Here is a 44488-nt window from a genome sequence, read left to right as displayed (position 1 = left end):
CGGTACCGGGAACGGAGGGGGCTTTGGCGCGGGTGGCGATGTGGCGTGCGGTGACCTTGTCGCCGAGGTCGCGGATGGACTGCGGTGACGGTCCGATCCAGATCAGGCCTGCGTCGATGACGGCCTGGGCGAATTCGGCGTTCTCGGACAGGAAGCCGTAGCCGGGGTGGATGGCGTCGGCGCCGGACTTCTTCGCGGCGTCCAAGATTTTGTCGATCACGAGGTAGGACTCGGCGGAGGTCTGCCCGCCCAGGGCGAAGGCCTCGTCTGCCAAGCGCACGAAGGGTGCGTTCGCGTCGGGTTCGGCGTAGACAGCGACACTGGTGAGGCCGGCGTCCGCTGCAGCCCTGATCACCCGGACTGCGATCTCGCCGCGGTTCGCGACAAGCACCTTGGTGATACGCGCACTGGCATGGCTGGGCACTGAGCCTCCTGTGGTTTCAAGTTGTTCGAGCGAAGATCACTGCGACACGATGTACGGACGTCTCTTCGGAGTGTAAGCACAGACACTCCTGCATCCGAAACTGGATGGCGGTTATCGGGAAGCTCCCCAAAAATCCCGACGAACGCTACTGATTGGTAGCAATGGGCCCTGCTCGGGTGGGCAGGGAAGCCGTGCCGGTGTCGACCACTTCGTCGACAACGCGCCGAAGTGCACCGACGTACCGGTGAACGTTCGCCGTCGCCAACTCCGTGTTGGGGTAGCGAGCAGCGATGTTCACGCCGCGGGGCGTCCGGTTGATCCAGATGTACACATTGTGTTCGTACTGCTTGCTACGCAGCGCTCGTGCATTCCAGTCGTGCCAGTGCTCGGCCATCGGAGCGAAGCGCACGTCCATGAACGACACGACGAAACGAGGCGTCGCCGACGTGCCGAGAGCGCGGAAGACGCGATCGAGTGGCACACGCGCGATCGGCTTCGTCGTCGTCACCTGTTCGGTCGCCTGTGCGACGACGGCACCGAAGGAGTCGGCGTCGGCGATGTCGATCGAGAGCGGGCACAGCCCGACGAACCATCCGAGCGACGACACCCACTCGGGCTGGTCTCGCGTGTGCACCGGAGTGATGGTTCGGAACTCGGTCTCACCGGACAGTTCTGCGCTCGCCACCGCGAGCGACGCGAGCAAGCCCGAGAACAAACTGTGCCCGGTCTTGCGGCACGCCACCGAGAACGCGTCGGCGCGTTCGGCGTCGAGAATCCACGCCGAGAGACCTCCTTGCGGGCTCGTGATGCTGTTCGGCTCACCGATGTCGAGCGGGAACGCCGGCAGCTCGCCGTGCCCCTCGTCGAGAAACCGCCTCCAGGTGACGACGGCATCGTGCGTGTGCTCGAGTTCCGCATGCACCTTGCGCTCGGACACGCCGAAGTCCAGGTAGCTGCCCGTCTCGAACAAGGCAGCGGGCGGGCCGCCCGTGGCTTCCGTGTACAGCGCGGTGATCTCGTGTGCGACGAGGACCGTCGACAGGCCGTCGATGATCGAGTGATCCGCGGCGAAGAAAACGACGACCTTGCCCTCGGTGCCGGATGCGCCGTCCGACGGCAGGGGCTCGAGCGTCACGAACGCATAGGCAGGCCAGGCGAGTGGGGAGGTGTATTCGTCGAACAGATAGTGCAGGTGCTCGAAGACCTCGCTCGACTGCTGGCACGGCTCCTGCTCGACCTGCCAGATGTCGACGGCACCCTTGGCCGCGGTGACGCGCGAAAGCGTTCCTTGTTCCTCGTCGATGGACGCGTGCGACCGCATCGACTCGTGGCGGTCGATCCACGCCAGCACGGCCCGACGGAACGCAGGCTTGTTCAGTGGGCCTGGCATCTCGAATGCGGCACCGAGCCAGCTCTCCCGTCCACGCCTGGGGCTCGCGAGGCTGGTGCGGAGGTGTGCCTCGTGGACGTACGACGTCGGACGGTCGTCCGGCCGCCATCCGGCAAGTGCAGGAGTGGTTGCGTGCGGACCCACGCTGGGGATCCACTCGGTGATGGTTCCGGCGGGAATGGCGTAATCCGCCAGCTCGGTGAACTCCATCCGACGAAAACTCAACTCTCACTACGAGTGCACCGACGAGGCAGAGCCACAGATGAGCAGTGCCACGGAAGACTGTGCTGGACACGGAACCGCCGACGAGCATACAGATCGGCAGGTGTATCGATCAAGACGACCCCGAACAGGTACACGGGGTCGTCCTGCACACGGCTTTGCTACTTCAGGTGCCGTTTGATGCGCGTCAACATCGCCGACATCCCGCGCAGCCTGAGTGGACTGACGGCGTCGCCCAGTCCGAGCGCGAGATAGAAGTCGTCGGGAACGTCGATGATCTCTCTCGCGCTGTGCCCGTCGAGGCCCTGATGAAGGATCGACGCGAATCCTCGCGTCGTGGGCGCTTCGGGGGGCGCACTGAAATGCAGCTTGACGCTGTCACGGTCGTCGGCGTCGACGGACAGGAACAACGGGGATTGACACTCGGGTACCGGCTCCATCGCCGCCTGCTCCAGGTGGGCAGGCAGCGGCGGAAGCTCACGGCTGAACTCGAGCAGCAGCTGCAGTTTGTCCTGACCGTCGACCGCCGAGAAATCCTCGACGATCTCGGCCAACGATTCGGGTAGATCCGACATGACTTCAGGCTCTCGTTCCAGCAGTTCGTTCTAGGACGTCGTAGGTGCGTCGCCGGGCTCGTCGCCCCGGGCGATGGGCACGCGCACGGCGTTGCCCCATTCGGTCCACGAGCCGTCGTAGTTGCGGACATTCTCGTGGCCGAGCAGGTGCGTCAACACGAACCAGGTGTGGCTGGAACGCTCACCGATACGGCAGTACGCGATGACTTCGTCCTGCGTCACGACGTCGGAGTAGATGTCGTCCAGCTCTGCGCGGCTGCGGAAGCGACCGTCACCGGCTGCAGCCTTGGCCCACGGAATGCTGACGGCGGTCGGGATGTGGCCACCGCGCAGCGCGCCTTCTTCTGGATAGTCGGGCATGTGGGTGCGCTCGCCGGTGTACTCCTGCGGCGACCGCACGTCGACGAGAGGAACGGTTCCCAGGCTCGACAACACGTCGGAAGCGAACGCGCGAATCGGAGCGTCGTTGCGCGGGGAGACCGGGTAGTCGGTGGCCGGGTATTCGGGGACGTCGAGAGTGGTCTCGCGGTTCTCGGCGAGCCAAGCGTCACGACCACCGTCGAGCAGGCGAACGTCCTCGTGGCCGAACAAGGTGAAGACCCAGAGTGCGTATGCGGCCCACCAATTGCTCTTGTCGCCGTAGATGACGACCGTGTCGTCGCGCGAGATGCCCTTGCGGCTCATGAGCGCCGCGAACTGCTCGGCGTCGATGTAGTCGCGGGTGACCGGGTCGTTGAGATCGACGTGCCAGTCGATCTTGACGGCCCCGGGGATGTGGCCGACGTCGTACAGAAGAACATCTTCGTCGGATTCGACGACCTTGAGACCGGGCGTGCCGATGTGGGCGTTCAACCACTGGGTCGACACGAGGCGGTCCGGGTGCGCATAGTCGCCGAACGTCGGGGTGGGGTCTGCTGCTACGGGCACGTCTTCTTCGCTCCTACGGGTCATCGGAACCGAACTGTCTCTTCTCGATCCTAGGCTGTCGGTCCGACTAGTGAGAGTTCGTCCACGTCGGCAGTGGTGACGGCATGTGCAGCGAGCACCTGGGCGAGTTCGGTCGCGACGTTCTCGACGACGCGCCTGGCTTCGGGAGTGTCGGGGAATCGTGAACGGAGCGACAGACCGTTGCTCGTCCGCGACACCCAGAACTGTGCGTCGTCGGCCGTCGTGACGTTGCTGATGTGGTGCGCGTTCGAGCGTGCGCAATCTGCGCCAGGCACGCCGCGATAATCGATGTAGGACACCATGAACACGTCGTTGCGGGTACGACGGAACTTCTCGCCCAGAGCCTCGAGAACGCGGGGGATCGGTACCGCCGCGAGGGGAAGCGCGGCGCGGAACGACGCGTGGGCGTTCGTGACCGTTTCGTCGAAATCGGTCCCTACTGTGACGGTCATGGGTGCGTTCGTCGTGAACCAGCCGACGGCTCGGGCCCACTGCGGGTCTCGACGCGTGTGCAGTGGGAAGAGAAGCGGAAAGCGCTTCGGGCCGCCGATGTTCGACGACGCCTGCGCCAGCGCAGCGACGACACCAGTGAACATTCCTGCGCCGAGGTCACGGCAGCCGGCCTCGAAACGCTCGGCCCGGTCAGCGGACGCGATGGTGTGCACGGCGGTGGCCTGTGGTGCGGACTGCCCCAGCGGCACACCGAGATCGAACGGGAACGCAGGCGTGGTGCCGCCGCACTCGTCGACGAACCGGGCCCAGTCGGCGACGCGCGGATCCGCGAGATCGGCTGCGGGCGTGTCGGCTTCACCACGGCAGTACTCGACGAAACTGCCCACCGTTTCGAGTGCATGCGGCCGCCCGGTACGCCGGGATGCGTAGAGCGCTGCGATCTCCTCGGCGGCCACGGTCATCGACATGGCATCGACATGAGCGTGATCGAATCCGCACAGAATCGTCGACGTATCGGGACGGTCTACGGCGGCAAGCGAATACGACGGGCTGCGGGACGGGTGGCACAGGGCGTTCATGCGCGCACGCACGTGCATGCTGAGCTCCGACGGGTCGAGCATCGGCGTCCGCTGCGGGTGACCGGCCTCGACCTCGGACGGGGCGTGGACGCGACGTCGAACTCCCGTGTCGTCGGCGAAGAAGGACGTGCGTAGAGCCGGGTGTCGTTCGACGAACTGCTCGAACGCCCAGGACAAGGCGTCGACGTCGATGCGTCCCGGCACGTCGAAAGCGACGGCGATCCACACCGTCGTCGTGTCCTCGGCGCCGGTTCCGAGTGCGGCCGACAGATGGAAACTCTGGTTGAACGACGGTGCGACGTCGGAGTGCATTCCATCGCCGATCGACACCGGCCACTCGAGGTATGTGCCTGCAGCTCCGACGTATTCGGTGATCGACGTGACGCGCATTGCTCAGCGCCCCGCGACGGCCGCCACGCCCTCGGGCACCGTGATCGTGTAATCGCCGTCTCGCGCGATGCTGTCGAACACCGTCTGCAGGTGTGCGTGGTAGCGCTCGACGGATGCCGCCGCTACGGGATTGTCCGGAACCTGCGCGCACAGATAGAAGTGATCGGCGTCGCGGTTGATCCACATGGACGCGTTCGCCGTGGTGCCTTCGCCGGTGAAGTGCTCGGCTCGGGCGTCGGCGGAACGTCCGACGCCGGGGAACCACCGGAAGTCGATGTACGACAGCATGTTCGGACTCACGGCGAGCTCGCTGCCCAGGGTTCCGTCGGCCGCGAGAGCGCCGAGCACCGCGTGCACCGGGGCGGCGGCGATCTGCTTGGACTTCTCGAACGCATCGTGGGCTCGAACCGCGACGTCGGCGAACGTGGACGCGTCGCCGACGGGAAACGCGACAGGTGCGAAGTTCACGAACCACCCCTGCGACTGGCCGTAGTCACCGAGATGGCGCGTGCTGAGTACGGTGATGCCGAAATAGTCCCGTACTCCGGCGAGTTCGTAATCCGTGATCGCGACAGCGGCGAACACGCCGCTGCTGATGCGAGCTCCCGCGGATTTGCACGCCCGGTCGAGGGCTGCCGTGGCGTCGGCATCGAGCAGATACCGCTCGACGATCCTGACCGGTCCGCGTTCGCCGTCCGCGAGGCCGAGATCGAGTGGGAATCGTGGCATCTTGCCCGCGTTCTTCGCGAAGATCTCCTTCCACGCGAGAATCTCCGGCGACGTCGGACCGTAGTGCGCTGCGCGAGCACGTTCGTCGACTGCGTAGTCGAGGTGACTTCCCGCCTCGGCCGGTGCAGGAACCGATTCGCCGATCTCGAGTGCGTACAGATCGGCGAGTTCGCTGATCACGAGCGCCTGCGAACCGCCGTCGGTGAACGCGTGATCGGCCGCGTAGTAGAGCGTGAAGCTGCCTGCGCGCTCGACCGCGCCGACGACGAAACCGGGCCATTCGAAAGGCGTTGCCTCGCAGCCGAACCGGGCCCGGACGTAGGTTTGGAACTCGGCGTCCGTCTCGAACGTGCCCGCTTCCGACGGCGCGAACGACGCGACGTCCGAGGAACCCAGACGGCGCGTCACGGCGCCGTCCTCGACGTCGAACCAGCATCGAAGTAGCTCGTGCCGCAGCACGTACTCGGACAGTGCGCGAGAGAGCGCGTCGCGGTCGAGGACGCCGTCGATCTCGGTGGCTACACCGGTGTACGCATGATGATCGTCGCCGCGCGCCGCTGCCGCGGCGACCGCACGCAGGTGGTCTTCCTGGAGGAACGACGGAGGCGCCGGGTGAACGGGCGCCGATCCCGCCGCAGCCAGAGCCTCCGGCGTCGGATGCCACTCCAGTAGCAGTCCGGGTGCGGGCTTCCAGTTGCTCATCGCGGTGATGATCATGCGTGCGTTCTCTCCTCCTGGTGGCTGGTCGGTTGGGTGCGACGACTCAGTCGCCGACTGCTCCGACGGTCTCGACCATCGCGTCGAGTTCGTGTGTCGGCTCTTCGATGACCGCCATCAGGACCGAGACGAATTCGGCGATGAACCGGTGGACGTTGGTGGCCGCGATGTCTCCGCTCGGGAAACGCGTCGAGATGTTCAGACCCTGGAGGGTGCGGTTGACCCAGAAGTAGACCTCGTCCTCGGCGTGGCACTCGCTACGGAGTGCGCGACCCTTGCGCTCCTGCCACTCCTCGGCGTCGGGGAGGAAGCGCAGGTCGATGTACGAGACGACGAAGCGCGGGACCTCGGTGGACGTCAGCAACGACGCGACACGCGAGTACGGGACCGACGCGAGACCTCGGTGTTCCTTTCCTGCTCGCGCTGCACAGTCGAGCGCTTCGGCGAACGTTCCGGCGTCGCCGAGGTCGATCTGCATGGGCAGGATGCCGACGTACCAGCCGACGCTCGCAGCCCACTGCTCCTCCGACCTGGTGTGCATGGGCATGATCGTGCGGAACTTGTCGTTGCCGCTCAATCGTGCGCCGACGAGTGCGAGTGCGGCGAGGACACCGGACTGCATGTTGTGGCCCGCCGCCTTGCAGACCGCGTTGAATTTCTCGACCTGCGCGGTGGTCAGCAACCACGACGAGACGCTGCTCTGGCGCGTCGCGAGGTTCGTGGGGGCGGAGCCGGAGCCCAGGGGTAGCGGGAAGGACGGGAAGCGGCCGTTTTCGGCTGCGAGGAAACGCTCCCACGCCAGGACCGCGTCGTGCTCGGCGGTCAGTGACTCTCCGAGCAGACGCTCGCTCGCCGAGAAGTCGACGTAGCTGCCGACGGCGGGAAGGTTGTGCTCGGTGCCGTCCAACGCCTGTGCGTACAGGCGGTCGATTTCGTTGATGGCGTAGATCTGGCTGTACGCGTCCATCACCGAATGATCGGCGGCGAAGATCACGAGGAACTTGTCCTGCTGAGGCGCGCTGGCTGCGACGTGCGGTTCCGGTACGACCGTCGCCAGCACGAAGTGCGGCCACGTCGTGGGCGAGACGACGTCTCTGAACCAGGACTCGAGGTGCTCGAAGACCTGCGTCTCGGACTTCGGCTTCTCGTCGTGACGATCGGCGACCGTCACTGCACCGACGGGAACCGTGTAGCGATGCCACGCCCCGGAATCGGCGTTGCGCTCGACGCGTGTGCGGAACGCTTCGTGCCGATCGATGTACGCGACGATGGTGCGCCTGACGGCCTCGACATCGTAGCGACGGTGGATCTCGAACACCGTGCCGATCCACGAGCCGTCGTTGCCGCGGCCCGCGTGGTCTTCGTGGGTGAAGGACATGCCGCGATCGTCCTGACGCCACGCGGCCTCGTCGACCACTCGGGGAACCCATTCGCTCAGTCGCCCGGCGGGCAACGGGTAATCGGCCAGTTCGGTGTATTCCATCGGGTGTCGTCCAATTCCGAGCTAGGCCAGTCGTCGCTGGCAGTGGTCTGAAAGCGTGGCAGTGGTCTGAAAGCGTGGCGGTGGTCCGAAAGCCTGTCGTATTCGTCGATATGCATTCGATTCGCCCCGACGCGGCCGAATGCGGTTCTTCATCAATCGACGTGCACGAATCAGCCGTGAACGATCGGCGTTCACGACGTGCGATCCACGAACACACTAAGTCGAGCGGGTGCATAATTCGCATCGCACGAGAGTGTTGTTCGTCACGGAACGAAAAGCTTGACCCTTCCAGCGAGTGGTGCAGCCGCCCACGAAGCGCTTTCGGCAGTCCGAAACAGGTTAACGGACAGTAAATTTCGCCGATCGCAGAGTCGAGGGTCACTCTCCCGAGGTCTTCGGTGCGAGGACCTGTCACATAATTCCGCGGACCACCGATCCATCCGATGCGCAGCTCCGAATTGTATGTCTGCGACGTGATATCCGGGCGCGCGTTATTCGCGCGACGAAATCTCCGGAGGCATTTCGGCGAGACGCTGTAGTACATTTTGCCGATGACTCGAATCGGATTCGCCGATCACCTATTCCTCAGAATGCATCACGGAATCGGTAATCCAGTCTTCAATCAGTTGGTGTGGTGGTTTCAAGATCGACTACCGAGCGCCGCGTTGGATTCGTTCCACCGGAATCTGTCCGCGGGACTGCTGTCGCGCACGGTGAGCGCACCGGTTCTACCCACTGCGCGACATCGGTGGACGGCGTCGGCGGACGCGCTGCCGATCGACCGTGCCTCCGTTCCGATCGACCCGAGTGTCATCCGGTGCTGGGCGGAGCAACGGATCAGCGAGGACATCGATCCCGAACGTGGACTGGGGTGGCAGTTGTCCACGGCACCCGTCGTCGGCGGCGGAACGGTCCTCTCGCTCGTGTGCTCGCACATGGTTGCGGACGGCGCTGCGACGATCGCCGCCGTCCGGCAGGCGAACCGCGATACTGCGAGCGTGTGCGCCGCCGACCTGGGCGTCGAGCCATCCGTCGTCCGAGGGATCATCGACGACGTCTCCGACTCCGTGGCGCAGATGAAGCCGATCGCGTCGTGGGCGGCGTCGAAGCTCGTGTCGACCGTACGGGGTGGGGACGCGACGCCGCCCGCGCCTGCGCGCGAGAAGCCGCGTCGCAGCGATGTCGAAGCCAACACCGAAGCGTGGAGCCCGCCGTACGTCGTCGTCGAATGTCCTGCTGCCGAGTGGAATGCGGCCGCGGCCGAGTGGGGTGGGACCTCCAACTCGCTCCTGATCGGCGTCCTGACCGCCGTGTCGGAAGTCGCAGGACGAGCGCAGCCGGGCGACGAGCTGCGATGGTCTCTCCCGTACAGCACCCGCGACATCGACGACGTGTCGGCCAACTCGACCAAGATCGTGCCGGTGTCGGTGCCCGTCGCGAGCACCGAGGACCGTGATCTGACACGGATCAGGAAAGCGAGCAAGACGGCGTTCGTCGACTTCGCAGCGCGTCAGGCCGCGGGAGAAGGTGGTTCCACTGCCGCGGCGATACCGCTTCCGCTCGTTCAGATGCTTCCCGATGTCGTCGTGTCGCGCCTGCCGCAGCCGTCCGACGGTTCGGAAGGATTGTGCTCCAGTCTCGGTCGGCTGCCGGACGACGTGACGACACTGGGAGGAATCCGTGCGCGCAGCGTCGCGGCGCGCGCGACGTTCCACGGTGCCGACGCCGCCTTCGCCAGGACGCTCGGTGGCGGCTCGACGGCGTGGGCCACCGAAACGGCGGATTCCGTGACGATCACGGTGCACGGGATGGATCCCGATCGGATGACGAGCGACGAGCAGATGCGCGAGATCGTCGCCGACGTTCTCCGGCGGTGGAAGATCACCTGCCGGTTCTGGTGATCGAGCTGCTCCCGTCGGCGGCGGACTCGACGAGGTCGGCAGCCGTGCTCAGTGCCTGCTGGGCCGGAATCGCTTCGGCCGCAAGGGCGCCGGCTGCCGAGACCGTGTCGTCGGTGAGTAACGAGTGGATCGCCTCGGTGAGTTCGCGGCAGTCGAGGCGCGAGAACTTGGAGGACACTCCTGCGCCCAGCCGGACGAGAGCTGCACCCCAGAAAGGCTGATCCGCGCTGAACCAGCACACCATCGTCGGCAGGCCCGCGCGGATGCTCGCCGCGGTCGTGCCGGCCCCGCCATGATGAATCGCCGCACGGCACAACGGAAACACGGATGCATGGTCGACGGGCCCGACGATGGCGACCGGCGATCCGTCGTCGATGCTCTCGTCGAGGGCGCTCCACCCCGAGCTGATCAGCGCGCGCTGTCCGGTGCGGTCACACGCGTCGGCGACGAGATCGACCAACGACGCGGGATCGGGCACGGGCATGCTCCCGAACCCGACGTACAGCGGGGGAGGGCCTGCGTCGATCCAGCGGCGCAGCGGTGATCCGTCGCCGACGTCGGCACCGAGAGACGCTCGAGCCGAGGACAATTCGAGGAAACCGACGAACGGCCGCGTCGAAGCCCATTCCTCGGCGAGGCCGGGGAACAGCGCTCCGTCGTACGCCTGTATTTCGATGCCGCCGTACGCCGCGATGCGCTCCGGCAATGCCTGCGTCGCGTCGGGGAGGCCGAGCGCCGTGCGCTGCGCGTTCTCGCGCCGACGCATCGACCGCCACCGCATCGTCTCGAGCAGCGACCACGTCGCCTTGTTGACGACGGAGGGCAGGTGCCTGCCGGGTGCAACCGACATCGAGCCGTTGCGTCTGACGGGGCAGTAGTGCAGCGCCAGGAACGGAACACCCAGCGCCTCAACCATATTGAACGTCATCTCTTGGCCGAGGGTCCCGGTGACGAGGGCGTCGGCGCCGCCGGACATCTCCGCGAGCTCCGACACCATCTCGTCCCAGCCTAGGTTGGCCAGTTCGGCCAGTGCGGCGAACCGCACACGGGGATTGCGCGACTTCAAGCGCACCCGCACCAGTTCGGATTCGAGTACCGCCTTGGTGTCGGGGCCGAACGCGCGCACCGTGATTCGGCCCGGTCCGGCTGACACGCGTGACGACGCCGCGGTCGCGAAGGCCAGGAGGTTGGGCGGCGCGCCGAAGACGACGTCGTGACCGCGGTCCGCCAGTTCGATGCCGAGCGCGAGACCCGGTTGCACGTCACCGCGACTTCCGGTGAACGGCAGGACGAACCTCATCGACGTATCCCTTCGGCCGGCGCGCGGTGGTGCGGCAGTGTGCCGACGCGCCTCGCAACCTATCAGTATGTGCGCGAGCTGGGTGTAAGGCCAACGGCCAGCGTATCTTTGGGTGAACGCACGCACAGGCCGAGCGGTGTCGTGGTATCGACGCTAGTCTTTCTCGCGTGAATCGACTCACCTACGACGACGATCTGTTCCTCCGTATGGAATGCGTTCTCGACGTACCTGTCGTCAATCAGATCGTGTGGCGGTTCGATCGACCTGTCGCCGACGCAGCGCTGAACGAGATGTGGTTGCGCCTCGATTCGGGCCCGATCAACCGGACCGTCCACCGCGTCTCGGTTCCCGGTGCGCGTGACAAGTGGGTGCGTGCGGACGCTCCGTCGCTACCGCTGCTCGTCGATTCCGCGGTCGTCGCCGGAGCCGACGTCACCGAGTGGATGCAGCAGCGCGCGGCGGTCCGGCTCGATCCGGTGAACGGCCCGGTGTGGCAGCTCGCCACCGCGAGGCTCGACGACGGCGGGAGCGTCGTGTCGCTCGTGGCATCGCACGTCGTGGGTGACGGGGGTGCGCTGACGTCGTCGGCCATCGCGGCGCTTGCGGGCCCGGACGAGCCCGACGACTTCCGGACGGCCTGGGACCACGCGGGTACACACGACGTCCGTGACGCGGTCGGTCAGATCGCTGCGGTGGCGACGGGTGCAGTCCGAGCTGTCGGACGGACTGCGCGAGACTTCGCGAAGAGGAAGCGCAACACCGCGGTCGCCCGGACGTCCGTGTCTGCGGTTGCGACATCCATCACGGGGCCGTTCGTTCCGAGCACCGTCGTCGTGGACTGCGATACCGCTCGATGGAACGAAGCGGCCCGAGCGGTCGGCGGTAGCGCCAACAGTTTGCTCGTAGCAGTCGCACTCGGGATTCTGACGTCCAGCGGCCGCGTCGACGAGTCCGAGACGGTCAAGGTGGCCCTCCCGGTCAGTACACGGGTGCCGGGAGACCTACGCGCCAACGCAACGTCCGGTGTGTCCATCCGCGTCGACGGCGGCGCAGGATGGCGTACCGATCTCGGGCCCATTCGCCGGGACAGCAAGGCGGCGTTCACCACGTTGTCCGACGCGACCCGATCGACGTTCGAGCTCACCAAGCCGCTGATGCAGATGCTGCCCGACGCGATCGTCGAGAAGGCGGCAGCGTCGGGGACCGCGCCGCTGTGCCTGTGCTCCAATCTCGGGTCGCGAGGGGAGATGCTGCGCAGAATCGGCGACGTCGACGCACGGTCGGTCGCGATGCGATCCATCACCCAGAACACCACCGCAGAGTTGCTGCGTCGAACCAAGGGCGGCGTCAGCGTCTGGTGGAACACCTCGGGCGAGCGCGCCACGTTGTGCGTCACCGGTCTCGATCCCGACCGCTTTCCAACGCGCTCACATCTGCGCGCGTTGGTCGACGCAGAATGCCATCGATGGGAGCTGACTCCCGAGTTCTGGTGAGGCTATGCTTGTCCACCGATTCCGCTGTGGATGAAGCTAGTGCGCTCGAGAAGGGGTTGGAACATGGCAGTAGTCGTGTTGTTCGGTTCTGAGACCGGAACAGCAGAGGAAGTCGCGGACAAGATCGCGGAGGTCCTGTCGGACCACGACGCGGAGGTTCGGGACATGCTCGAGTACGAGGTCTCGGACATCGACGTGAACGACTTCCACGTCATCATCTGCTCGACCTACGGCGACGGTGAACTGCCGACCGGAGCCGTGCCGTTCTACGAGGCGCTCGACGAGGACGCGCCGGACCTGAAGGGTCTTCGCTTCGCCCTGTTCGGTCTCGGAGACCGCGTGTACGAGGACACCTTCAACCGCGGCGGCGAGATCATCGCGGAGAAGCTGGTCGAACTCGGAGCCGAGCAGGTGCACGAGCACGCGCGTCACGACAGCAGCTCCAACGTCAAGCCCAAGGCGCAGGCCGAGGAATGGGCACGCGAGCTCAGTGGGCTACTGGTCGGCTGACGACCAGATGTCGGCCAGCGACGTTCCTACTTCGGTGAGCAGCCGACGGACGAGCGGCAGACCGATACCGATGACGCTGGACGGATCTCCCTCGATCCGGTCGACGAACCAACCGCCGAGCCCGTCCAGCGTGAAAGCCCCCGCGACCGACAACGGTTCTCCGGTCGCCAGATAGGCCTCCAGATCCCCGGCCGACGGTTCGGCGAAATGGATTGTCGTGGAGCTGCATTCGGCAGCGACCGCGACCACACGACCACCGGAGACGCGCACGACCGCGTGGCCGGTGAGCAGATCACCGGACTTGCCTGCCATGAGCGCCCAGCGCTCACGAGCGACGTCGACGGTGTGCGGCTTGCCGTACAGAACCCCGCCGATGGACAGCATCGAGTCGCACCCCACGACGACGGCGTCGTCGAATTCCTCGAGGACGGCCTCGGCTTTCGCGCGCGCCAACGTCACCACGACGTCGTCGGGTGCAGGATCGTCACCGAGCTCGGCCGTCAGCGCATCTTCGTCGACGCCCGACACACGAACGACCGGCTCGACGCCCGCATGCCGGAGTACCTCCAGGCGTGCGGGCGACGCCGATGCCAGTACGAAACGCGTCACTGCGGTCAGTACCGCTGCGACGCCGCGTACGAGTACGGAGAGAACGGTCCGAACGTCCGATGCATCGACGCGGGCGTGCCCCACAGTTCGCGCGGACGAGTGTCCGCCGGTGGTGCCGACGACCCGGCGGCCGCAGCCAGAACCGTCACGAGCGCTGCGATCTCCTGATCGGAAGGATTGCCCTTCACGACGCGGACAGCCGCCTGCACCTCCTGTACGGCCTGTGCATCGATGGCCTCTGTGGTGTTCTCGCTCATAGCGGGATGTTTCCGTGCTTCTTGGGGGGCAGGGTGACCTGTTTGCGTTCGAGCAGGCGGAGTGCGGAGACGATCTGTCCGCGGGTGTGGCTCGGTGGGATGACGGCGTCGAGGTAGCCGCGTTCGGCTGCGACGTACGGGTTGACGAGGGTGTCTTCGTATTCCTGCTGCAGCTTCAAGCGCAGCGCGTCGACGTCTTCGCCGTTCTTCGCCGCTTCGAGGAGCTGTTTGCGGTAGACGAAGCCGACGGCGCCGGAGGCGCCCATGACGGCGATCTGTGCGGTGGGCCAGGCGAGGTTGACGTCGGCGCCCATGTGCTTGGAGCCCATGACGTCGTAAGCGCCGCCGTAGGCTTTGCGGGTGATGACGGTGATCTTCCCGACCGTCGCTTCACCGTAGGCGTAGAGCAGTTTCGCGCCGCGGCGGATGATGCCGTTGAACTCCTGCCCGGTACCGGGGAGGAACCCGGGGACGTCGACCAGGGTGATGATCGGGACGTTGAACGCATCGCAGGTGCGGACGAAGCGTGCGGCTTTCTCGGAGGCGTCGATGTCGAGTGTGCCGGCGAACTGGGTGGGCTGGTTGGCGACGATACCCACCGAGCGGCCGTCGACGCGTCCGAAGCCGACGATGATGTTGCGGGCGCGGCCTTCTTGGACTTCGAGGAATTCGTCGTCGTCGAGGATGCGGCGGATGACCTCGTGCATGTCGTACGGGGTGTTCGGCGAATCCGGGATCAGGGTGTCGAGTTCGAGGTCTTCGGCGGTGAGGTTGTCCTCGATGGCACCGGAGATCGGGTCCGAGGGGGCCAAGCGGGGCGCCTCGGCGCGGTTGTTGCTCGGCAGGTAGGACAGGATGTCGCGGACGTAGTCCAGTGCGTCCTGTTCACCGGAGGCGACGTAGTGCGCGACACCGGACTTCTCCATGTGGGTGTGGGCGCCGCCGAGTTCCTCCATGGTGACGTTTTCGCCGGTGACGGTTTTGATGACGTCGGGTCCGGTGACGAACATCTGCGAGGTCTGATCGACCATGACGACGAAGTCGGTCAGGGCGGGGGAGTAGACGTGTCCGCCGGCGGCGGCGCCCATGACCAGTGAGATCTGGGGGATGACGCCGGAGGCTTGGACGTTGCGGTGGAAGATTTCGCCGTACAACCCGAGGGAGACGACGCCTTCCTGGATGCGGGCGCCTGCGCCTTCGTTGATGCCGATGAGCGGGCGGCCGGTCTTGATGGCCAGGTCCATGACCTTGACGATCTTCTCGCCGTAGATTTCACCGAGGGAGCCGCCGAAGACGGTGACGTCCTGGGAGAAGACGCAGACGTCGCGGCCGTCGATGGTGCCGTAGCCGGTGACGACGCCGTCGCCGAAGGGGCGGTTGTCGGCGAGGCCGAAGTTCTGGGAGCGGTGGCGGGCCAACGCATCCATTTCGACGAACGAGCCCTCGTCGAGCAGCGCGAGGATGCGCTCGCGGGCGGTCAGCTTGCCTTTGGCGTGCACCTTCTCGATCGCGGCTTCGCCGGACGGTGCCATCGCTGCTTCGCGGCGGCTACGCAGGTCGGCGAGCTTGCCCGCCGTCGTGTGAATGTCGGGCGTGGCGGCCGAACCCTGCGCAGTCGAATCCTGGACACTGGTCATGGGCAAACACTTTAACCACGGCTGTGATGTGCATCCCGACCGAGGGGCGCGTTCGTTGCACTTCCGGCAGGCTACCGGCGAGTACGAAAATCGACGGGTTCGACGGGGCAATATGCTCTTGAATCATGTGGACCAATCTCGATCGACCCCCACTCGACGTCTCGGCACTTCGGCGCGCTCTCGTCGACGGACCGCAAGCTTCCTGGTCGAGGCTCGATGTGGTGGATGAGACGGGGTCGACGAACGCCGATCTGATCGCGAATGCGGCCGGCCTCGCGGACCGGACGGCACTCGTCGCCGAGCATCAGGCGACCGGTCGCGGCAGGCACTCCAGGTCGTTCTCGGGTCCACCGCGTTCACAATTGTTGATGTCGGTTCTCGTGAAATTCCCAGGCATCGACCCGTCGATTCTCGGGTGGCTGCCGCTTCTGACCGGAGTTGCCGTCGTCGACGCGTTGCGTACTGTCGCGGCCGTCGACGCGGCGTTGAAATGGCCCAACGACGTTCTCGTAGGTGGCCGTAAGGTCGCGGGCATTCTGGCGGAGGTGGCCGTCCACGGGCAGACACCTGCCATCGTGGTCGGTATCGGTCTGAACGTTTCGATGACGCAGGAAGAGCTGCCGGTCCCGACCGCCACGTCCCTCGCCTTGGAGAACGCTGCCGTGACGGACCGCGACACCCTCCTGCGTGCGATTCTGCGGGGTATCGGCGCCGAGGTCGATTCGTGGAAGAACTCGGGCTGGAACACCGACCACCTCGCGAGCCGCTATCGCGAACGGTGCGACACCGTGGGCCGTCGCGTCCGCGTGGAACTTCCGGGTGACAAGCAGATACTCGGCGAGGCGGTCGACGTCGATCAGCAAGGGCGCATAGTCGTCCGCGACGACGAGACCGGCAAACCGGTACCCGTCGCCGCGGGCGACGTGACGCATCTCCGTGCCATCGAGTCCGACTGACGAAAGATCGACTCCTAGAGTGTCTGGGCTCGCGCCGGCTCCCAGGTGGCGACCGCCCAGATCACGACCAGGTCGATGGCGATGATGAGGATGGACCACAGCGGGTAGTACGGCAGCCACAGGAAGTTGGCGATGATCGACAGCGATGCGATCACGATCGCGGCGAACCGTGCCCACGTCGCACCGGACATCAATCCGATACCGGCCAGCAGAAGCAGGACGCCCACGACCAGGTGGATCCAGCCCCACGTCGAGATGTCGAACTCGTAGGTGTAGTTGTATCCGACGACCAGCAGGTCGTCCTTCGCGATGGCGGCTATGCCCTGGAAGATGGACAGAACTCCGACCGTCAGCAGAATGATGGCCGCCGCGATCGATCCCCCTGTTGCGGCAGCCTGGTGGTTGCCCCTGGGCCTGGCTCCTTCGGTCTTGATTTGTTCGCTCATGTGCTTCGCCCCTTTCGAAGTTGTCTCCCATTCTCGAGCAGCGGGCTAGAGCACACATCATCCGTACCGGATGATGTGTGCGGCGAGAGGGTGCGGCGACACTGAGTGCGGACCGGCCGCCTGGAGCAGCGTCTGTCGGTGCTGCGTTTCTCGAGTGCCCCGGGGGGAGTCATGGCACAGCCGCAATCGCCGACGTGGTCGATGCCGCGCGGAGTCATCGTGTTGCTCGGTATCGCGGCGCTCGTCGTCGCCGTCGCGGGAACTCGCGCGTTCGCGGGGGTCGTCGGGCCGACCTTCCTCGCCCTGATGCTCACCGTCGTCGTCCATCCGCTTCCCGAGTGGCTGCGTCGCACAGGGGTGCCGAACTGGATCGCGACCGTGCTGGCGATTCTCGTCGTGTACGCGATCCTCGGCATCCTCGTCCTGTCGTTGGTGTTCTCGACCGCGCGGCTCGCCACGTTGCTCCCGACCTACGCCGACGACTTCGACGGTCTGGTCGCGGACGTGCAGAAGTTGTTGTCGGACAACGGCATCGGTCAGGATCAGATTCACGACCTGCTGTCGAAGCTGGACGCGTCGACCATTTTCGGGTTGGTCGACGGCATTCTGACCGGGGCGTTGTCGATCTTCTCGAACCTGTTGTTCGTGCTCGTCCTTCTGCTGTTCATGGCGGTCGACGCCAGTTCGTACACTCCGCGGACAGCGATACTGCTGCGCACGCGTCCGGACATCGCCGACGCGTTCCGCAGGTTCTCGTCCGGAACCCGTACGTATCTCGTCGTGTCGACGGTCTTCGGACTCATCGTCGCCGTCATCGACACGGGCGCGCTGTGGGCGATGGGCATACCGCTCCCGGTTCTCTGGGGCCTGCTCGCGTTCATCACGAACTACATCCCGAACATCGGTTTCGTCATCGGACTCATCCCGCCCGCGCTGATCGGACTCCTGCAGGGCGGGCCGAAGCTGATGATCGCCGTCATCGTGGTCTACAGCGTCGTCAACGTCGTGATCCAGTCGATCATCCAACCGAAATTCGTCGGCGACGCCGTCGGGCTGTCGGTGACGTTGACGTTCTTGTCGTTGGTCTTCTGGTCGTGGGTGCTCGGACCCCTGGGCGCGATCCTCGCGATCCCGCTGACGCTGATGGCCAAAGCGTTGTTGGTCGACATCGACCCGGCCACCAGGTGGGTCGACGTCCTCGTCTCGAGCGGGCCGCCGCCCGAACCCGAGAAGTCGACCGCGTCGCCGCCTGCGCCGGAGACCGACGGGCCCGAACTCGTGGAAGGATCGCCTCACAAGGACGAGAAATCACCCGAGGAGTGAGAGCGATGGGCTACCCGCAGGATGCGCTGGCCGACGAGGAAGAATTGCTGCTGCATCACCACCCTCACTGGAAGATGCTGGTTCTGCCCGCTCTCACGTTCATCGCCGTCACCGCTGTTGCAGGGTTCGCGATCGGCGTCATCTCGGCACGTCTCGACGGAACCGCTGCGACCGTCGCATCGATCGTCACCGCGGTGATCTGGGTGATCGTCGTCGGCTGGAGATCCGTCGCTCCGCTGATCAGCTGGCAGTGCACGCACTTCATCGTCACCGATCGCCGAGTTCTGGTGCGGCAGGGCGTCATCACCCACTCGGGCATCGACATTCCGATGGGTCGCATCAGCAACGTGCAGTTCCGTCACGGGCTGGTCGACCGCATGCTCGGAACAGGCACCCTCATCATTGCCTCCGCGTCCGACGACCCACTGGAGTTCGACGACATCCCACAGGTGCAGCGTGTGCACTCCCTGCTCTACCAGCAGGTGTTCGACTCACTGGAGGTCCGGCGCGATGCCGTGTACGCCGACGAGCCGAACGACGGCGACGATGTCGACGGGGCTGTCAAGCGCGGGTGGCGTGCGGGGCGACGCCGATAGCCCCCTCGTCCCGTTCGCCGGAATACACCGTTCTCACAGAATCGAACCGTAGGCTTGCATTCGTGACCGATGTGCTCTTGGCAGAAGACGACGAAGCTATCGCGGCCCCGCTCTCGCGCGCCCTCACCCGTGAGGGCTACACGGTGACGGTCGAGCAGACCGGTCCTGCCGCGTTGCAACGAGCACTCGACGGCAACTACGACCTGTTGATCCTCGACCTCGGTCTGCCCGGCATGGACGGTCTGGAAGTGTGCCGTCAGGTGCGCGCGAACAAATCCGAACTCGCGGTGCTCATGCTCACCGCGCGTACGGACGAGGTCGACTTCGTCGTGGGGCTCGACGCGGGCGCCGACGATTACGTCGGAAAGCCTTTCCGGCTCGCGGAATTGATGGCCCGAGTCCGGGCACTGCTGCGCCGACGCGGCCCCGGCGAGGACTCGCCTGTCGAGGTCGGATCGATCAGGCTCGAGCCGGCTGCCCGACGCGTTCTCGTGGGCGGCACCGAAATCTCGCTCGCCAACAAGGAATACGAACTGCTGAAGGTTCTGCTCGACCATGCGGGTCAGGTCGTCTCCCGCGAGACCATCCTGCGCGAGGTGTGGGGCGACGCCGAACTGCGCGGCTCGAAGACTCTCGACATGCACATGTCGTGGCTACGCCGGAAGATCGGCGACGAAGGTCCCGTCGCCGAGCGTCGAATCGCCACGGTCCGTGGCGTCGGGTTCCGCATCAACAACGACTAGAAGAAGCACATGCGTCGCCGCATACTGCAGTCGATCCTGGCCGTCGTCATCATCACGGCCCTTCTGCTCGGTCTGCCCCTGATGTACACCGCGTGGCTGTGGGTCGAGGATTTCACTCGCGACGACCTGCAGCGCCGACTGGACAGGATGGCGTCGGAAATCCTGTCTCAGGAAGCAGACACCGGCATGGTCCAGGGTGAGCTCGACATCGGCTCGCTGCGTCTGGCCATCCCGCAGGGTGGCCGGCTCGTCGTCGTGTATCCGACGCCTCAGGACGCGGCGTCGCGCGTCGACATCGGTGAGTCGTTCGTTCCACGTCCGCTCGTCGAGTCGCTGTCGATGGGAACGTCCGGGTCATTGCGTCTCGAAGTGCCGTCGGACGACATGCGCACGCTGCAGAAGCAAGCCGTCGGCGCGGTCGGTCTTCTCGTGTTGGCCTCGATCCTGACCGGCACTGCCATCGCCGTGTTGACAGCGAAACGCTTGTCCGACCCGCTACGTGACGTCGCGGGCCGCGCGGCTCGCCTCGCCGAGGGCGACTTCCGTCCCGATTCGACGCGGCACGGCATCGCCGAACTCGATCGCGTGTCCGACGTGCTCGACGCGGCGACAGTCGAGATCGCGGGCAGGCTTCAGCGCGAGCATGCGCTCGTGGCCGACGTGTCCCATCAGCTGCGCAGTCGTCTGACGGCGGTGCGGCTGCGCCTCGACGAGCTGTCGACGCACCACGACCCCGACGTCGTCGGCGAGGCCGAGGAAGCGATGGCTCAGGTCGACCGGCTCACGTTGGCGATCGACGAACTGGTCCGTTCGTCCCGCAGCGACGGTGCGCCCGGCGCACAGGAGGTCCCCGTCATCGCGGAACTTTCCGGCGTGGTCGGGGAGTGGCAACCGAACTTCGACGACGTGGGTCGCACTCTGGTACTCAAGGGAGACGCAGATCTGACGGCGTCGGTGACCGGATCTCGTCTCCGCGAAGCGGTGTCGGTGCTCGTCGACAACGCGCTGTCCCACGGCGGCGGCACCTGCACGGTGGCGGTACGGCTCGTCCCGGCACTCGAGACTGCCGAACGCAGGCGCGAGCCGCTGGTGTGCGTCGAGGTGTCCGACGAAGGGGCAGGCGTCAGCGACGAACTCGCGCCGCACATCTTCGACCGTGGCTTCTCGGGTGCCGGTTCGACCGGCGTCGGATTGGCGTTGGCGCGTGCGCTCGTCGAAGCAGACGGAGGGCGACTCGAACTGCAGCGACGCAAGCCGGCGCTGTTCTCGGTGTTTCTCCCGGCGTTTCGCGAGTCGGTGATCCGCAGCGGACCGACTCAGGTGAGGGAGCCGCGGTAGCGGTGGTTCAGCTGTGGCCGAGTTGTTCCTCGGCTGCTTCCTCGGGCGTCGGGTCGTAGTCGGTGGACCCGGCGGCCGCGCCGCGAGCGTTCTCGTCCGGAAACGCGAACTTCCGCAGTGCCCAGAAGCGGAACGCCATCTGCAACAGGTTGCCGATGATGTAGTTCAGCACGAAGTCGAGAATGACCAGCATCGTCAGGCTGGTGTGACCTTCGCGAATGTCGAAGAGATTGTTGGCGATGAAGAGCGGCGCAGCGGCGAGGATCACACCGATACCGCTGATCGCGAAGAACAAAAGTGCCTCGTGATGGCGTTCGCGGCCGCCGCGATTCTTGAACGCCCACTCGCGGTTGAGGATGTAGCTGAGAATGGTCGCCATGACGCCGGAGATGACCTTGGCGACCACGGGTTTGGGCTCGAGGATCGTCAGACTGAGCGAGTAGAAGATCGCCAGGTCGAAGACCATGGTGGTACCGCCGACGATGGCGAACTTGATGAGTTCGCTGTGACGAATCGCGAGGTCCCGAACCGGTCCGGGCAGGCGATGAATCACATTGTCGATCAGAGGCACAACGAAGGAGTCTACGAAACGTAGTGCGATTCGAGCGAACCGGCGCGCAGATCATCAGCGATCTCTCAGAGAGTCGCGGGGGACTGGTGCCTGCCGGACACCGCTCGCATGACACGATAGGAAGCCGTGACTGGTCAATCTCCGCGCCCCACTCCTCCACGCTCGTCGACGACCGGTATGCCCGTCGTCACGATGATCGGCGGGGGACAGCTCGCGCGCATGACGCATCAGGCTGCGATCGAACTGGGCCAGACGCTGCGCGTTCTGTCGGCCGGTGCCGACGAGCCGGCGGCCCAGGTCAGCGCCGACGTCGTTCTCGGCCATCACGACGACTTGAACGCGTTGCGGTCGGCCGCGACCGGATCCAACGCGTTGACGTTCGACCACGAGCACGTTCCGACCGAGCACCTCGACGCGCTCGTCGCCGAGGGCGTCAACGTGCAGCCGCCGCCGACGGCGTTGATCTATGCGCAGGACAAGCTGAAGATGCGTCGCAAGCTCGGTGAGCTGACCGCCCCGATGCCCGCGTTCGCGGAGATCACGTGGGCCGGTGACGTGACTAAGTTCGGTGACGAACACGGCTGGCCCGTCGTCATCAAGTCGATCCGCGGCGGATACGACGGCCGCGGCGTCTGGATGCCGGCGGACTCGGACGAAGCCGAACAGATCGTGCAGCGGCAGCTCGACCTCGGCGTTCCGCTGATGGTCGAGGAGAAGGTCGATCTCGCCCGTGAGCTGTCGGCGATGGTCGGACGGTCGCCGTTCGGTCAAGGTGCCGCCTGGCCCGTCGTCGAGACGGTGCAGCGGGACGGGCAGTGCGCCGTCGTCATCGCGCCCGCGCCCGCGCTCGACGAGGACGTCGCACTCGACGCCGAACGGCTCGCGCTCGGGTTGGCCGCGGAACTCGGCGTCGTCGGCGCCATGGCGGTCGAGCTGTTCGAGACGAAGGACGGCAAGATCCTCGTCAACGAACTCGCGATGCGCCCCCACAACTCCGGGCACTGGAGCATGGACGGTTGCCGCACATCGCAGTTCGAGCAGCACCTGCGAGCCGTGCTCGACTACCCGCTCGGCGACACGACGCCGTTGGCCCCGGTCACCGTCATGGCCAACATTCTCGGCGCTCCCGAGGCGCCCGAGATGTCGATGGACGAACGCCTGCACCACCTGTTCGCACGCATGCCCGACGCCAAGGTGCACCTGTACGGCAAGGGCGAACGCAAGGACCGCAAGATCGGACACGTCAACGTGCTCGGAGCGGCGAAGGGCAGCCTGAGCGACGCCGAGTACGTTGCCGCAGTGCGCGAGAAAGCAGAGCGTGCGGCGCACTGGATGTCGCACGCCGTATGGACCGACGGATGGGATCCCCACAGCAATGACTGACGCAGGACAGGGCCCGCAGGTCGGCCTGATCATGGGCAGCGACTCCGACTGGCCGGTCATGGAGGCCGCCGCAGAAGCGTTGGCCGAGTTCGGTATTCGATTCGAGGTCGGCGTCGTGTCGGCGCACCGCACGCCCCAGCGCATGCACGACTACGCGACGAGCGCTGCCTCGCGTGGCCTGCAGGTCATCATCGCGGGCGCAGGCGGTGCTGCGCATCTTCCCGGCATGGTCGCGTCGGCGACGCCGTTGCCGGTCATCGGTGTTCCCGTTCCGTTGAAATACCTGGACGGGATGGATTCTCTGCTGTCGATCGTCCAGATGCCCGCGGGCATCCCGGTGGCGACGGTGTCGATCGGCGGTGCGCGCAACGCCGGACTGCTTGCCGCGCGCATCCTCGGCGCGAGCGATCCGGCGCTGCGCGCCCGCATCGAGCAGTTCCAGGCCGGTCTCGAACAGATGGTCCTGGAGAAGGACGAAGCGCTGCGCGCGAAGCTGCTGGGATAGCTGCGCTGCGCGCCTGTGCGTGAACAGTCGCAACGGAGGCCAACTATGAACGCACGGGTGCGGAGCGCATCACGCGGCAGCATCGGATCGCTCGTCGCGACCTACGTCGCGCTCGGTTACGCCCGCCTGTGGCGCGCGAAGATCGCGTTCGACAACGACCACCGCCTGTTCGTCGCGTCGGGCATGCGCGGTGGATTCGGCCGCGGCGGAACAACGATCGGCGGGGTCTATCTGACGCGCACCAACACCTCGCGCGTGGTGTTGCGTCACGAAAGTGTCCATGCCGACCAGTGGGCGCACTACGGGGTGCTGTTCGCAGTCCGATACCTCGTCGAAGAGGTCAGGCATTCCGGCGCGTCGAACAAGTACGAAATCGAAGCCGGGCTGGGTGACGGTGGGTACAAAGGCAGGCCCCCGAAGTTCTAGCCCAGAGTCTTCGTGACTTTCTCGGTGGCAGTGCGCCGTTCGAGCTTCGTCTCGTCCGGGTTCGAGACCTGCACCAGCGACGCCCCGACGACCAGCACCGACAGCAGACCGTCGATCAGCTCGTCGGGCGTGCCCCACGACAGCGACGACAGCACGCGGTCGCCTACCGCGAGCGAATGTGCCTCTGCCCGAGCACGAGCCGCGGCGAGGACCTCGTCGACCGGCCGGCCGTCCAGGGCCGGGCCGTCACCCGACGGACGGAACTGATCGCCGTGGACGCGTACCGACGTCGCATAGTCGGTGACGCCGACGGGCAGATCGGCGACCGGCTTGCCGAAAGCATCGAGGGACAGCGCGAGGATCTCCGGGATGTCGCCGGCGTCGTCGACCCGGTTGCCGTGTACGAGAGCAACTTCCGCGTCGGGATCGGCAGTGAGTACCACCTCGGCGCCTGCCCACCATGCACCGAGCAGCACGGCCGCAGTCTGCCAATGAGCAGGCAACAACACGCTGACCTTCGCACCCGGCTGCAGCCCGATCTCGTCACGAAGCAGATTGGCGGTCTTGGCCGCCCAGTTCGCCAGCGTGACCGCGGAGACCTCGATGCGCTCACCGGTCGCGTCGTCGTAGAACGTCACGCGCGGACCCGCGGGATCCGTGCGGAGAATCGGGTCGAGCAGTTTCTCGGTCAGAGTCGCAGCCACGAGTGCCACCCTATCGGAGACGTTGCGATCGGCTCAGTTCACGCAGGCGGGGCCGGTCGAGCCCGCATCGATCGGGGGAGCAGGCGATTCACCGCCCGACGCGGCGAGCTGGTCGGTCGTCGTGGTCGTCGTCGTGGATCCGCCCGCGCCGGGGCCCGAGTAGTCCGACGCGAGGACGACTCGGACGGTGTCGTCGGTCAGCGTGTCGTCGGAGGTGATGTCGATCCCGCCGAGCGCGGCCGACACCGCCTTCGCGGCGTCGCTGTCGGGGTCGGCGGCCTGAACCGTGCTGGTGGACACGGACGTTCCCTCGTAGTTGCCGACGGTTCCGTTGCCGTAGCCCAGCGATCCGAGCGAACTCGCGACGCCGTTGGCGAGTCCGTCTATGCCGCTGTCGTTGGCGACGTCGACGGTCACCGACGACGGATCGATCTGGGGCGCTTCGGGTTCCGTCGTCGACTCCGGCTCGTCCGCGGTGCCGTCGAGCAGTCCTTCGACGTACTTCTTCACGGCGGCGGGATCGACCTCGACGATGGACTCGCCGTACTCGGTCGAGCCGTTGATGTCGACGGCGGGGATGGTCTCGAACTTGACCTTGCCACCGGCGAGGTCCTGCAGCCGCGTCGCGAATTGCAGTATGTCCCAATCGGAGTCGAGGACGACCGACCGCTGCACCGCGGCGCTCAGCTGACCCAACTTGGACGGGTTGCTGAGCGTCTTCGCGCTCAGCACGCTGCGCACCAGCGAGGCCATGAACACCTGTTGCCGCACGATGCGATCGAGGTCGCCGCGGGGCAGACCGTGCCGCTGGCGGACGAAGCTCAGTGCATCGGAGCCGGACAGGGTCTGTTCTCCCGCAGGGAAATTCGCACCGGACATCGGTTCGTCGACGGGCGCGTTCAAACAGACGTCGACGCCGCCCACGGCATCGGTGAGAAGAACGAACCCGAGCAGACCGACCTCCGCGTAATGGTCGACGGTGATGCCGGTCAGGTCGGCCACCGACTCGATCAGTGCCTCGCGGCCGGCTTCGGTGGACTGGGTCTCCGCGTCGGAGTCGGACACGCCCTGATTCACCAGTTCCAGGCGCTTGTTCTCCTTCGTCGCACCGTACGCGGCGTTGATCTTCGACTTGCCGATACCGGGCACCTCGACGTAGGAGTCACGCGGTATCGAGATCGCCGTGGCCGACGAGCCGTCGTTGGGGACGCGGATCAGCACGATCGTGTCGGTGTTCGACGCCACCTCCTCGCCTGCACGCAAGGAGTCGAGCTCGCTCTGCGACAACGCGTTGCCGTGCGCGTCGGTGCGGCTGTCGGTGCCGACCATCAGAATGTCGACGGCGCCGTCCGCGCCGCCGCCGAGGCCGAGAGCGCCCGCGGACGCGATGTTCGATCGAAGGCTGTCGACGCTGCGCCACGCGAATCCGGTGACCACGAGGACCACGACCGACACGGCGGCGACGAGAACCTGTGGCGGTTTGAGCCTGCTCGCCCCTGTGGTCCCCGAGAGTGGGGCGGCGTCGCGCCGAGGCCTGCGTACCCGTTCGGCGCGTGAGTCGGGGCGTCCGGGCGCACCGGGCGCACCGGGCTCGCCTGCATCGCTGCGCCTGCGGGATTCACCGCGCACTCGAGATTCACCGCGTCCTCGAGATTCACCGCGTCCACGAGGCTCGCTGCGTCGCACACGGGAGCGTGGATCTCTCCCCGACGCATCTGACTCTCGTGACACCTGGTGACCTCTTTCGTTCGGCGTTTCCTCCGTCGTCCCGAGGAACCAGGCTACTTGTGAAATCTCACTGCTTCGCTCAGGCAGCGACGGCGTGCCACACTTTGCAACTGTGGTGAACATCCTTGTGACCGGTGCCGGGGGACAGTTGGGACGTCAGGTGGTGGCCCTCGCAGGCGATCGCAGTGATGTCGATCGCGTGATCGGGGTGACCAGCGGCGACCTGGACATCACCGACGCGACGTCAGTAGCCGACGCCGTCGAACCCGGGTTGGTGGTCGTCAACTGCGCGGCGTACACCGCCGTCGACGCCGCCGAGACGGACTTCGAGCGCGCACTCGCCGTCAACGCGCACGGGCCGAGAAATCTCGCGGAGGCCTGCGCGCGGGCATCGGCGACGCTGATTCACGTGTCCACCGATTACGTGTTCGACGGGAGCGCCGACGCCCCGTACGAGACCGACGCCGCCACCGGACCCCGCAGCGCCTACGGCCGAACGAAGCTCGCGGGGGAGCATGCCGTCCTGCGCGCGTTGCCGTCGGCGTCCGTCGTTCGTACCGCCTGGGTGTACACCGGCGACGGCGCGGACTTCGTGTCGACGATGCGACGTCTGGAACGCGAGCGCGAGACGGTGACCGTCGTAGACGATCAGACCGGATCACCCACCTACGCACGTGACCTGGCCGGCGGACTGCTCGAACTGGCGACGGCGCCGCGCCCGGCCGGGCCGATCCTCCATCTCACCAACTCGGGCACGGCGACGTGGTACGACCTGGCACGCGCGGTCTTCGCAGGCGTCGGAGCCGACCCCGACCGTGTGAGGCCGTGTTCGAGCGCCGAGTTCGTCCGTCCGGCTCCGCGGCCCAGCTACTCCGTGCTGTCCGGGGCGGAATGGGAGCGGGCAGGGCTGACACCGCTCCGCGACTGGCGTGACGCTCTGGACGACGCTCTCCGCGCGGTCGGCGCCCGGGCCTGACACGGAGCTACCGCTAGTCTTGCCGCGTGAGTTCCAAGCTGGCCGTCGTGACGGTGACCTATTCGCCCGGTAAATACCTGGACCAGTTCCTCGAGTCCCTGGACACGGCAACGGACGAGAAACCGCTGGTCATCATGGCCGACAACGGCTCGACCGACGGCAGTCCCGAAGCCGCTGCGGTCAAGTACCCGCACGCCAGGCTGTTCCGGACCGGCGCGAATCTGGGCTACGGCGGAGCGGTCAATCGTGCCGTCGCGGAGATCGACGACAGTGTCGAGTTCATCGCCGTCGTCAACCCGGACGTCAAGTGGCACCCCGGTGCGCTCGACGGTCTGCTCGAGGCCGCGGAGCGCTGGCCGCGGGCCGGTGCGCTCGGCCCGCTGATTCGCGAACCCGACGGCAGCCGCTACCCGTCCGCACGCGCGGTGCCGAACCTGACGTCGGGTGCGGGGCATGCGTTGCTCGGAAAGATCTGGGCCGGGAATCCGTGGACGCAGCAGTACCGACAGGACAACGAAGCTGTGACCGAGCGAACAGTGGGCTGGCTGTCCGGCTCGTGCCTTCTGCTCAGACGCGCCGCATTCGACTCCGTGAACGGGTTCGATTCCCGTTATTTCATGTATATGGAGGACGTCGACCTGGGCGACCGGCTCGGAACGGCCGGATGGCTGAATGTATATGTGCCGAGCGTGGAAGTCACCCATTCCAAAGGCCATGCAGCAGGCAGACATCCGGAGTTGATGCTCCCGGCGCACCACGCGAGCGCTTATCGATTTCAGGCAGATCGTCACCCGCATCTGTGGCAAGCTCCCCTACGATGGGCGCTACGCGCCGGATTGGCCGTGCGCTCGAAGGTGGTTGTGGCTGCGGCACTTCGACAGCGACAGATCGACGACAAGAGAGAGGCCGATGATGTCAGCTGAGGCGGGAAGTAACACTGACGCCGTTATCCTGGTAGGCGGCAAGGGGACTCGGCTTCGGCCGCTGACCCTGTCGGCTCCGAAGCCCATGCTTCCCACGGCAGGTCTGCCGTTCCTGCACCATCTGTTGGCTCGCATCAAAGATGCGGGTATCGACCACGTCGTGCTCGGCACGTCGTTCAAAGCCGAAGTCTTCGAAGAGCATTTCGGGGACGGCTCGTCGCTCGGCATGGAGATCGAGTACGTCACCGAAACGGAACCGATGGGAACCGGCGGTGGCATCAGGAACGTGCTGCCTCGCCTCCGTGCGGACAACGTCATGGTGTTCAACGGCGACGTCCTGGGCGGCACCGACCTCACCGCAGTGTTGGACACTCACCAGCGCACCGAAGCCGATGTGACGCTCCATCTCGTTCGCGTCGGTGATCCTCGTGCGTTCGGTTGCGTCCCGACGGACGAGGACGGCCGCGTCACGGCGTTCCTCGAGAAAACTCAGGATCCGCCGACCGATCAGATCAACGCCGGCTGCTACGTCTTCCGTCGCGAGATCATCGAGAAGATTCCGCACGACCGTCCCGTGTCGGTCGAGCGTGAGGTCTTCCCAGCACTGCTCGCCGAGGACAAGCGCGTCTACGGGCACGTCGACACCGCGTACTGGCGTGACATGGGAACGCCCGAGGACTTCGTCAAAGGCTCCTCGGATCTCGTGCGCGGCATCGCGCCGTCGCCCGCGCTCACCGGTACGCGCGGGGAATCGCTCGTGCACCCGAGCGCAGGCGTCGCACCCGGTGCGTTGCTGATCGGTGGCACGGTCGTCGGCCGCGGCGCGGAGGTCGGAGCAGGTGCCCGCCTGGACGGCGCGGTCATCTTCGACGGCGCAGTGGTCGAAGCCGGTGCGGTCGTGGAGCGATCCATCATCGGTTTCGGTGCCCGCATCGGACCTCGCGCGCTCGTGCGAGACGGTGTCATCGGCGACGGTGCCGACATCGGCGCACGCTGCGAGCTACTGCGCGGCGCCAGGGTGTGGCCGGGCGTGAAGCTCCCCGACGGTGGAGTCAGGTTCTCCACCGACGTCTAACGTTTCTCCGCGAGTCCGACGAGATGGGCGATCGTGTCCGCCTCGGCGGACTCGGGGAGAGCGTCGACCGGCCACCACCGCAGATCGGTCGACTCCTCGCTGCGCACCGCCCGAGCACCTTCCGGCGCGCGCACCAGGAATCGCAGGTCGAGGTGACGCGTCGGCTTCCCGAGCGAGCACGTGATGGGATGTGTGTGCGCGGAGAGCAAGTGCGCGTCGATGTCCAGATCGTGGATACCGGACTCCTCGCGTGCCTCCCGTAGCGCCGCGTCGACGACGGACCTGTCCGACTCCTCGCAGTGACCGCCGAGCTGGATCCACCGTCCGACCCGCGGATGCAGCGTCAGCAGAACGTTCTTTCCCGACGCGTCCAGCACCAACGACGAGGCGGTGATGTGTCCCGCCTCGTTGGCGCGCATGCACCCGTTCGGATTGCTGGCAAGGAACGCGAGCATCGTGTGACGGAGCGAATCCTCGTGCCACGCCTCGGTGTTCCATGCGTTCAGTACGTCGACTGCCGAATCGTGCAGTGCGAGAGCCTCATCGGTGACGGACACGTCAGATCTCCATCAGTTCGTTTCCGGGCGTGCGGGGGTCGCGCGGTGTCAGTTCCTCCTGTGGATGCCCGATCGCGATGGCGCCCATGGCTTTCCAGTCCGCCCGCAGACCCAGCTCGGTACGGACGAGGTCGGAGGCGAAGATGGTCGAGCCGACCCAGCAGCTTCCGAGGCCGCGGACCGCGAGCGAGACCAGAAGTCCCTGCACGGCCGCACCGACCGCGACCGTGAACATGGTGTCCTCGGCGCGGGTGCGGCGTTCGTCGGGATAGGAGTGCGCACCGTCCGGCACACAGAACGGAATGACCAGTTCCGGAGCGTCGAACAGGATGTCTCCGCGGGAGGTGCGCGTCTCGATGCGCTCCTCGGTCCACCCGTCGGCGCGTAGGTCCTGCTTCCACTTCTCCTTCATCTCGCCGAGCAACCGGGCACGAAGCGCGGGCGTTCGCACCCACACGAAACGAACGGGATGCGTGTGATGCGGTGCGGGTGCGGTCAACGCGTCGCCGACTGCATCTCTGATGTCGTCGGCGTTCACGGGCTCGTCGGTGAACGACCGGACCGAACGACGCAGCAGCAGTGCGTCGCGCCTGCCCTTGTCGATCGACTCGGCGGTACCGAGCCAGAACAGGTCCTCCTCGCCCGGTCTGACGAGGTCACGTGCGACGGAACCGTCGTCCACGGGTGCGAGACCGCGAACGACGGCGACCGGGACCGAACCGAGCTTGCCCTTGACGAGGTCTCCGGCTGCGGCGATCTCGTCGGCGACCGCTACTTCGGTGACGACGAGTTCGTTCCCTTGGCTGTCCTCGGCGCCCGCGTACGCGTGGACGACGGCGAGTCCGGCGGCTCCGATCGCGACGTCGGTCTGACCGATGCGCCACGCCCTACCCATCGTGTCGGTGACGACGACGGCGACGGTCACACCGAGCGAGCCGACGAGTGCGGATCTCAACGCTGCCGCACTCGCATCCGGATTCTCAGGCAGCAGAGCGAGTTCCGCGCGATCGACGTTCGATCCGTCGATTCCCGACGCCGCCTGCACGATCCCGAGTCGGTTCTCGGTGATGAGCGTGCGGCCCTTGCGTGCGACGACGCGTACTGCTTCCTGATCGACGAGGCGGCGTCGGGCGGCGTCCCTCTCGTCCGGATCGATCGGCGCGTCGACCAGTCGGCCCTCGACCTTGGAGAACACCTTGCTCGTCACGACAAGGACGTCGCCGTCGCGAAGCCAGGGGGCGCTGCGGGCGATCGCGCCCGCGAGGTCGTCGCCCGGTCGGAACTCGGGAAGACCCGGTACCGGGATGACCTCGATGCGGCCGCCTGGTGAATGGTCCTGCGGCACTGAAGAATTCACAGGTCCACCCCCGCGCAGTGCAAGGCGGCTGCAGCCATCCGTGCGGTCGTCTCGGGATCGGTCATCAACAGTGGAACACTGCGGACGTCGACGCCTGGAATCGTTGCCGTGTCGGTCGAGTGAATCAACCAGCCGTCGAGGATTCCCGTGTCCGACCGTGCACCGTAATACTTTCCGACGGCTTCCGCGGTGGTCTCGACGTCGATCACGGACAAGCATTCGTCGGCCATTCCGCGCAGCGGTTTGTCGTCGACGATGGGGGACAGGCCGACTACTTTCGCAGCCGTCGTGCGCAACGCGCTGCGAATGCCGGGCACCGCGAGAATCGCTCCGACGCTCACGACGGGATTCGACGGCGCGAGGATCACGGCATCCGCGTCGGCGATCGCCTCGAGCACTCCCGGTGCGGGACTTGCCTGTTCGGCCCCGATGTGCGCGAAGCTGTGTGTCTCGATCTGTGCGCGGTAGCGAACCCACCACTCCTGGAAGTGAATTGCGCGGTGCGATTCACCGCTCGGATCCTCGGGATCGGTGACGACGACGTGCGTCTCGCTTCGGTCGTCGGTCACCGGCAGTAGACGCAACCCCGGCTTCCATCTGTTGCAGAGAGCTTCGGTGACGGCCGACAACGGGTATCCGGTGCGCAACATTCTGGACCTGATGAGATGCGTCGCGATGTCACGGTCACCGAGGCCGAACCAATCCGGGTCGGCTCCATAGGCGGCGAGTTCGTCTCGTGCATGCCACGTTTCCGCGACGCGGCCCCATCCGCGCTCGGTGTCGATCCCGCCGCCGAGCGTGTACATGCACGTGTCCAGATCGGGGCAGATGCGCAACCCGTGCATCCACACGTCGTCACCGACATTGACGATCGCGGTGATCTCGTCGTCCTCCCCGAGAAGGGATTTCACACCCTGCAAGAACCGGGCTCCGCCCACGCCTCCGACCAAGACAGTAACTTTCACAAGGTCGAAGCCTAGGCCGTGCGCGTGAACCGTGGGTAGGCGAGTGCCTCGTGGATCGAGTCCGGCGCTCGCTCCACGCGCGAACACCTGCGACACGCTGACGACGCTCGCCGATTCGGGGAGGGTGCCGAATTCGAGCCGAAGATGGTATTGGAATATCGTCGATCAGCTTGACCGCAGCGGTGTCCGGCGTGTCTAATCACATGTATGTCATTCCACGATCGTTCGACGAATTTCGTTGGAGTGGCCCTGGATTCGAACACGCGTTCCCATGTGGCGGCATCGCGTCGGGACGTGTAGTAAAGGTCGAGGGTTCGTTGGGTGGCAGCGAATACCGGCGCGGGGCAAGGTATTCGGAACCGACCGAATTTTCTGCGCTATTCGAAGGTGAGGAGGCGGAAGCGATGTACGACCAGCACGTGACACGTGAAACACGGGGCGAAACCGGTGCTCACCTCAGCGCAGTCAACCACGCGCCGCAGACCGATTCCGAAGCAGGCGCAGCATCACGCGGCTGCGACGACAACATGATCGACATCTCGATCGGCACGACCGCCGACGCAGGTGCGGACGCCACCTCGGTGTCCGTGGCTCCGTCGCCGGACGTGACGCCGGTCGACGCGGGCGCCGCGTATCTCGCGGCCGCGGTGATCGACGAAAGCGATTCTGCGGCAACCGATTCGATTGACGATGACGGAGCCGAAGACGGAGGCGACGACGACCTCGTCGACTTCGACGGTGACGAGATCTCGTCGCGCGCACCGGAGAAGCCGCTTCTGAGTCTGATCGCCGGCTTCGATCAGATGTTCGAGGAGATCGAGGATCAGTGGCAGGAGCGTGCACTGTGCGCTCAGACCGATCCCGAAGCGTTCTTCCCGGAGAAGGGTGGATCCACTCGCGAGGCGAAGCGCATCTGCCTCGGCTGTGAGGTCAAGGACGAGTGCCTCGAATACGCGCTGGCGAACGACGAGCGCTTCGGAATCTGGGGTGGACTGTCCGAGCGCGAGCGTAGAAGGCTCAAGCGCGGCATCGTCTGATCAGCCGCCGACCGTCGGCGGGGCCTACATGTCGTCGTCGAATTCCGGGTCGACGACCTCGGGTTCGACGCCGAGGTAGGTTGCGACCTGTTCGACCAACACCTCGTAGAGCAGATCCTCTAGATCCTCGGGGTGCTGGGCGCGACGTTCGAGTGGGCGTCGAAAAAGAACGATCCGGGCGCGTGTCGTCTCTCCGCGCCGGTCTATTCCTGCGGGCACCAGCCGCGACAGCGGAACCGGCCCCTCTGCCACCACCTCCGGTGGCCAATCGATCGAGTCCGGGTCGATCGCTCTTATCTTCGGGACCTCGTCGACCGCGATGTCGAGACGTTCGAGGCGTTCGTGCAGTCGGTGGTCGATGCGTGCGAACGCCTCGAGCACGGCACGATCGAAGCGGTCGGCGCGTGTGCGATGGCCCGGCAGATCCGGGGGGATGATCGGTCCGCGGATCCCGCGACCGCGTCGTTCGGCGGATCGTGATGTGTGTCCGGAACCCGTTCTGGCCATACCGTGAGGTTATCTTCGGTGATTCGCGGTGTGTCGAGGGGTCGGCCGGAGCGGGGGAGGTAGTCTCTCGCATGTGAGATCACTGCGTGGATGCTGCCGACCGGGGTGTAGTCGTTCGGCCGTTGCGACGCTCACGTATGTCTACTCCGATTCGACCGCGGTCGTCGGACCTCTCGCCACCGTGGACGAGCCGCATTCGTGGGACCTGTGTGAAGTGCATGCCTCGACCACGACGGCTCCGAAGGGCTGGGAGCTCGTCCGCTACGAGGGCGGTTACTCCTCCACCTCGCCCGACGAGGACGATCTGACCGCTCTCGCCGAGGCCGTCCGCGAGGCCGGCCGCGGCGATCGCCCGCGTACGGACGAGGTGAGCACTCAGTCCGAGGGGCGCCATGCTCGTCGAGAGGACTCCGAGGATCGACCGACGCCGCCGCCCGCGCGCACGGGTCGCCGCGGACATCTGCGCGTACTGCCGGACCCGACGTCCTGACCTGACTTCGCTGCGTCTCTGCTCGCCGCCAGTTGTTCTGCGCGAGCGTGTTTCGCATACTTTCGATCACAACTCGGTGAGTTCGACGCGCCCCGTTCGCCCGGTTGTGGAAGATTCGTGATCGAGTTCGATGTTTAGATCGAGTTCGATCGTCGCATCCAATTCTGGACCGTTCGCCCCACCCACATCACGAGGAGTCGTTCGTGGCACGAACTACCGAGTCCGTCAACGCGGTCATCAAGGCTTACGACGTGCGAGGGGTGGTGGGTGAGCAGATCGACGTCGAGTTCGTACGTGACGTCGGTGCAGCATTCGCCAGATTGGTGCGGGACGGCTCGACCGACCGCGTCGTCGTCGGCCACGACATGCGTCCTTCGTCTCCCGAATTGTCACGGGCGTTCGCCGAGGGCGTCACCGCGCAGGGATTGGATGTCGTCCTGATCGGACTGGCGTCGACGGACCAGCTGTACTTCGCATCCGGTCTTCTGGAGTGCCCCGGTGCGATGTTCACCGCCAGCCACAATCCCGCGCAGTACAACGGCATCAAGTTGTGCCGAGCCGGCGCGAAGCCCGTCGGTCAGGACAGCGGCCTGGACAAGATCAAAGCCGAACTGGTCGACGGCATCCCCGCCTACGAAGGTGAGCCGGGAACGATATCGGAGCGCGACGTTCTCGACGAGTACGCGGCGTTCGTGCGTGAACTGGTCGACCTGACGAAGGTGTCCGGCGTCAAGATCGCGGTCGACGCTGCCAACGGCATGGGCGGACACACGGTTCCAGCGGTTCTGGGGTCGCTGCCCGTCACCGTCGAACCGCTGTACTTCGAGCTCGACGGAACCTTCCCGAACCACGAAGCCAACCCGCTCGATCCCGAGAACCTGAAGGATCTGCAGAAGTTCGTCGTCGAGACGGGCGCCGACATCGGACTCGCGTTCGACGGTGACGCGGACCGGTGCTTCGTCGTCGACGAGAAGGGCGATCCGGTGTCTCCGTCCGCGGTGACGTCGCTCGTTGCCGAACGCGAGCTCGCCAAGGAGCCCGGCGCGACGGTCATCCACAACCTGATCACGTCGCGCGCTGTGCCGGAACTGGTCACCGAGCTCGGTGGCACGCCCGTACGCACCCGCGTCGGCCACTCGTTCATCAAGCAGCAGATGGCCGAAACCGGAGCGATCTTCGGTGGCGAGCACTCGGCGCACTACTATTTCCGCGATTTCTGGGGTGCGGATTCCGGCATGCTTGCCGCGCTGCACGTGCTGGCCGCGCTGGGCTCGCAGGACCGTCCCCTGTCGGAGCTGATGCAGTCCTACGAGACGTACGCGGCGTCGGGCGAGATCAACTCGACGGTCGCCGACGCAGCCGAACGAACCGCCGCTGTGCTCGACGCGTTCGCCGATCGCACCAGCGCAGTCGATCGCTTGGACGGCGTCACCGTCGACCTGAAAGACGGTGCCTGGTTCAATCTCCGTGCGTCAAACACCGAGCCACTGCTGCGGCTGAACGTCGAAGCCCGCACGAGCGAGGAGGTCGACGCATTGACCTCCGAGATACTCGGCGTGGTGCGAGCCTGACTGGAATAGTGAACGAGTAGATCGGACCGAAAGAGTGAACGAGCGAGTTCGACGAGGAGAGGACGGTGTCGACGGATCATGACTGCCGCGTCGCCCCTGTTCGATCTCGACGACTCCGACGCTCTGGTCGCCGCCGACGTCGACGGTGTTCTTCGTAGCGCAGCCCTGGCGGGAGCTCAGGCTCGGGCCACCTCGACCGCCGTCGTCGAATCGGTGTCCGATCGGCTGCGCGATCTGCGTCCCCGCAGCGTCGTGTTCGTCTGCGGCGACGGTAGAGCCGGACGGGCGGCATCCGTTCTCGTCGCCGCTCTCGGCTCGCGAATCGGAGTTCCGCTCGTGCACGCACCAGGGACACCGCCATGGGTGGGGCCCTTGGACGTCGTGCTCGTCAGCGGTGACGATGCGGGAGACCCGAGGCTCGCGGAGTCGACGGCGGCCGCGGTGCGACGCGGTGCCGAGACCGTGCTCGTGACGCCGGACGAAGGGCCGTTGCGGTCGGCGGCTGCAGGTCGAGCAGTGTTCGTTCCACCGAAAATCGCAGTGCGAGAACACAATACGATCATGCGTTATCTGGCTGCGGGTATCGCAGTCCTCGGCACTCTCGCCGACGGTGCCTACCGGCAGTTGCTGCCCGACCTCGACGTCGTGGCCGATCTCCTCGACGCAGAAGCGGCGCGGAATCACCCGACGCACGAGGTGTTCCACAACCCTGCGAAGTCCCTGGCGGCGCGAATTTCGGGGGCGCGGGTGGTACTGACCGGATCCAGTCCAGTGGCGGTCGAGATCGCCCGTCACGCCGGCGAGGTGTTGTTCCGAGCAGCGGGCGTCGTGAGCGCCACGGGAGAACTCGGCGACGTCGTGTTCGCCGCCGTCGCTGCCGGACGGTCTGCCGCCACCGACAGTGGCGCGTCGTACGACCCGTTGTTCCACGACGAGCAACTGGACGGGCCGCGACCCCAGCCACCGGTACGGGTGGTGGTGTGCTCCCCGCCGGACGCGGTCGCGCTGACGGAACGGCGGACCGCAGCAGTCCCGGACGCGCTCGTGTTGTCCGCGGACACCACGATGTTCGATCCGCGGACGTCCGGGTACTCCGAAGCCGGTCGGCGAGTGCCGGAGGACCGGACGCCCGACATCGAAGCCGTGAACCTGGGCGAACTGGGAGCTATGACGTTGTTGGCGACGCGGTTGGAAATGGCCGCCGCGTATCTACATGTGATGGGCGGTAGGTAGTGCATTTCCTGCACGGGGCAGTCAGGTCGTATGCGTGGGGGTCGCGGACGTCGCTCGCGGAGCTGCGCGGGCACACGGTGCCGTCGGAACATCCGGAAGCGGAGATCTGGCTCGGTGCCCATCCCGCCGATCCGGCACACGTCGGCGACGGTTCGTCGAAACAGTCGCTGCTGACGCGAATCGACGAGGACCCGGTACGCGAGCTGGGCGCCGATACCGCGGAGACGTACGAGGGACGGCTGCCGTTCCTGCTCAAGCTGCTCGCGGCGGACGAGCCCCTGTCGCTGCAGGCCCACCCGAGCGCCGCGCAAGCGAAGGAAGGCTTCGCGCGCGAGGAAGAACTGCGCGTCCCGATCGATTCGCCGGTCCGCAACTATCGCGACGCCAGCCACAAGCCCGAGCTGATCGTGGCGTTGACCGAATTCCATGCGCTCGCAGGCTTCCGGTGCCCACGGCAGACCGTGGAGTTCATGGATGCGCTCGGTGTCGAGGCGCTGTCCGTCTACCGTTCGCTGCTCGCCGACCAGCCCGATCAAGCCGGACTGCGCACCGTGTTCACGTCGTGGATCACCCTGCCCGGCCCCGCGCTCGATGCGTTGCTGCCCCTCGTGGCCGATGGTCTGGTCCAGTACCTGTCGACGCGCGCGCAGGAGGATGGGGGCAAGTTCGTCGCCGAGGCCAGGACGTTGCTCGAGCTCGGTGAGTCCTATCCGGGCGACGCGGGTGTTCTCGCGGCGATGCTGTTGAACCGTGTCACCCTGAACCCGGGGCAGGGTCTTTTCCTCGCTGCGGGCAACCTGCACGCGTACCTGTCGGGTACCGGTGTGGAGATCATGGCCAACTCCGACAACGTACTTCGAGGCGGTCTGACGCCCAAGCACGTCGACGTACCGGAATTGCTGCGCGTACTGGACTTCGAGCCGGCCGAGGTGACCGTGCTCGATCCGGCCCTCGATTCGGTCGAACTGCCCGTGCGCTACGACACTCCGGCCCCGGAGTTCGCTCTGTCCAGGTCGACGCTGGCCGACGGAAGCTCGGTGAAGCTGGACAGCGCAGGACCCCAGATAGTCTTGTGCACCGACGGTCGCGTCGCGCTCGACGACGGGAACACGGAGTTGATCCTCGAACGCGGCGCGTCGGTATGGGTACCGGCGGCGGATCCGGTGGTTGCGGTGCATGCCCGGTGGGGCGCGGCAGAAGTGTTCAGCGCCACAGTCGGCTAGCGTACGAGATGCACAACACATGAGTCTGCGCCAAGCAGAATTGTCGACAGGTGGAACACATGCATGAAGAGGGCGCCGGCAACTCGAAGCAGCCGGCACGCCGTTCCGGGATCTTCCGGACGAAGTCGGTCGAGCAGTCGATGCGCGACACCGACGAACCGGACACCAAGCTCCGGAAGGACCTCACGTCCTGGGACCTGACCGTGTTCGGTGTCGCGGTCGTCATCGGTGCGGGCATCTTCACCCTGACCGCGCGCACCGCGGGCAACGTCGCCGGTCCGTCGGTGTCTCTCGCATTCGTGCTGGCCGCTGTCGCGTGCGGTCTTGCTGCCTTGTGCTACGCCGAGTTCGCGTCGACGGTTCCCGTGGCGGGCAGCGCGTACACGTTCTCCTACGCCACATTCGGCGAGTTCATCGCGTGGATCATCGGATGGGACCTCATCCTCGAGTTCGCGCTGGCGTCCTCGGTCGTCGCCAAGGGATGGTCGCTGTACCTCGGCGAGGTTCTCGGATCCGCGTCGCCGACGATCGAGATCGGGTCGCTGAACTTCGACTGGGGCGCACTGCTCATCGTGCTGATCATCACCGCGCTGCTGGCCACCGGTACCAAGCTCTCCTCGCGAGTGTCCTTCGTCATCACCGCCATCAAGGTCGCGGTCGTGCTTCTCGTGGTCGTCGTCGGTGCGTTCTACATCAAGACCGACAACTATTCGCCGTACATCCCGCCGTCCGAGCCCGGATCGACGGGTGAGGGTATTCACCAGTCTCTGTTCTCGTTCGTCACCGGGGCCGGTGGAAGCACGTTCGGCTGGTACGGCTTGCTCGCCGCCGCCAGCCTCGTCTTCTTCGCGTTCATCGGTTTCGACGTCGTCGCCACCACCGCAGAGGAGACGAAGCAGCCGCAGAAGGCCCTCCCACGAGGCATCCTCGGTTCGCTCGCGATCGTCACCGTTCTGTACGTCGCGGTCACCCTGGTCCTGACCGGCATGGTCAAGTACACCGAACTGGCGGGCGATTCCTCGACGCTGGCAACCGCATTCGAACTGAACGGCCTCACGTGGGCGAAGAACATCATCTCGTTCGGAGCGCTCGCCGGCCTGACGACCGTCGTCATGGTGCTCATGCTCGGACAGACGCGTGTGCTGTTCGCCATGTCGCGTGACGGTCTTGCTCCCCGTGGGCTCGCGCGGACCGGCCGACGCGGAACCCCCGTCCGTATCACCTTGCTGGTCGGGTTCGTCGTGGCCGTTCTCGCCGCGTTCTTCCCGATCGGCACGCTCGAAGAGATGGTCAACATCGGAACGCTCTTCGCATTCGTGCTCGTGTCCATCGGAGTGATCGTCCTGCGTCGAACCCGCCCGGATCTTCCGCGCGGATTCAAGGTTCCGTTGATGCCCGTCATTCCGATTCTCGCGGTCGTTGCATGCCTGTGGCTCATGATCAATCTGTCCGTCGAGACGTGGATCCGATTCCTCGTCTGGATGGCGATCGGCGTCGCGATCTACTTCCTGTACAGCAGGCGTAACGCCGAGAAGACGATCCGTGAGCGCGAGCAATCGATCGCTCAGGCGGCGCGCGAGTAGGTCGAGAACCGGATGACGGGACGGATCGTCGCGCTTCCAGCCGGTCGTACGGTTGTTATAAGCTTCCCGAACCAACCTTGAGTCGGATAACGAGGGGGTTCGCGTTGGGTGGGGTCGGCCAGGTGGGTGCATCCGTGGATGCACCCACCAGCAGCGTTTCAGTCGAACACGAGGTGCCGAGTGCATCGCTCCGTCGGCGCCGAGGCGTGAAACGGTACCTGTGGATGCTCGGCCTACTCGCTCCCGCGTCGGCGCTTCTTCCGTCACAGCTCGTGATGTGGACGGGCATGCCGATCTTCTGGTGGAGCGGCGTGATGATCTTCTTCGTCGTCATTCCGATCATCGATGCCCTCGCAGGCGAGGACGGTCACAATCCGTCCGACGACGACATCGAGTCGATGGAACAGGACCGGTACTACCGCTGGTGCACCTACCTGTTCCTGCCGGTTCAGTTCGTCACGCTGCTCGTCGCCTGCTGGATGTGGGCGTTCGGCGGGCTGACCGTCGTCGACAAGGTCGGCCTGGCCGTCACCGTCGGTCTCGTCGCGGGCACCGGCATCAATGCAGCCCACGAGCTGGGCCACCGCATCGAGCAGCACGAGCGATGGCTGGCGAAGGTCGCGCTGACGCAGACGTTCTACGGACACTTCTTCGTCGAGCACAACCGGGGCCACCACGTGCGTGTCGCCACCCCCGAGGATCCGGCGACGGCGCGCTTCGGCGAGGACGTCTACACGTTTCTACCGCGCAGCGTGATCGGCGGCCTACGGTCGGGATGGTCGCTCGAGAAGCAACGGCTCGCCCGTCTCGGCCTGCGCACCTGGAGTATCCGCAACAATCTGGTTCATTCGTGGCTGATGTCCCTGGCCCTGTTCGCCGTCCTGGCGCTGGTGTTCGGCCCGGGGATTCTGCCGTACCTGGCGGTGCAGGCCGTCGTCGGATTTCTGCTGTTGGAAGTCATCAACTACGTCGAGCACTACGGACTGCTGCGTGAGAAGAACGCCCGAGGACGCTACGTACGGACGTCCGCGCGCCACAGCTGGAACAGCGATCGGCTGTGCACCAACATCTTTCTGTATCACCTGCAGCGACACAGCGACCACCACGCCAACCCCGCCAAGCGGTATCAGACGCTGCGTGCCTGTGACGAAGCGCCGCAGCTGCCTGCCGGGTATGCCACGATGGTGCTGCTCGCGCTCGCGCCGCCGCTGTGGCGTCGCGTGATGGACCCTCGGGTGCTGGCGCACTACGACGGCGACGTCACGCGCACGAACATCCTGCCTCGCCGACGCGAGAAGATCCTGGCGAAGCACGACATCGGGACAAATCGGGCAGCATAGACCGGCGGGCAGGTGGGACGACGCGCACCGAACCCGACCGGATAGCCTTGCCGATGGAACTTCACGCAACCAGGAGAGGCAAGATGACGACCTCAGTAACGCCGAACGAGGGTTCGGCAACAGGATCGGCACTCACCGCGGACGTCCTCGGTGGCATCGACTTCAAGGTCGCGGACCTGTCGCTCGCCGAATACGGCCGCAAGGAAATTCGCCTCGCCGAGCACGAGATGCCCGGTTTGATGGCGTTGCGTCGCGAATACGCCGACGTGCAGCCGTTGAAGGGCGCACGTATTTCGGGCTCGCTGCACATGACCATCCAGACTGCCGTGCTGATCGAGACGCTCGTCTCGCTCGGTGCCGAGGTGCGCTGGGCGTCGTGCAACATCTTCTCGACCCAGGATCACGCGGCGGCCGCCATCGTCGTCGGCCCGAACGGAACACCCGAATCTCCCTCCGGAGTCCCGGTTTTCGCCTGGAAGGGCGAGACGCTCGAAGAGTACTGGTGGGCAGCCGAGCAGATGCTGACCTGGCCCGACGCGCCTGCGAACATGATTCTCGACGACGGCGGCGACGCCACGATGCTGGTGCTGCGCGGTGCCCAGTTCGAGAAGGCAGGCGTCGTTCCTCCGATCGACGAGGACCACGACTCCGACGAGTACAAGGTCTTCCTCCGTCTGCTCGGCCGTTCGCTCGAGGCCTCGACGTCCAAGTGGACCGAGATCGCCGAGTCGGTCAAGGGCGTGACCGAGGAGACCACCACCGGTGTGCTCCGCCTGTACCAGTTCGCGGCGGCCGGTGAGCTCGCGTTCCCGGCGATCAACGTCAACGACTCGGTCACCAAGAGCAAGTTCGACAACAAGTACGGCACCCGCCACTCTCTGATCGACGGCATCAACCGCGGCACCGACGTGCTCATCGGTGGCAAGAAGGTTCTCATCGCGGGATACGGCGACGTGGGCAAGGGCTGCGCCGAGTCGCTCGCAGGCCAGGGAGCCCGCGTCCAGGTCACCGAAGTCGACCCGATCAACGCTCTCCAGGCGTTGATGGACGGCTTCGACGTCGTCACCGTCGAGCAGGGGATCGGCCAGGCGGACATCGTCATCACGTCCACCGGCAACAAGGACATCATCACCCTCGAGCACATGAAGGGGATGAAGGACCAGGCGATCCTGGGCAACATCGGCCACTTCGACAACGAGATCGACATGGCAGGCCTCGAACGCTCGGGTGCGACGCGCCTCAACATCAAGCCTCAGGTCGATCAATGGATCTTCGACAGCGGCAAGTCGATCATCGTGCTGTCCGAGGGCCGTCTGCTCAATCTCGGCAACGCGACCGGCCACCCCTCGTTCGTGATGAGCAACAGCTTCTCGAACCAGGTCATCGCGCAGATCGAGCTGTGGACCAAGCCCGACGAGTACGACAACGAGGTCTACCGGCTGCCCAAGCACCTCGACGAGAAGGTCGCGCGCATCCACGTCGAGGCTCTCGGTGGCACCCTCACCAAGCTGACCAAGGAGCAGGCGGAGTACATCGGCGTCGACGTCGAGGGTCCGTACAAGCCCGAGCACTACCGCTACTGACGTCGCTCGGCACATGGGAAAACTGATCGTCATCGAGGGAGTCGACGGCGCGGGCAAGAACACGCTCGCCCGTCGGCTCGTCTCGGCGTGGGAGCGCGACGACCTCGACGTGATCCGCATCGGGTTTCCGCGCTACGACTACTCCATCCACGCGGACCTGGCTGCGGAAGCGTTGCGGGGTCGGCACGGCGATACCGCACAGAGCGTGCATGCGATGGCCCTGCTGTTCGCTCTCGACCGGAAGTATGCAGCGAAGGATCTGCGAAAAGCGTTGTCACGCAACGATATCGTGCTGCTCGATCGGTACGTCGCGTCCAATGCCGCATACACGGCCGCGAGGTTGTCGGAGAGCGCCGACGGTGACGCGGTCGAGTGGATTCGTGCGCTCGAATTCGATCGCTTCGGCTTGCCGGTTCCCGACGTGCAGATTCTGCTCGACGTCCCCGTCGAGTTGGCGGCCGAACGTGCGGCGTCACGCGAGAGCGAGGACATCTCGCGCACGCGCGATGCCTACGAACGAGACGGATCTCTGCAGAGCCGGACGTCGGCGGTGTACGGCGGGCTCGCCGCATCGAACTGGGCGTCCCGGTGGGAGGTCGTCGGGCCCGACGTCGATCCGGATCGACTCGCCGCCGACGTGTTCAATGAGCCACCTGACAGCGGGAAAGTGACAACATAGGACCATGAAGCCTCGGATTCTTGTAGTCGACGACGATTCGGCTCTCGCCGAAATGCTGACCATCGTCCTTCGCGGCGAGGGTTTCGAACCGTTCGTGGTCGGTGACGGCACGCAAGCGCTGTCCGCAGTCCGGGAGAACCGGCCCGATCTGGTTCTGCTCGATCTGATGCTTCCCGGGATGAACGGGATCGACGTGTGCCGCGTGCTGCGCGCCGACTCGGGTGTACCGATCGTGATGCTGACGGCGAAGACCGACACCGTCGACGTCGTCCTCGGACTCGAATCGGGTGCCGACGACTACATCATGAAGCCGTTCAAGCCGAAGGAGCTCGTCGCTCGCGTTCGCGCACGCCTGCGTCGTACCGAGGACGAGCCTGCCGAGCTGCTGTCCATCGCGGACATCGTCATCGACGTCCCCGCGCACAAGGTGAGCCGTGGTGAAGAACTGGTGTCGCTGACACCGCTCGAGTTCGACCTCCTGGTGGCACTTGCGCGCAAGCCGCGCCAGGTGTTCACTCGCGAAGTGTTGCTCGAACAGGTGTGGGGTTACCGTCACGCAGCCGATACCCGGCTGGTCAACGTGCACGTTCAGCGTCTGCGCGCCAAGGTCGAGAAGGATCCGGAGAACCCCGAGGTTGTGCTGACCGTGAGAGGGGTCGGCTACAAGGCCGGACCGCCGTGATCTGGTTCTCTCACTCGCGGCGACGAATCAACGGAACGTTCTCGCCGCTCCTGCGTTGGTTTCGCTCGGTGAGCACCTCGCTCGGTCACGTCTGGCGCAGATCGCTGCAGCTACGTGTGGTCGTGTCGACACTGACGCTGTCCCTGGTCGTCATCACCATCCTCGGAATGGTGCTGACCAGCCAGATCACCGATCGTCTGCTGGAAGCCAAGATCACTGCGGCCACCGAGGAGCTCGATCGGAGCCGCATGACCGTCGAAGGATCGTTGGCGGGCGCCGACGACTCGACGGGTCTCGATCTGCGCCTCGAACGTGCGCGCGCTCAGCTGACGAGTAGAGACATCGATGCAGGTCAGGCGTCGGGATCGGCGG

The 44488-nt window shown here is 65.8% G+C and carries 44 protein-coding genes (1 of these 44 running past the window's edge); 25 read left to right on the top strand and 19 right to left on the bottom strand.

The genetic code is table 11. The annotated features are described in order from the left end of the window. From RhoFasB10_RS07910 to RhoFasB10_RS07880, 7 genes are all read right to left on the bottom strand, one after another. On the bottom strand, window positions 1–424 hold a 424-nt coding region (locus RhoFasB10_RS07910; protein WP_346764365.1), incomplete at its 3' end, for a biotin carboxylase N-terminal domain-containing protein. A gap of 145 nt (window positions 425–569) precedes the next feature. Next, window positions 570–2024, bottom strand: coding sequence for a condensation domain-containing protein (locus tag RhoFasB10_RS07905; protein WP_068429546.1), 1455 nt, complete (start codon window positions 2022–2024; stop codon window positions 570–572). A 173-nt stretch (window positions 2025–2197) separates the two neighbouring features. Next, complete coding sequence (locus RhoFasB10_RS07900; protein WP_068429544.1) at window positions 2198–2611, bottom strand: SufE family protein; 414 nt, start codon at window positions 2609–2611, stop codon at window positions 2198–2200. Between the two features lie 30 nt (window positions 2612–2641). Next, window positions 2642–3538 (bottom strand): sulfurtransferase, encoded by an 897-nt coding sequence (locus RhoFasB10_RS07895; RefSeq protein WP_068429548.1) that lies wholly within the window; start codon window positions 3536–3538, stop codon window positions 2642–2644. A gap of 50 nt (window positions 3539–3588) precedes the next feature. Beyond that, window positions 3589–4980: a condensation domain-containing protein gene (locus RhoFasB10_RS07890; RefSeq protein ID WP_068429543.1), complete on the bottom strand. Its 1392-nt coding sequence runs from the start codon at window positions 4978–4980 to the stop codon at window positions 3589–3591. Between the two features lie 3 nt (window positions 4981–4983). Then, a complete protein-coding gene (locus tag RhoFasB10_RS07885; RefSeq protein ID WP_068429541.1) occupies window positions 4984–6426 on the bottom strand; it encodes a condensation domain-containing protein in 1443 nt (480 codons plus the stop codon). A 46-nt stretch (window positions 6427–6472) separates the two neighbouring features. Beyond that, window positions 6473–7909: a condensation domain-containing protein gene (locus tag RhoFasB10_RS07880; RefSeq protein WP_068429540.1), complete on the bottom strand. Its 1437-nt coding sequence runs from the start codon at window positions 7907–7909 to the stop codon at window positions 6473–6475. A gap of 551 nt (window positions 7910–8460) precedes the next feature. Between RhoFasB10_RS07880 and RhoFasB10_RS07875 the strand changes: the two genes are divergently transcribed. Next, window positions 8461–9810 (top strand): hypothetical protein, encoded by a 1350-nt coding sequence (locus RhoFasB10_RS07875; RefSeq protein WP_157105387.1) that lies wholly within the window; start codon window positions 8461–8463, stop codon window positions 9808–9810. Here the strand turns inward: RhoFasB10_RS07875 and RhoFasB10_RS07870 are convergent. Next, a complete protein-coding gene (locus RhoFasB10_RS07870) occupies window positions 9791–11110 on the bottom strand; it encodes a glycosyltransferase (RefSeq protein ID WP_167675865.1) in 1320 nt (439 codons plus the stop codon). The genes RhoFasB10_RS07875 and RhoFasB10_RS07870 overlap by 20 nt on opposite strands. A gap of 167 nt (window positions 11111–11277) precedes the next feature. Between RhoFasB10_RS07870 and RhoFasB10_RS07865 the strand changes: the two genes are divergently transcribed. Together RhoFasB10_RS07865 and RhoFasB10_RS07860 are read left to right on the top strand one after the other, a co-directional pair. Beyond that, window positions 11278–12603 (top strand): hypothetical protein, encoded by a 1326-nt coding sequence (locus RhoFasB10_RS07865; RefSeq protein ID WP_068429537.1) that lies wholly within the window; start codon window positions 11278–11280, stop codon window positions 12601–12603. Window positions 12604–12666: 63 nt separating this feature from the next. After that, a complete protein-coding gene (locus tag RhoFasB10_RS07860) occupies window positions 12667–13113 on the top strand; it encodes a flavodoxin domain-containing protein (protein ID WP_068429536.1) in 447 nt (148 codons plus the stop codon). Here RhoFasB10_RS07860 and RhoFasB10_RS07855 read toward each other — a convergent pair. From RhoFasB10_RS07855 to RhoFasB10_RS07845, 3 genes are read right to left on the bottom strand one after another with little or no spacing between them, the layout of a single operon-like run. Continuing rightward, complete coding sequence (locus tag RhoFasB10_RS07855) at window positions 13099–13722, bottom strand: nucleoside triphosphate pyrophosphatase (RefSeq protein WP_068429534.1); 624 nt, start codon at window positions 13720–13722, stop codon at window positions 13099–13101. The two genes, RhoFasB10_RS07860 and RhoFasB10_RS07855, sit on opposite strands and share 15 nt — an antisense overlap. Before the next feature lie 5 nt (window positions 13723–13727). Then, window positions 13728–13979: an acyl-CoA carboxylase epsilon subunit gene (locus RhoFasB10_RS07850; protein ID WP_068429532.1), complete on the bottom strand. Its 252-nt coding sequence runs from the start codon at window positions 13977–13979 to the stop codon at window positions 13728–13730. Continuing rightward, window positions 13976–15616, bottom strand: a complete 1641-nt coding sequence (locus RhoFasB10_RS07845; protein WP_167675863.1) for an acyl-CoA carboxylase subunit beta — start codon at window positions 15614–15616, stop codon at window positions 13976–13978. The genes RhoFasB10_RS07850 and RhoFasB10_RS07845 overlap by 4 nt, the downstream gene beginning before the upstream one ends. Before the next feature lie 125 nt (window positions 15617–15741). Between RhoFasB10_RS07845 and RhoFasB10_RS07840 the strand changes: the two genes are divergently transcribed. Then, window positions 15742–16572, top strand: a complete 831-nt coding sequence (locus RhoFasB10_RS07840) for a biotin--[acetyl-CoA-carboxylase] ligase (protein ID WP_068421575.1) — start codon at window positions 15742–15744, stop codon at window positions 16570–16572. 14 nt (window positions 16573–16586) lie between these two features. On the opposite strand, the gene RhoFasB10_RS07835 is transcribed toward RhoFasB10_RS07840, so the two are convergent. Then, a complete protein-coding gene (locus tag RhoFasB10_RS07835; RefSeq protein ID WP_068421572.1) occupies window positions 16587–17018 on the bottom strand; it encodes a hypothetical protein in 432 nt (143 codons plus the stop codon). A 171-nt stretch (window positions 17019–17189) separates the two neighbouring features. On the opposite strand from RhoFasB10_RS07835, the gene RhoFasB10_RS07830 reads away from it, so the two are divergent. The 4 genes from RhoFasB10_RS07830 (at window position 17190) to RhoFasB10_RS07815 (ending at window position 21018) form a co-directional block, all read left to right on the top strand. After that, window positions 17190–18341: an AI-2E family transporter gene (locus RhoFasB10_RS07830; RefSeq protein WP_068421567.1), complete on the top strand. Its 1152-nt coding sequence runs from the start codon at window positions 17190–17192 to the stop codon at window positions 18339–18341. A gap of 5 nt (window positions 18342–18346) precedes the next feature. Next, complete coding sequence (locus RhoFasB10_RS07825) at window positions 18347–18937, top strand: PH domain-containing protein (RefSeq protein WP_068421564.1); 591 nt, start codon at window positions 18347–18349, stop codon at window positions 18935–18937. Window positions 18938–18999: 62 nt separating this feature from the next. Beyond that, on the top strand, window positions 19000–19680 hold the full coding sequence (locus tag RhoFasB10_RS07820) for a response regulator transcription factor (RefSeq protein WP_068421561.1): 681 nt from the start codon (window positions 19000–19002) through the stop codon (window positions 19678–19680). A 9-nt stretch (window positions 19681–19689) separates the two neighbouring features. Further along, entirely contained in the window at window positions 19690–21018 is a 1329-nt protein-coding gene (locus RhoFasB10_RS07815; RefSeq protein WP_068421559.1) for an ATP-binding protein, read from the top strand. A 7-nt stretch (window positions 21019–21025) separates the two neighbouring features. On the opposite strand, the gene RhoFasB10_RS07810 is transcribed toward RhoFasB10_RS07815, so the two are convergent. Continuing rightward, window positions 21026–21589 (bottom strand): GtrA family protein, encoded by a 564-nt coding sequence (locus tag RhoFasB10_RS07810; protein WP_068421556.1) that lies wholly within the window; start codon window positions 21587–21589, stop codon window positions 21026–21028. 177 nt (window positions 21590–21766) lie between these two features. On the opposite strand from RhoFasB10_RS07810, the gene RhoFasB10_RS07805 reads away from it, so the two are divergent. Genes RhoFasB10_RS07805 through RhoFasB10_RS07795 form a run of 3 tightly spaced genes read left to right on the top strand, consistent with a single transcriptional unit; the run spans window position 21767 to window position 23903 of the window. Next, on the top strand, window positions 21767–22972 hold the full coding sequence (locus RhoFasB10_RS07805; protein ID WP_206030653.1) for a 5-(carboxyamino)imidazole ribonucleotide synthase: 1206 nt from the start codon (window positions 21767–21769) through the stop codon (window positions 22970–22972). After that, window positions 22965–23477 carry a 5-(carboxyamino)imidazole ribonucleotide mutase gene (gene purE / locus RhoFasB10_RS07800; protein WP_068421551.1) on the top strand — a complete coding sequence of 171 codons (513 nt, stop codon included), beginning with the start codon at window positions 22965–22967 and terminating at the stop codon, window positions 23475–23477. Before RhoFasB10_RS07805 ends, purE begins: the two co-directional genes overlap by 8 nt. A 45-nt stretch (window positions 23478–23522) precedes the next feature. After that, entirely contained in the window at window positions 23523–23903 is a 381-nt protein-coding gene (locus RhoFasB10_RS07795) for a hypothetical protein (protein ID WP_068421548.1), read from the top strand. Here RhoFasB10_RS07795 and RhoFasB10_RS07790 read toward each other — a convergent pair. Both RhoFasB10_RS07790 and RhoFasB10_RS07785 read right to left on the bottom strand, forming a co-directional pair. After that, complete coding sequence (locus RhoFasB10_RS07790; RefSeq protein ID WP_068421655.1) at window positions 23900–24607, bottom strand: TIGR03089 family protein; 708 nt, start codon at window positions 24605–24607, stop codon at window positions 23900–23902. The two genes, RhoFasB10_RS07795 and RhoFasB10_RS07790, sit on opposite strands and share 4 nt — an antisense overlap. Before the next feature lie 33 nt (window positions 24608–24640). Further along, window positions 24641–26062, bottom strand: coding sequence for an LCP family protein (locus RhoFasB10_RS07785; protein ID WP_068421545.1), 1422 nt, complete (start codon window positions 26060–26062; stop codon window positions 24641–24643). Window positions 26063–26447: 385 nt separating this feature from the next. Here RhoFasB10_RS07785 and rfbD point away from each other — a divergent pair, with 385 nt between their 5' ends. Genes rfbD through RhoFasB10_RS07770 form a run of 3 tightly spaced genes read left to right on the top strand, consistent with a single transcriptional unit; the run spans window position 26448 to window position 29309 of the window. Beyond that, complete coding sequence (gene rfbD / locus RhoFasB10_RS07780) at window positions 26448–27311, top strand: dTDP-4-dehydrorhamnose reductase (protein ID WP_068421542.1); 864 nt, start codon at window positions 26448–26450, stop codon at window positions 27309–27311. Window positions 27312–27337: 26 nt separating this feature from the next. Continuing rightward, on the top strand, window positions 27338–28234 hold the full coding sequence (locus tag RhoFasB10_RS07775; RefSeq protein ID WP_068421539.1) for a glycosyltransferase family 2 protein: 897 nt from the start codon (window positions 27338–27340) through the stop codon (window positions 28232–28234). Next, window positions 28224–29309, top strand: coding sequence for an NDP-sugar synthase (locus RhoFasB10_RS07770; protein ID WP_167675884.1), 1086 nt, complete (start codon window positions 28224–28226; stop codon window positions 29307–29309). The genes RhoFasB10_RS07775 and RhoFasB10_RS07770 overlap by 11 nt, the downstream gene beginning before the upstream one ends. Here RhoFasB10_RS07770 and RhoFasB10_RS07765 read toward each other — a convergent pair. From RhoFasB10_RS07765 to cofD, 3 genes are all read right to left on the bottom strand, one after another. After that, window positions 29306–29764: an NUDIX domain-containing protein gene (locus tag RhoFasB10_RS07765; RefSeq protein ID WP_167675882.1), complete on the bottom strand. Its 459-nt coding sequence runs from the start codon at window positions 29762–29764 to the stop codon at window positions 29306–29308. The genes RhoFasB10_RS07770 and RhoFasB10_RS07765 overlap by 4 nt on opposite strands. Window positions 29765–29867: 103 nt before the next feature. Then, window positions 29868–31223, bottom strand: coding sequence for a coenzyme F420-0:L-glutamate ligase (locus tag RhoFasB10_RS07760; RefSeq protein WP_167675861.1), 1356 nt, complete (start codon window positions 31221–31223; stop codon window positions 29868–29870). Beyond that, on the bottom strand, window positions 31220–32188 hold the full coding sequence (gene cofD / locus RhoFasB10_RS07755; protein ID WP_167675859.1) for a 2-phospho-L-lactate transferase: 969 nt from the start codon (window positions 32186–32188) through the stop codon (window positions 31220–31222). The genes RhoFasB10_RS07760 and cofD overlap by 4 nt, the downstream gene beginning before the upstream one ends. An 803-nt stretch (window positions 32189–32991) precedes the next feature. Between cofD and RhoFasB10_RS07750 the strand changes: the two genes are divergently transcribed. After that, on the top strand, window positions 32992–33225 hold the full coding sequence (locus RhoFasB10_RS07750; protein ID WP_027498876.1) for a WhiB family transcriptional regulator: 234 nt from the start codon (window positions 32992–32994) through the stop codon (window positions 33223–33225). Between the two features lie 24 nt (window positions 33226–33249). On the opposite strand, the gene RhoFasB10_RS07745 is transcribed toward RhoFasB10_RS07750, so the two are convergent. Beyond that, on the bottom strand, window positions 33250–33732 hold the full coding sequence (locus tag RhoFasB10_RS07745) for a metallopeptidase family protein (RefSeq protein ID WP_068421527.1): 483 nt from the start codon (window positions 33730–33732) through the stop codon (window positions 33250–33252). A 73-nt stretch (window positions 33733–33805) separates the two neighbouring features. Here RhoFasB10_RS07745 and RhoFasB10_RS07740 point away from each other — a divergent pair, with 73 nt between their 5' ends. The 10 genes from RhoFasB10_RS07740 to mtrB all read left to right on the top strand — a co-directional run. Then, window positions 33806–34222, top strand: a complete 417-nt coding sequence (locus tag RhoFasB10_RS07740) for a DUF3499 domain-containing protein (RefSeq protein WP_174551350.1) — start codon at window positions 33806–33808, stop codon at window positions 34220–34222. 203 nt (window positions 34223–34425) lie between these two features. After that, on the top strand, window positions 34426–35793 hold the full coding sequence (locus RhoFasB10_RS07735; RefSeq protein ID WP_068421524.1) for a phosphomannomutase/phosphoglucomutase: 1368 nt from the start codon (window positions 34426–34428) through the stop codon (window positions 35791–35793). 78 nt (window positions 35794–35871) lie between these two features. Beyond that, window positions 35872–37026, top strand: a complete 1155-nt coding sequence (locus tag RhoFasB10_RS07730) for a tobH protein (RefSeq protein ID WP_167675857.1) — start codon at window positions 35872–35874, stop codon at window positions 37024–37026. Further along, window positions 37026–38249: a mannose-6-phosphate isomerase, class I gene (gene manA / locus RhoFasB10_RS07725; protein ID WP_167675855.1), complete on the top strand. Its 1224-nt coding sequence runs from the start codon at window positions 37026–37028 to the stop codon at window positions 38247–38249. Before RhoFasB10_RS07730 ends, manA begins: the two co-directional genes overlap by 1 nt. A gap of 59 nt (window positions 38250–38308) precedes the next feature. Continuing rightward, window positions 38309–39832, top strand: a complete 1524-nt coding sequence (locus RhoFasB10_RS07720) for an amino acid permease (RefSeq protein ID WP_068421642.1) — start codon at window positions 38309–38311, stop codon at window positions 39830–39832. A gap of 224 nt (window positions 39833–40056) precedes the next feature. After that, window positions 40057–41172 carry an alkane 1-monooxygenase gene (locus RhoFasB10_RS07715; protein ID WP_167675880.1) on the top strand — a complete coding sequence of 372 codons (1116 nt, stop codon included), beginning with the start codon at window positions 40057–40059 and terminating at the stop codon, window positions 41170–41172. An 83-nt stretch (window positions 41173–41255) separates the two neighbouring features. Next, the gene (ahcY, locus tag RhoFasB10_RS07710) at window positions 41256–42755 is read left to right on the top strand and encodes an adenosylhomocysteinase (protein ID WP_167675853.1); all 1500 of its coding nucleotides are present in this window, start codon (window positions 41256–41258) and stop codon (window positions 42753–42755) included. 13 nt (window positions 42756–42768) lie between these two features. Beyond that, window positions 42769–43434, top strand: a complete 666-nt coding sequence (locus RhoFasB10_RS07705; RefSeq protein WP_167675851.1) for a dTMP kinase — start codon at window positions 42769–42771, stop codon at window positions 43432–43434. A gap of 4 nt (window positions 43435–43438) precedes the next feature. After that, a complete protein-coding gene (mtrA, locus tag RhoFasB10_RS07700; protein WP_068421513.1) occupies window positions 43439–44116 on the top strand; it encodes an MtrAB system response regulator MtrA in 678 nt (225 codons plus the stop codon). Next, on the top strand, window positions 44113–44488 hold the 5' end (the start) of the coding sequence (gene mtrB / locus RhoFasB10_RS07695) for an MtrAB system histidine kinase MtrB (RefSeq protein WP_068421510.1). 1388 nt of this gene lie beyond the right edge of the window; 376 of the gene's 1764 nt are visible here — the first part of the coding sequence; it begins with the start codon at window positions 44113–44115; the stop codon falls past the right edge of the window. Before mtrA ends, mtrB begins: the two co-directional genes overlap by 4 nt.

The sequence above is a fragment of the Rhodococcus sp. B10 genome (assembly GCF_011770055.1).
In the GTDB taxonomy this organism is placed as follows: domain Bacteria; phylum Actinomycetota; class Actinomycetes; order Mycobacteriales; family Mycobacteriaceae; genus Rhodococcoides; species Rhodococcoides kyotonensis_B.
Note: the sequence above shows the minus strand (reverse complement) of the source record. Positions and strands in the feature narration are given on the sequence as shown.

Coding starts and splice junctions, on each gene's coding strand:
- RhoFasB10_RS07905 (WP_068429546.1), bottom strand. CDS start 2,024: ATGGAGTTCACCGAGCTGGCGGATTACGCCATTCCCGCCGGAACCATC.
- RhoFasB10_RS07900 (WP_068429544.1), bottom strand. CDS start 2,611: ATGTCGGATCTACCCGAATCGTTGGCCGAGATCGTCGAGGATTTCTCG.
- RhoFasB10_RS07890 (WP_068429543.1), bottom strand. CDS start 4,980: ATGCGCGTCACGTCGATCACCGAATACGTCGGAGCTGCAGGCACATAC.
- RhoFasB10_RS07885 (WP_068429541.1), bottom strand. CDS start 6,426: ATGATCATCACCGCGATGAGCAACTGGAAGCCCGCACCCGGACTGCTA.
- RhoFasB10_RS07880 (WP_068429540.1), bottom strand. CDS start 7,909: ATGGAATACACCGAACTGGCCGATTACCCGTTGCCCGCCGGGCGACTG.
- RhoFasB10_RS07875 (WP_157105387.1), top strand. CDS start 8,461: ATGACTCGAATCGGATTCGCCGATCACCTATTCCTCAGAATGCATCAC.
- RhoFasB10_RS07870 (WP_167675865.1), bottom strand. CDS start 11,110: ATGAGGTTCGTCCTGCCGTTCACCGGAAGTCGCGGTGACGTGCAACCG.
- RhoFasB10_RS07860 (WP_068429536.1), top strand. CDS start 12,667: ATGGCAGTAGTCGTGTTGTTCGGTTCTGAGACCGGAACAGCAGAGGAA.
- RhoFasB10_RS07850 (WP_068429532.1), bottom strand. CDS start 13,979: ATGAGCGAGAACACCACAGAGGCCATCGATGCACAGGCCGTACAGGAG.
- RhoFasB10_RS07845 (WP_167675863.1), bottom strand. CDS start 15,616: ATGACCAGTGTCCAGGATTCGACTGCGCAGGGTTCGGCCGCCACGCCC.
- RhoFasB10_RS07840 (WP_068421575.1), top strand. CDS start 15,742: ATGTGGACCAATCTCGATCGACCCCCACTCGACGTCTCGGCACTTCGG.
- RhoFasB10_RS07835 (WP_068421572.1), bottom strand. CDS start 17,018: ATGAGCGAACAAATCAAGACCGAAGGAGCCAGGCCCAGGGGCAACCAC.
- RhoFasB10_RS07830 (WP_068421567.1), top strand. CDS start 17,190: ATGGCACAGCCGCAATCGCCGACGTGGTCGATGCCGCGCGGAGTCATC.
- RhoFasB10_RS07825 (WP_068421564.1), top strand. CDS start 18,347: ATGGGCTACCCGCAGGATGCGCTGGCCGACGAGGAAGAATTGCTGCTG.
- RhoFasB10_RS07815 (WP_068421559.1), top strand. CDS start 19,690: ATGCGTCGCCGCATACTGCAGTCGATCCTGGCCGTCGTCATCATCACG.
- RhoFasB10_RS07805 (WP_206030653.1), top strand. CDS start 21,767: ATGCCCGTCGTCACGATGATCGGCGGGGGACAGCTCGCGCGCATGACG.
- purE (WP_068421551.1), top strand. CDS start 22,965: ATGACTGACGCAGGACAGGGCCCGCAGGTCGGCCTGATCATGGGCAGC.
- RhoFasB10_RS07795 (WP_068421548.1), top strand. CDS start 23,523: ATGAACGCACGGGTGCGGAGCGCATCACGCGGCAGCATCGGATCGCTC.
- RhoFasB10_RS07770 (WP_167675884.1), top strand. CDS start 28,224: ATGTCAGCTGAGGCGGGAAGTAACACTGACGCCGTTATCCTGGTAGGC.
- RhoFasB10_RS07765 (WP_167675882.1), bottom strand. CDS start 29,764: ATGCTCGCGTTCCTTGCCAGCAATCCGAACGGGTGCATGCGCGCCAAC.
- RhoFasB10_RS07750 (WP_027498876.1), top strand. CDS start 32,992: ATGTTCGAGGAGATCGAGGATCAGTGGCAGGAGCGTGCACTGTGCGCT.
- RhoFasB10_RS07745 (WP_068421527.1), bottom strand. CDS start 33,732: ATGGCCAGAACGGGTTCCGGACACACATCACGATCCGCCGAACGACGC.
- RhoFasB10_RS07730 (WP_167675857.1), top strand. CDS start 35,872: ATGACTGCCGCGTCGCCCCTGTTCGATCTCGACGACTCCGACGCTCTG.
- RhoFasB10_RS07720 (WP_068421642.1), top strand. CDS start 38,309: ATGCATGAAGAGGGCGCCGGCAACTCGAAGCAGCCGGCACGCCGTTCC.
- RhoFasB10_RS07715 (WP_167675880.1), top strand. CDS start 40,057: ATGCTCGGCCTACTCGCTCCCGCGTCGGCGCTTCTTCCGTCACAGCTC.
- ahcY (WP_167675853.1), top strand. CDS start 41,256: ATGACGACCTCAGTAACGCCGAACGAGGGTTCGGCAACAGGATCGGCA.
- RhoFasB10_RS07705 (WP_167675851.1), top strand. CDS start 42,769: ATGGGAAAACTGATCGTCATCGAGGGAGTCGACGGCGCGGGCAAGAAC.
- mtrA (WP_068421513.1), top strand. CDS start 43,439: ATGAAGCCTCGGATTCTTGTAGTCGACGACGATTCGGCTCTCGCCGAA.